The organism is Croceicoccus ponticola, from assembly GCF_004004515.1.
In the GTDB taxonomy this organism is placed as follows: domain Bacteria; phylum Pseudomonadota; class Alphaproteobacteria; order Sphingomonadales; family Sphingomonadaceae; genus Croceicoccus; species Croceicoccus ponticola.
Window position 1 is genome coordinate 282,811 of sequence record NZ_RXOL01000003.1, and the last position, 56,467, is coordinate 339,277.

Here is a 56,467-nt window from a genome sequence, read left to right on the forward strand (position 1 = left end):
ACCAACCCCGCGACCGCGTCCGCAAGGCGCTTCGAGTTGGCGATGATCTTGCCCATGTCCTGCGATGTGTTCTCGTCGGCTCCCGGTGACGCCTGATTGAGCGTATCGACGATCACGACCGCCCCCATGCCGACTGCTGCCGCTATTTCCGCCGCCAGTTTGTCAATGCCTTCACCGGTCAGCAGATGGATGCCACGACTCCAAAAGCGGAGCTGATCGGGACAGAGCTGCTTGGTGTGGAGTTCGAGTGCGGCGGTGCGCTTGCCCATGCCCCCGAGGCCTTCCAGCACGACGTAGACGACCGGCCGCTGGCGAATGCGGAAACCGAACCATTCAGCGGTGCCAGCCGCAATTGCGTGCGCGAGGTCAAGGGCCAGGAACGACTTGCCGGACCCAGGTTCGCCGTAAATCGCAGCCAATCCTTGCGCCGGAAACACGCTGCGAACGACATAGGGAGGGGCGGGAATTTGGCGAAGCTGGCTGGCCGTCATCAGCAACGGCACAGCCGAGTTCCCCGGTGGCGGAGGAGGAGGCAGCACTTGCAGAAGCGGGGTCGGCTTGTCGGTCCAGCCGTTCTTGCGGGCATAAAAAGCAAGCGTGGCGATCGTAATGCCCCGTGCAGGGTCGAAGCTGTCGAACAGCTTGTCGAGAGCCGCCGCGTCGTAACGGTGCAGGGCTCGTTTGCTCCACGTATGCGCGAGATGCCGTGCGCACACCCAGCCGGTTGATGCAACCGAGTAAACAATATCGCGCCAAGTGCCATAATCAGTGTCGGACGAAATTGCGTCCAACATCGATAGGACCGGCGCCACGAATACTGGGTGCTCTGGCTGCGCGGGCTGTCCGAGCATGCCTTTTTTCGGAGGCTTGGGGGCACTCCTGTTGCCGAACCATTGCTGCTCCAGCGTGATAATATCGCTCGTAAAATCGCAGAGTGCGCCACGACCACCTAGCCCGGTGACGGTGACAAAACGCCCAGTTGCGTACAATTCCTTCCCGTCACCTGCATTTCCGCCCCGCACTACGGTGCGAGACAGGCCCAACATCCGTAAGCCTTTTCCGCTCGGTGAAACTTCGCCGTACGGTTGCCCCATCTCGGCCCACAAGAGTTTGTACTCCTCGACTCGAGAGACGCAATTATCTAGATCGATTGCGGTAAGAAAGAACTGCTCTCCAGCAACCGTGATGGGGTGCTGGTCGCTCAAGGCGATCCCGATGCCTTGCGCAAGCCCCTTTCTGCAAGCTTCCAAAGCGTCACTAATAGTTACCCAGTTTGACGGATCCACCGGACTGACATTCCGTCCGGTTACCGGATCAATAGGAACTTTATCGAATTTCCCGTTGGGCTTGTAGGGACCCGCACGCCAAGGCAGCCAGCGCTTAATCCCTTTGATCAATGGAGGGATGGGCGTGGGGTCCACAGGCGGAATTTTGGGATAAACCGGTGCCGACGTTGACGACATCACAGCCGCTCCTCTTCAAAGTCCCACTGCTTGGGGGTGAAGAAAATTTGCCCGGAGCCGGATAGCATGTAGCGAGCCAACTCGCGGCTGCATTCAGCGAGGAGTTTGAAGTCCGCTGAGGGCAGGCCACTCGCGCTAGCCAGCTTACGGATCGATGCCCGATAATCTGACCGCGAGATGCGCCCTGCTAACCTTAGCATCGCCAAACCCGAAAGTTGCACATTGATAATGCAACCGTCACTTTGAGCGACCCACTCAGCATAGCGCTCGGTGATGCGTTGAATTTCCGGACGCGCATTAAATCGAGCGAACCTCTGCGCGGCAGATGCGTCACTTCCAGTCATCTCTATCACCCGCGTGCAGCGTCGTTGTCGTTGCGGAGTGGCCAGCCGACTGGATCGGCGAGCCACTCGCGGACGTCTCCCATGCGCCAACCGGATGCGTGACGCGTCAGTTTGACTGGGGCAGGGAAACGCTGCTCGGCGACCTTGGCATAGACTGAGGCCCGGCTGAGGCCGACAAGTGCGAGAACATCGGGGAGACGCAGGACTGCCTCAGGGGGGAGGCTCGAATAGTCGGAATTGGCACGTGGCATTTGCGGTTCCTTTCGTTGAGGAACCGCAAATAATATGAGGCAATCCAGCGCCGTCTACCACCGGCTGGGCAGAAATGGCGCTCAATCACACAGCAACACAGTGCTGGATGATTTGCATAAATTACAGCGGTTTGGCGCGGCTTATCCTGCAATTTTTCCTGTGGATAATTGCGCGAGCGGCATCGGAATTACCTCTGCGCCGTCGCGCAGCGTATCAAGGTGATCGGACCACCACTGTGCCATCGCCACCCGCTCTTCCCAGTATTCAGCCCGGTTATAGGCCGCTCTGATCTTGTCGCGCTCGCCATGCGCAAGGGCACGTTCAACCACATCGGGTCGCCACTTGCCGGAGTCATTCAGCAAGGTGGACGCCATCGCCCGAAACCCGTGAGCAGTCATATCATCGTGGCCGTAGCCCAGCCGCCGGAGCGCCGCATTCATGGTGTTGTCGCTGATGGGGCGCTTGCCTCGCAAGCCGGGGAACACCAAGGCTCCTCCCCGGGAATATTTCTCCGTTTCGCGCATGATCGCCAAGACCTGTCGACTTAGAGGGACGGCGTGCTCCTTACGCATTTTCGTCCGGCTGGCAGGGACAATCCAAATCGCGCGTTCGAGGTCGAATTCGGCCCACTCGGCTTGTCGTAGCTCACCTGGACGAACGAACACATGCGGGGCGAGGCGCAGGGCGAAATGCGTTGACGGCTGGCCCTCGTAGCCATCGATTGCGCGCAATAGCTCGCCCACCTTTTTAGGATCGGTGATGGCAGCGTGGTTCTTGACGGTGGGTGCGGTCAAAGCCCCAATTAGTAGCGCCGCCGGATCGGCCTTGCAGCGGGTGGTGGCCACGCCATAGCGGAACACCCGGCTGGCGAAGGCCCTGATCTGTCGCGCGGCTTCAAGGGTGCCCTGCGCCTCCAGTTTGCGAAGGACATCAAGAACTTCGAAGGCCTCTATCTCAGCAATCGGACGGCTATGCAGCTTGTCCAGACTTGCCAAATGCCACTTGGCTTTGGCCACGGTAGCTGGCGCGGCCCCTTCACGTTGGCGCTTAGCGATATGTTCCTCTGCAACTGCCTTGAACGAATTGGCTGCGCTGATCGCATCGGCGACCTTGGCACGCTTTCTCTCCACGCTAGGGTTTTTGCCTTCCGCCAACGCGGCTCGTGCCTCGTCCCTTCGCTTGCGAGCCCTGGAAAGGCCTACCTCCGGGTAGATACCGATAGTGAGTTGCTCCTCCTTGCCCGCGAAACGGTACTTGAGACGCCAGAGCTTGCCGCCAGTAGGCCGCACGATGAGAAACAGGCCCATTCCATCGTGTAGCTTATATTGCTTTTCGCGGGGCTTAGCCAACCTGATTGCGGTGTCTGACAGCTTCATTGGGGGTCACTCCGATCATCTAGTTTTAGGTGACCCCCAGCGTGACCCCCAAAATGCGTTAGCTGCGCATGGACGAGACTGGACAGCGCTGGATGGCCCAGCGCCAATAATACACGGAAAACCGCCGTTTTTCTAGATGTCCGCGGATGTTTCTGGATGGAGGGTTGGAGCGGGTAGCGGGAATCGAACCCGCATAGCCAGCTTGGAAGGCTGGAGCTTTACCACTAAGCTATACCCGCTCGGTACGCTCGTTGCGCTTGCCACTGTCGGGCGGGATTCGTCAACGCCTGTTTGCGACTTGCCCCTTTCCTTTGCGTTAGTTTCCCCGATCGCCGGTGCCGCTAGGATAGGGCGATATCCATGGGAGAGCTTTGACATGCAGGTAATCGTAGCAGGCTGGATCAAGATGGCGGGCGATGCCGCGCCCACCTTGCAAAGCGCGACCGGGCACATCGATGCGGCGCTCGCCGAAAAGGGATGCCTCGCCTACGAATGGGCGGTCTATCCCGACAAGCCGGACACAATCCTCGTGTTCGAACGGTGGGACAGTGTCGATACGCTGATCGCGCACCTCAATGCCGAACCTTATTTCGCGATGGGCGGTCACCTTGAGGCCGCCGGAATTGCGGGCGCGGACGTCCTTTGCCACTCCGTCACCGGAAGCCAGAATATCTATGGCAACGATGGCCTGATCGCGGAGGAAATCTTCGGCCAGCGCACGCGCTGAACGGTATCGCCTGACAGAAAAGGGGCCGCCGGATCGATCCGGCGGCCCCTTTTTTTGGTCAGCATCGCCAAGAAGCTCAGTGCTTCTCGTTACGCCATACGTTGCGGTAGGCGAGGTATGCGAGAACCGACAGGATGATGAGGAACAGCACCACCGGCCAGCCCGTCTGGTGACGCTTGGCCAGCGTGGGCTCGGCGGTCCACACGAGGAAGGCGGCAAGGTCCTGCGACATCGCGTCGAGATCGTTCGGCGCACCGTCGTCGAAAGTCACCTGCCCGTCGGCGAGCGGAGGCGCCATCGCGAGGTTGAGGTTCGCGAAGTACGGATTGTAGTGCAGGCCATCGGGCGTCTTGGCGTCGGGGAATTCCTTCAGCAGTTCGGCCGGCTGGTCCTGATATCCGCTCAGCAGCGAATAGACATAGGCGGCGCCGTCGTGGCGGGCCTTGGCCATCAGCGAGAGATCTGGCGGGATCGCGTTGTTGTTGGCGGCGCGAGCGGCGACGTCGTTCGCGAAAGGCTTAGGGAAATAGTCCGTCGGCATGCCCGGGCGGGTATTCGCCTCGCCGGTGACGGCGTCGATGCCCGGCACCTGCCAGGTCGCGGCTTCAGCCTTAACCTGCGCTTCGCTGTAGCCCAGCTGCTCGAGGTCGCGGAAAGCGACGTGGCGCAGCGAGTGACAGGCCGAGCACACTTCCTTGTAGACCTTGTAACCACGCTGCAGCTGCTGCGTGTCGAAGTGACCGAACGGGCCGTCGCTGGCGAGGCTCAGTTCCTTCGGATGCTGGTGGAACTCGTGCTCCGCCGTCTTCACCGCCGGTTCGCTCGCCCAAGCGATGAAACCGACCACGAGGGTTACGAGAAGCCAGCCGCTGAAGAACAGGCCGACGAGGATTCCGATAAGGCGGACCATGATTTTCTTTCCCTAGTCTCGACCGTTCACTCGGCGGCAGCCGGCGCGTCGCCATGCTTGGAAAGCACGGCTTCGGTGATGGAATTCGGCAGCGGCTTCGTCTTTTCGACCATCGACACGATCGGCAGGATGATCAGGAAGTGGGCGAAGTAGTACGCGGCGGCCAGCTGGCTGAACATGACGAACGGTTCTTCGGCAGGCGCACCGCCGAGGTAGAACAGCGCCGCCATGCACGGCACGAAGCCGAACCAGATGAACTTGCGCAGCAGCGGGCGATAGCGAGCCGAACGCACCGGCGAGGTATCCAGCCAGGGCAGGAAGAACCACACCAGGATCGCCGCGAACATCGCCAGCACGCCGAGCAGCTTGGCCGGAATGAAGAAGAAGTCGAAGGTGAATGCGCGCAGGATCGCGTAGAACGGCCAGAAGTACCATTCGGGAACGATGTGCGCCGGCGTGCTCAACGGGTTGGCCGGAATATAGTTGTCCGGGTGGCCCAGCGCGTTCGGCATGAAGAACACGAACGCGGCGTAGATCACGAGGAACACGGCAAGCCCGAAGCCGTCCTTTGCCGTGTAGTACGGGTGGAACGGAACGGTATCGCTTTCCGTCTTCACTTCCACGCCCGTAGGGTTCGACGAACCGGGGATGTGCAGCGCCCAGATGTGCAGGATGACGACACCCGCGATCACGAAGGGCAACAGGAAGTGCAGCGAGAAGAAGCGGTTGAGCGCGGCGTTGTCGGGCGCGAAACCGCCCAGCAGCCAGACCTGCAACGGCTCGCCCACCAGCGGGATCGCGCCGAACAGGCCGGTGATGACCTTTGCGCCCCAGAAGCTCATCTGGCCCCACGGCAGCACGTAGCCCATGAAGGCGGTCGCCATCATCAGCAGGAAGATCACGACGCCCAGCAGCCAGATCATTTCGCGCGGCGCCTTGTACGACGAGAACAGGAAACCGCGGAAGATGTGGGTGTAAACGACCACGAAGAACGCCGAGGCGCCGTTGGCGTGCGCATAGCGCATCATCCAGCCCCAGTTGACGTCACGCATGATGTGTTCCGTCGAATCGAAGGCAACCAGCGCGTTGGGCGCATAGTGCATCGCCAGGATGACGCCGGTGATGATCTGCAGAACGAGGCAGAAACCGGCGAGCACGCCAAAGTTCCACCAGTAGTTCAGGTTGCGCGGCACCGGATAGCCCGAACCGATCGCGTTGTAGACGAAGCGCGGCAAAGGCAGCTTTTCGTCCATCCACCGCATGAACGGGTTGGTCGGCTGGTAATGTTTCGCCCAGGGAAAGCTCATCTTAGGTTCCTCAGCCGACTGTGACGGTGGTTTCGGAGGTGAATTCGTATTCCGGAACCAACAGGTTCGTCGGAGCCGGACCCTTCCGGATGCGGGCCGCGGTATCGTAGTGCGAACCGTGGCAGGGGCAGAAATACCCGCCGAATTCGCCCTTCACCTCGCCCTCGCCCGCGCCCAGCGGCACGCAACCGAGGTGGGTGCAGACACCCATGGTGATGAGCATGTCCTTGTGACCCGGCTTGGTCCGTTCTTCGAGCGATTCAGGATCGCGCAGCGACGAGGCCGGGACCGCATCGGCTTCGGCCACTTCCTTGGGCGTCAGGCGACGCACGAAAAGCGGCTGCTTGCGGAACACGGCCTTCACGGCCTGCCCCGGCTGGATCGCGGAAACGTCGATTTCGGTCGAGCTTTCGGCCAGCACGTCGCGCGACGGCGCCATCTGGCTGATGAGCGGGTACAGCGTGGCGAGCGCGCCAATGCCGCCGAAGCTCACCGCGGCGATTTCGATGAAGTCGCGGCGGCGTACGCCACCTTCGTCACCGTCCGCCACTGCGGGGTTGTCGATCGTCGCCTCTGCCATGCCTGGCCATCCCTGATCTGGCCGCCCGATGGAGCCATCGGGCAGGAAGGTTCGTACTTGTCCGGCAGGTCTGCCCCCCGGATCGATGCGTTTCACACGCACGGGCAACTCGCCCCGTGCAGGACCCGTCTTGGCGCGCCTCATAGACACGCTGGGCCAAATTTCCAACAGGCATTTTACCCTGTTTCCGCAACTGCGAACCCCGCACTTTCGGGCCATGCCGGGGCGCGGGCGCAAATTACGCGAAAAAGCGTGCCCATCTCCTCTGGCGCGACGAGTCGCCGTAGCGCTGCGAGAATGGCTTCGGCTTGCGCCGGATTCGCCCGTGCCAGCGCCGCCGCGCGGTGCCCGATACCCAGTGCCATGAGGAATTCGCCCTGCCCCGCCGGCCCCTGTGTGCGCAGCCCGGCGCGGGCCGCAGCCTGTATCAGAGCGCCGAAATCGACATGCGCCGTCAGGTCTGCCGTGCCGGGCGCGACGAAAGGATCTGCGCGTTCGTGGCGCGCAACTGCCTGAAACGTCGAACCGTGGCGCAGGTCCGCGAATCCGTAATCGATGGCGAGAATCGCCCCGCCTTGCGTTGCGACCCGTTCCGACACGGCGTGCATGATCGCGCTGGCCGCCGGACAGGTTTCGAGAATCGCGCCGTCCGCAACTTGCACAAGATGTGCGGGCACGGCAGCATCCATCGGCCTGTCGCCGACGACCGGGACGAGCCGGTCTGCTTCGATCCCCACCATCCGTTCGCGCCAGCCATTGGCGGTGCGCACCATCTGCCGCAGCGGCAGGGCGTCGAAGAATTCGTTGGCGACCACCAACAGCGGGCGATCCTCGGGCAGGGTCGAGATATCGTCGTGGAACGTGGCATCGGGCAAAAACCGCGCCTGCTCTTTGCGCAGGGCCGGCGATCCCTCGACGAGATGCACGTCGGGCCGGTGCCCGGCGCGTTCCAGCACGCGCAGCGAATCGCGCGCCAGCGTGCCGCGACCGGGGCCGAGTTCCACGTAAATGGCGTCGCGTGCGCCCGCGCCGCCCGCCGATCTGGCCCTGCCGCGCAGGTCGGCCAGCCAGCCGCCGATCATTTCGCCGAACATCTGGCTGATTTCAGGCGCGGTGACGAAATCGCCCGCCGCGCCCAGCGGATCGCGCGCGCTGTAATAATGGGCGTTGGCCTCTGCCATGTATTGCGCGAGCGGGATCGGCCCGCTCGCGCGAATCAGCCGGAGGAAATGATCTGTCAGGTCCCTTAGCGGCACACTCAGACCGTATCCGGAGCGCTTTGATTGCCGCCTGTTGCCTGACCGCCCGCCTTTTGCCCAATGGCAGGGCGAGTCAGCGCCCAGATGGCAAGGCCCAGCCCGATGGCGATCATCGGCAAGGTCAGCCACTGTCCCATCGAAAGCCCGGTCGCCAGCGCGAATTCGGCCAGCTGTTCATCGGGTTCGCGGAAGAATTCGACCGTGAACCGGCCCATCGCGATCCCCGCACCGAACACGCCGACCAGCAGGCCCGGGCGATAGCGCGCGCGGGTCAGCCAGAACAGCGAGAGCATGACGATGGACATGACCAGCCCTTCGAGCACGGCTTCGTAAAGCTGGCTGGGATGGCGCGCCATCGGTCCGCCGCGCGGGAACACCATCGCCCACGGCACGTCCGACGCACGGCCCCAAAGTTCGCCGTTGATGAAATTCGCGATGCGGCCGAGGAACATGCCGAACCCGACATTCACCGAGATATAATCGCACACCCGGATGAAGTTCAGCTTGCCCCGGAAACAGACCCACGCGATCGCCAGCGTTACGCCGATCAGCCCGCCGTGGAAGCTCATGCCGCCGTTCCACAGTTGCACCAGCTGCCCCGGATTGGCCCACAGCGACGGTTCGTAAAACGTCGCGTAGCCCAGCCGCCCGCCGATGATGATGCCCAGCGTGCACCAGAAGAACAGGTCTTCGGCATGGCGCTGCGCCATCGGCGCGCCGGGCTGTTTCAGCATCTTCGTCAGGTGCAGATAAGCAAGGACGATACCTGCCAGATAGGCGAGCGAATAGTATCGCAGGGTGAAGAAGCCGAGGTCGATGCCGGGCCGCAGGCCAAGATCCGCCCAGTGGATCGGTTCGGGGGCCGTCTGGGCCGCGACGGCGAGCAGGTCTAGCAAAGTCAGCGCTTCCTTGATTTCGGGGCACCGGGGCTGTGGCCCCGCGCGTCTGGCGCGCTTTTGGCACAAGGCGTGCGTCGATGGTAGGGGGCTTGCGGGCTGTGGGCTGGCTGACGAGGAGCGGGCTGGCGGGTTGCGGGCTGGCGCCCCGATGTGGGCCGCCATCGTCACACGCGCGAACGATCGCTCTTCCCTTGCTCGCCGCCGCACCGATATAGGGTTGGCAAACGAGCGAAGCGGCGCGACTGCCCCCAACTACTGGTACCCCCTGCTACCGGTGACCAGTTGCCCGCTCAAGGAAGGACCCGATTTGGCCACGCCCCGCATTTCGAACCAGCGCGCGATCATCGACCGGCGGCGCGTCGTCGCCGAACTCGATGCGCGCGTCGCAGCGATGGACAAGTTCGACCGCAAGCCGATCGTCGCCCTGCTGCGCACGGCGCTGGACGAAGGGCGCGCCGAAATCGCCGCCCGTCTGGCCGAAGAACCGTCCGCTGGGCACAAGGCCGCCGCCGCGCAGTCGTTCCTGATCGACCAGCTTGTCCGCATCATCCACGATCATGTCATCACCCACGTCTATCCGCTGGCCAACCGGTCGAGCGGGGAGCGGCTGACCATCCTTGCCGTGGGCGGTTACGGGCGCGAGGAAATGGCCCCGCAGTCGGACGTCGACATCGCCTTTATCACGCCGATGAAGAACACCGCGTGGTGCGAACAGGTGATCGAGGCGATGCTCTATTACCTGTGGGACCTGTCGTTGAAAGTCGGGCACTCCAGCCGCACTCTCGATGACATGGTCCGCATGGCCCGGCAGGACCTGACCATACGCACCGCCCTGCTCGAAGCGCGGTTCCTGTGGGGCGATCAGGTACTGTACGATCAGGTGCGTGACCGGTTCTGGAAGGACGTGGTCAAGGGCACCGAGCGCCAGTTCATCGCCGACAAACTGGAAGAACGCGACGCGCGGCACAAACGCATGGGCGATTCGCGCTATGTCGTCGAACCCAACGTAAAGGAGGGCAAGGGCGGCCTGCGCGACCTGCACACGCTGTACTGGATCGGCAAGTACATCCACCGCGTGCGCAGCGCCGCCGAACTGGTGAACGCCGGGCTGTTGTCGCAGGCCGAATATCGCGCGTTCCGCCGGGCCGAAAACTTCTTCCTCGCCGTGCGCTGCCACATGCACATGATCACCGGGCGAGAGGAAGATCGCCTGACCTTCGACCTGCAACGCGAAGTGTCGGAACGGATGAATTTCGTCGACCGCCCGGGCAAGAGCGCGGTCGAACGCTTCATGCGGTTCTATTTCCTGCAGGCGCGGCGCGTCGGCAGCCTGACCGGCGTGTTCCTTGCCCAGCTTGACGAACAGTTCGCGCAAAAGGCGTCGACCAAGCTGCTGTCCCGGTTTCGCGGGCGCAAGCGGACGGTCAAGGGGTTTGAAATCACCGGCGGCCGGATCAACGTGCCCAGCGACACGTTTTTTCAGAAAGACCCCACGCGGCTGATCGAAATCTTCGCGCTGGCCAACAAGGAAGGGCTCGAGGTCCACCCCGAAGCGATGCGCAAGGCCGACCGCGATGCCGTGCTGATCGACCGCGAGGTGCGCAACGACCCCAAGGCGAACGCGATCTTCCTTGATCTGGTGGCGAGCGAGGACAATCCCGAACTGGCCCTGCGCTGGATGAACGAGGCTGGGGTTTTCGGGCGCATCATGCCCGAATTCGGCCGCGTCGTCGCCCAGATGCAGTTCGACATGTACCACCACTATACCGTCGACGAACATACGATCCGCGCCATCGGCACGCTGGGCCAGATCGAAAGCGGGGAACTGGCCGAAACGCACCCGCTGTGCAGCGAACTGATCCCCAAGCTGAAATATCGCCGCGCGCTCTATGTGGCCACGCTGATGCACGACATCGCCAAGGGGCGCGGCGGCGACCATTCGGTGCTGGGGGCCGACCTGGCCCGCAAGGTCGGCCCGCGCATCGGTCTGAGCGGCGACGAGACCGAGCTGGTCGCGTGGCTGGTGCAGCACCACTTGTTGATGAGCGCCACCGCGTTCAAGCGCGACTTGTCCGACCCCAAGACGATCCTCGATTTCGTGGAAGTCGTGCAATCGGTCGAACGCCTTCGCCAGCTGGTGATCCTTACCGTGGTCGACATCGGCGCGGTCGGCCCCGGCGTGTGGAACAGCTGGAAAGGTCAGCTTCTTTCCGACCTGTATTACGCGGCCGAAGAACGTATGCGGCTGGGCCACAAGGTTCATGGACGCGACACCCGCATCGAAATGAAAAAGGCGCTGGTCGCCGATCTTTTGGGCGAAGATGCGGACCTGGTCGACCGGTTCGCATCGGCGATGCAGCCATCGTACTGGATCGCGGAGCCGGAGGACGTGATCGCCTCCAACCTTCGCCAGATGAAGGCGATGGGTGGAAACCCGCTCGCCATCAACACGCAGTATTACGCGGCGCGCGGCGCAACGCTGGTGACGGCGATGGCCGCCGACCATCCGGGCCTGTTCAGCCGAATCTGCGGCGCCATCCACCTTGCCGGCGGCAACATCATCGATGCGCGCATCCACACGACGCGCAACGGCCTGGCCGTCGATAACTTCCTGGTGCAGGACCCGCTGGGTCGCCCGTTCTACGAAGACGGACAGCTGGGCCGGCTGGTCAAGGGGATCGAGGATGCGCTGGCCAACAAGGTAAAGCTGGTGCCCCAACTGGCCGCCCGCCCCACCGCGCGCAGCCGTGCCCACGCCTTCGACGTACGGCCGCGGGTCAATTTCGATAACGAGGCTTCGAACCGGTACACCGTGGTCGAAGTCAACGCCCGCGACCGCCCGGCCCTGCTCAACAGGTTGTCGCGCGCATTGTTCGAATCCAAGACGCTGGTGAATTCGGCCCACATCACCAATTACGGCGAACGCGCGGCCGACACGTTCTATGTCACCGACCTGCTGGGCGACAAGATCACTAGCGAAAGCCGCCTGCGGTCGCTGGAAAAGAAACTGCTCGAAGCGGTGGAGGCAACCGAAGAGGCGGCCGCCTAGCCGTCATTGCGCCGGACCTGCCAATGCTTTAGCTTGCGGCCGGGGACTAAGCGGGTCGATAACCTTTCGATGGGAGAGGGATGTCATGGCTTGGTCCATCCTTACCGATTTCGTGCAGAAGTCCCTTGCGTCCGGCATCGGCCGCGATCGCATCCGATCGGCGCTGGAAAGCGCAGGCTGGCGGCCGGCGGAGGTCAAGTCGGCGATCGACGCCTTTGCGGTCAGCGACCTGCGCATCGCCGTGCCGCGCCCGTCGATCTCGCCCACGGCGCGAGAGTTGTTCTACTACCTTTCGGTGTTCTCGTGCCTGTACGTCACGATCATGGGGCTGGGCACGATCCTGTTCCAGCTCGTCAACCTGGCCCTGCCCGACCCTGCGGATTATTACGGCGACATCTATTACGCCCTTGCCGGCGGCGTTGAGGCAAAGTTGCGGTCGGGCGTCGCAAGCGTCGTCGTCTTCCTGCCCGCATACCTGTTGCTCGACCACCGCATCGAAGTGCTGAAGCGATCCGATCCCGGGCAAGGCGGCTCGTCCGTCCGGCGCAAGGTCACTTATCTCACGCTCTACTTCACGGCATTCGTGCTGCTGTCGGATGCCAGCTTCCTCGTTTCGTACTGGCTCAATGGCGAACTCGACGCGCGGGTCCTGCTGAAATGCGGGGTCGTGGCGGGACTGGGGATGCTGGTGCTTGGCCGATATCTGCACGAAATGACGAGCGACGAGCATTTCGTCGCGCGCCATGCATCGCGGGTGCGGATCGCCACGCTGGCCATCCTGACCATCGTATCGGCAGCGGCAGTCCTGACCGCGTTCGGCAACTTCGCCTCGCCCGGGACCGAGCGGAAGCGTCAGGCGGATCGCGCGCGGGAAACCGCGCTGGCGCAGATCGACAACGCGATCGTCACCTATTTCCGCGCTTACGAAAGCCTGCCGGAATCGCTCGCCATCGTGGCGCGGTTCCAGCATGTGCGGTTCCCGCGCGATCCGGAAACGGGCGTGCCCTACCGCTACGAAGTCGTGGGCGACAGGCGCTATCGCCTGTGCACGACATTCCGCCGGGCGCGAACAGCGGAAGAACTGATGGCCGAAACAGGTCCCTACACGACCTATTACGCCACTTCGGCTTTTTCCGAACATCCCGCCGGGCCGCATTGTTTCGACATGGAGGTCAAGGAACTGGCGACCTATGGCGGGGCGATCGGCGGCGAAATCGTCGAAGCGGTGCCGGTCGTGGCGCCGTGATCGCGACCGTCGGCTGACCGCCCGCCCGGCTCTCGACGGTCGCCCGGCGGCCTTTGCGACACGGTTCGTCGCCATGTCTCATGGTGAATGCCGGGTTAGCCGCACGCCTTAATTTGACATTAATCCGGCCACGCAAAGGAACGGTAAGCGCAGCGGATAACACCGGCTTTGCATGCATTTGCGCGGGAGGATGGAGACATCATGAAGAAGATTTTACTTGCGGGCGCTTCGGCGCTTCTGGCCGTATCGGCCGTCACTGCCTATGCGCAGGATGAAACGCCCGAAACCGAAACTCCCGACGTTGACGTCGAAGACGGCGACACCCCGATCGAACCGACCGCAGGCGGCAACGGCGCTCAGGTCGTTCGCGCGCAGGGCGACTTGCTAGAACAGGCGACCGACCCCGAAACCGGCGAACCGCTGTTCGACGAAACGACTGGCGATCCGATCATGAACGTCGTCGGCACGCAGTCGACCCATACGGTCACCACGCCCAGCGGCAATATCAACACCGTGACCAAGACGACCGATCTGGACGGCAACACCAAGACGACCGTCGACCACTTCCGCCCCGAAAAGGCCGAGCGGCCCGCCCGTGCGGAGCGGCCCGAAAAGGCCGAACGTCCGGAAAAGGCGGAGCGTCCGGAAAAGCCGGAACGCCCCGAAAAGCCCGAGAATGCCGGCCGCCCCTGAGGCCAACGGCGCGGGTTCATGACCAACGGGGCGCGACAGTCATGGGACTGCCGCGCCCCGCATGTTTGAAAACAAAAAAATTGCATGAGGGATCAATCGACATGAAAGTACGGAACACCGTGCTGACGCGACTGGCGACAGCCGGCTCGCTCGCCATCGTGCTGGCCGCAGCGCCGGCAAGCGCCGACGAATACTGGCAGTTCAGCGTTGGCGCCGACTATTCCACCGGCGACTATGGCGATGTCGCCGATACCACGATGCTGGCCGTGCCGGTCGGCGTGAAATACAAGGGCGACAACGTCTGGTTTCGCGCATCGGCGCCGTGGGTGCGGATCAAGGGCCCCGAAGGCGTCATTCCCGGCGAAGGCGGCGTCACCACCGGCAACGGTGGCGGTGCAGGCGACGTGGTCACCGACACGCGCAGCGGCCTTGGCGACGTGAATCTGGCGGCGGGCTATACCCTGCCCATCGGCGATGCGACCTGGTTCGACGTCATCGGCAAGGTAAAGCTGCCGACCGCTTCGAAATCGAAATTCCTCGGCACCGGCACCACCGATTACACCGCAGAGGGCGAACTGCTGCACAGCTTCGGCGGCGTTTCAGCGGCGTTGCGCGGAGGACGCCGCTTCAACGGCTCGAACAGCCTCTATCCCTTGCAGGACGTGTGGCAGGCAGGCGCGGGCATCTATGCCAAGGCGGGGCCGCAGCTGACGCTGGGCCTCGATTACGATTGGCGCGAAGGCGCTCTCGACACTTCCCCTGAACGCAGCGAAGCGACGGCATCGGCCACCTACAAGGTCAGCCCCGCCCTGTTGCTACAGGGTTATGGCTACACCGGCTTTTCCGACGGCAGTCCCGACGCAGGCGGCCGCGTGCAGATCCTCTACCGCATCGGGGCCCAATGATCGGCGAGCGGTGACCGGGTATCCGGAACCTGGAACCTGGAGCCTGGAGCCTTCAGCGGCGCGGGAGACATGCTCGATCCCGCGCCGCTGATGCGCCGGCGGCAGGTGTGCCGTGCACCGCGCCGATAAAAATGATTTTCCTACAGGGCCGCAGCGCGTCACGATGCGCGCGGCTCTTTCATTTCGTCGATAACCAACTGTTTTGCGCCCGCACGGCGTCACCCGCCTCGATGACGCCGTTATCGGCGGATATGCGCGGGTTTCGGGACATCGGCGCCGGGTGACAGGGTGTCGCCTTTGTTACCCGGCCCGTAAATTCAGGCTGGCGAACTCAGACCGCAGATCGCAACCGCGCGACGGCCCGTTCGCGCCCGATCAATGGCAACAGGACGCTCATGTCCGGTCCGTGATCCATCCCCGTCAACGCCAGCCGCAGCGGCATAAACAACGTCTTGCCCTTGCGCCCCGTCCGATCCTTCAGCGCGCCAGTCAGCGTCTTCCACGCGCCGCCTTCTTCCTTCCCGTCCCAATCCAATTCGTCGGCAACCGTGGCGGCATCGGCCAGAAATGCGCGGTCTTCTTCCGCCATTTCCGGCACGGCAACTTCGCCGGCAATAACGGTCCACCACTCGAGCGCCTCGCTCACCTTCTCAAGGTTGGGCCGCACCGCCAGCCACGCGGCTTCGTCCATCCCCTCGGGCAAGATCCCGCGAACCTCGGCATAGTCCATCGCATGCACGATCTGGGCATTGAGGCGGAGCAGTTCCGCATCGTCGAACCGGGCCGGAGCTCGACCGAACGTGGACAAATCGAAACCTTCTGCCAGCACAGCCAGCGAAGTTTCCGCGACGATGGGCTGCGACGTTCCGATCCGCGCCAGCAGCGAATTGATCGCCATCGGCTCCAGCCCCTGTTCGCGAAAGGCATCGACGCCCAGCGAACCGAGCCGCTTAGACAGTTTCCCCTCGCTCCCGATCAACAGCGCCTCGTGCGCAAAACGCGGCGGGATCGCTCCCATCGCGGTGAACATCTGTAACTGGACCGCGGTGTTCGAAACGTGATCCTCGCCGCGCAGGACATCGGTGATGCCCATCGCGATATCGTCGACCGCGCTGGGCAACATATAAAGCCACGATCCGTCGGCACGGCGGATCACCGGGTCGGACAGGCGGTCGCCCTCGAACTTCTGCGGCCCGCGAACGCCGTCTTCCCATGCGATCGGCTCATCCCGGTCGATCAGGAAACGCCAATGCGGCGCGATGCCCTGAGCCGCTTTTTCGGCATGGTCGGCTTCTGTAAGCGACAGCGCGGCACGGTCGTAAATCGGCGGCAGTCCCCGGCCCAACAAAACCTTGCGCCGAAGCTCAAGCTCCTGCGAGGTTTCGTAACAGCGATAGACGCGGTTCGATTGCTGAAGCTTTTCGAATGCTTCTTCATAAAACGCCAACCGCGCCGACTGCCGTTCTTCCGCATCGGACGTCAGGCTAAGCCATCCGAGATCGCGGCGGATCGCGTCGACATATTCCTCCTGAGAACGTTCGGCATCGGTGTCGTCGATGCGCAGCATGAACCGCCCGCCCGCGGACTTTGCGAGCAGAAAGTTGTGCAACGCCGTGCGAATGTTGCCGACATGCAGCCGACCGGTCGGCGAAGGGGCGAAACGGGTGATGATGGTCATCGCGCCGCTATAGCCACCGCTGGCACGGTGAAAAGGGGCTTGTGGCGTTGCCCTCGTCGGCGCGACGGTTAACGCCAGATGAATATGGCTTGCGGCAGGCGATGCTGCGCAGCATAGTGGCGGCGGCGGGGCGGCCGGAACACCGCCTTGATAAAGGGCGGGAGAGGCATCGATGGTGGGGACGATTCGGGTCCGATGGTGCCCGTGTTGCAGGGCGTGGGGACAGGCGATGCGAACGGTCGTCGATCCTGCACAGGCTTTTGTCGCCAGCCACAAGGCCGCGGCGATCCCGTTCGAATATGTTCGCGAAGAACATCGCTGCACCCAATGCCGCAAGGAATCGATGAGCACCCGGATCACGCGCTGCGATCCTGATCACGTATGGTCCGCGCGCAACGTTCTGACGAAATTGCGAACCAGTGATGCCGGCACAGCTTGCAAGCGGGCCATTCCGCTGTCGTGGGAAGGACATCCCGAACTGGCGGATTTTTCCGCCGTCCTGCACCCTACGGGTCCGGTTCTCAGCTAAATGTTCCTATTGGCGGAACAGCAGGACCGAACCGGCCTCGCCTGAAAGACGCACCCCGTTTTCCGGCGTCATTTCCACCCGTGTCGCGGCATCGATCGCGCGCACCATCGCCGAAAGCTGCGGCGGCAGGGACGCGGCGCAGGGTAGGGGTTTTGGCGCGATGTCGATGGTGACGGCAGGCGTGCGTCGGATCGCGATCGCAGGGGCCGCATAAGTATAGCGCCACGCGATCTGCTGGCAGTTGTCGAATTCGATCCGGTCCCGCCCGATGTGGACCGCTATCCCGCGCGACCCGACGAGAGGTTTACCGTCCACACCTGCCAGCCGCCATTCGCCGATGAGCGACGCGGGCGCAGGCCGAGGTATCGGTGGCGGCGGGGGTGGCGCAATTTCGCTCATCCGTGGTGCGGGAGGGGGCATTGGGATGTCGTCGGGGATGGGCAGCGCCGACGGTTCGACCCACGGCGCATCGGTGCGGATGAGCGTCACCTCGCCACCCATGCCGCGCCAGTGCTGATCGTCGGCATCACCCTCGATCACGACGAACCCTCGAGCAACGGTGTTGCTTAGCTGCTCCTCCGCGGGGGTCAACGGACGCAGGCAGGTCAGGCGGCCCTCCTCCTGCGTCAGCACATTGCCCCCTTCGACCCGATAGTGCCATTCGCGTTCGACACAGCCCGCTTTCATCACGATCGTGTCGTCGACCGTCAAAATTACGGCCTCGCGGTTTCGCACCGCTGCACCGCCTGCCGTGCGCAGCCGCCATGCGCCAGCGATCACGGCTTTGCCGGAAACTGTTGCTCCGTGCACCACTTCGTCGCGGGCCGAAGTGGCGACAGACTGCGATCCCGGCGCGTCCCCATCGTCGCACCCGGCCACTAAGAGCGCCGCCGCGAAGGCAGCCCACCGCATCACGCGGATCGGAACCGATGCGTGATCGGATAGCGCCGGTCGCGCCCGAAATTACGCGCGCCCAGTTTTACGCCGGGGGGTGCCTGACGCCGTTTATATTCGGCAATATGGAGCAAGCGTTCGATCCGCGTCACCGTTTCACGATCGAAGCCTTCGCCAACAAGCTGATCGACGCTCTTTTCATGCTCGACAAGGCCCAACAGGATACCGTCCAGCACCTCGTACGGCGGTAGCGAATCTTCGTCCTTTTGATCGGGGCGCAGTTCGGCGCTCGGCGGCTTGGTGATGACGCGTTGGGGGATCACGCGGCCTGCGGGGCCGAGGCCGATCTTCGGTTTGTGCTCGTTGCGCCATTCTGCGGCGCGGAACACCGTGGTTTTGTACGCGTCTTTCAGCGGATTGTAGCCGCCCGACATGTCGCCATAGATCGTGGCATAGCCGACGCTCATCTCGCTCTTGTTGCCGGTGGTCACCAGCATCGGGCCGAACTTGTTCGACAGCGCCATCAAGGTGACGCCGCGGATGCGCGACTGCAGATTTTCCTCGGTAATGTCGACATTCATATCGGCAAAGTCGTCGGCGAGCATCTCGTCGAAACCGGCAATGGCGGGCTGAATCGGAATGGTGGACAGCCGGCATCCGATCAACTTTGCGCATTCGGCCGCGTCATCCAGACTTTCCTGACTGGTGAACCGGCTGGGCAGCATGACGCACCAGACGCGATCCGGACCCAGCGCATCGGCGGCGATTGCGGCGCAGATCGCGCTGTCGATCCCGCCCGACAGGCCCAGGACAATGCCGGGGAAGCCATTCTTGTCGACATAATCGCGCAAGCCCACGACCATCGCGCAATAGATATCCTCGGGGTGATCGGAAAGGCGGTGCAACGCGCCCGGGATGCACGACCACCCGTTCTTGCCCTTGACCCAACGGGTGGTGACCTCGACTTCTTCCCAGTCGGGCAACTGCGCGGCAAGCGTACCGTCGCCGTTGATGACGAAACTCGCACCATCGAAGGCCAGCTCGTCCTGCCCGCCAACGCGGTTGAGATATGCCATGGGCACGCCGGTATCGATCGCGCGGCGCTTGGCGACGCCCTCTATCCGCAGGACGTCCTTTTCGATTTCATAAGGGCTGCCGTTGACGCAAACGAAAATCTGCGCGCCAGCCTCCGCCAGATGGCGGCAGACGGCGGGGTGCCAGATATCCTCGCAGATCGGCAGGCCGAGCATCACGCCGCGGAACAGCACCGGATCGGGCAATTCGCCAGGCGCGAAAAGGCGTGCTTCGTCGAAAGTGCCGTAATTGGGCAACTCGTGCTTGAACCGGGTGGCGGTGATCCGTCCGGCGTCAAGCAAGGCGACGCCGTTGTGCAGCGCACCATCGCGCACGAAAACGCTGCCCACCAGCATGGCGGGTCCGTCGCTTTCGGTCGCCTTGGCCAGCCGCTCCATCTCTTTTGCCGCGCGTTCGATCAGCGCCGGCCTCAGCACCAGATCTTCTGGTGGATAGCCGATCAGGTTCATTTCGGGAAAGACGACGAGATCGCTTTCCATTTTCGCCGCCCGATCGCGCGCGGCAAGCATCGAATCGGCATTGGCGCGGATATCGCCAACGATCTGGTTGCACTGAACAAGCGTGATGGCGAGTGTTTCGGTCATGGCGTCTTGGCTGGTTCCCCGTGGGGCGCGCGGCCCGAAGGTGATGGTGCTGGCGCAGCACAAACGAAACTCCGCCCGATCAAACGATCCGCATTCAATCGAAAGAGGCGATCAGACGCGCGAATTGGGGCAAGGCTGGCCATGTCTAACCCATCGGCTAGCGCAATTGATCGCCGCAGGACAGGGGTTTGCTAGCGGTTCATCATCTGTGCCATGCGCATTTGCAACGGCTGATCCAACCGCGTGTGCAGATGTTCCATGACTAATGCGGTCAACGGCTGCCGAAAACTGGCGCCGATAAAGGCTCCGTAGGTCCATCGCACGTCGGCGACCATCGGGCCGACATCTTCAAGCACGAGGTGGAACATGTCACCTTCCTCGCACGCCATCGTGTGATCGCGCACCCGGCATCCCGTTTCGGAAAATTCGACCACGGAAACGCAGCGTCCAACATAAGCCCCCGACTGAATCCGAGCAAAGGCCATACCGCGCCAACGGTGCCGCGTGCGTGTATCGAGCTCGGACAACGGCTTGTAAGTCACTTCATCCCGCCCCTGAACCTCGAGTCCGGCGCATTGATAAATGTAAAACCCAGCGATGCGAGCGAAATTCGCAACTGCAGCAAATCTCACGGCAAATGTCATGTTGAGCCGCCATTGACCGACTTCCCGACGAAGGCGGCACTGACCGGCCGCACCTTACAGAAGTTCAGTCCATTACCGAGGTTCTGCGCGCAAAAATGGCGCAATCACAGCGAAGCAGCGCAGGCGACCGCGCTGGCCCAGGCCCACTGGAAATTATACCCGCCAAGCCAGCCGGTCACGTCCACCGCCTCGCCGATGACGTGCAGGCCGGGGACGGTCTTGGCTTCCAAGGTCTTTGACGACAGATCCGCCGTCGCAATACCTCCGACGGTGACTTCGGCCTTGGCGAAACCCTCGGTCCCGTTGGGATGAAATATCCAGCGCTTCAGCCGCTCTCCCGCCATTCGCAGAGCCTTGTCCTTGGTATCGGCGAACGTCTTCGGTTCTCCGATACGGTCGGCCAATGCGACGGCCAGCCTGTCCGGCAATTCGGCGGAAAGCACGGAGCGGATCGTCGCCCTTGGATTCTCGGCCTTGGCCTCGATGAACCTGTCGGGCGTGCATTCGGGCAAAAAGTCGATCATGACCGTGTCGCCCGGCTGCCAATAGGACGATGCCTGCAAAATGGCCGGGCCGGACAGTCCGCGGTGGGTGAACAGCGCAGCTTCACGAAAACGGGCCTTTCCTGCAGAGGCGACAACTTCTGTAGCGACGCCCGACAATTCGCGGAACAGCACGTCATCTCCGCCCAGCGTCAGCGGGACAAGCGCAGGGCGCGGCTGCACGACTTTCAGCCTGAATTGCCGCGCAAGATCATAGGCGAAGCTGGTCGCCCCCATCTTCGGGATCGACGGCCCGCCGGTTGCAAGCACCAGCTTCGGCGCGCTGACTTCTCCGCCAACAGTTTCAACGGTAAATGCACCGTCCGCATGACGCACGGCCCGGATGGCGGCGTCGCAGCGCAATTCGACGTTGCCCTTGGCGCATTCGGCCAACAACATGTCGACGATCTGTCGCGCCGACCCGTCGCAGAACAACTGGCCCAGCGTCTTTTCATGCCACGCGATACCGTGCGCTTCGACAAGCTGGATGAAATCGCGCGGAGTATATCGCGCCAGTGCCGACTTCGCGAAATGGGGATTGGCCGAAAGATAGCGGTCCGGCGCGGTATGGACATTGGTGAAATTGCACCGTCCGCCGCCCGAAATCAGGATTTTCTTGCCGGGTTGATCGCACCCTTCGAGCAGTAGCACCCGAAGGCCGCGCTGTCCGGCGCGGGCCGCGCACATCAGGCCCGCCGCGCCAGCGCCGAGCACGATCACGTCGTGGCCGTCAGCCAACGGCTAATCCTTCGCGAACGGGTTCTTCGGGCTGCGCAGCATCAGGCGCACAGGCACCGCGCCGAAACCGAGATCGCGACGCATCCCGTTGACGAGATAGCGCCGATAGCTTTCGGGCAGATCGTCGAGCCGCGTGCCGAAGATGACAAATCGCGGCGGACGCACACCGGCCTGCGTGATATAACGCAGCTTGATCCGCTTGCCACCGGGCGCTGGCGGCGGATTGGCGGACAGCGCATCGTCGAACCAGCGGTTCAGCGCAGCGGTCGCCACGCGCTTGTTCCAGATATCTCGCGTTTCGAACGCCGCGCTCAACAGGGCGTCGAGCCCCTTGCCCGTGCGCGCGGAAACCGCGACCATGGGCACGCCCTTAACTTGCGCCAAACCTTCATCCAAAGCATGGCGGATGCCATTGAACAGGCCGCTGGGATCTTCGGCCACATCCCATTTGTTGATCGCCACGATAAGCGCGCGGCCTTCTTCGATCACGTGGGCCGCGATCTTCAGGTCCTGGTGCTCAAGACCCTTGGTGGCGTCGAGCAACAGCACTACGACTTCGGCGAAATCGACGGCATGACGCGCATCCGCCACCGCCAGCTTTTCAAGCTTGTCGGTCACCTTGGCCCGCTTGCGCATCCCGGCGGTGTCGATCAGCCTGACCGGGCGGTCTTCGCCCAGCTTGGGGTCGTGCCAGACCCAGTCGACAGCGATCGAATCGCGCGTGATCCCGGCTTCTGGGCCGGTCAGCAGGCGGTTTTCCTGCAATAACTGGTTGATGAGCGTGGACTTGCCCGCGTTGGGGCGCCCGACGATCGCCAGTTGTATCGGGCCAAGCGGTCTGTCCTCGTCCTCGCCGTATTCGACGACTTCCTCTTCGACCTGCAAAGGCTCGATGATCGGCAGCAAGGCGTCGAACAGGTCTGCCATGCCCTCGCCGTGTTCCGCGCTCAACCCGACCGGTTCGCCAAGGCCCAGCGAATAAGCTTCGAATATGCCCGAATCGCCAGCCTTGCCCTCCGCCTTGTTGGCGATGAGGATCACCGGCACGGATGACCGCTGCAACCACCGCCCGATCTCTTCGTCCAACGGGGTCAGCCCGGCGCGGCTGTCGATCACGAACATGGCGGCCGCCGCGCCGACCAGCGCGGCTTCGGTCTGCGCGCGCATCCGTCCCGGCAGCGTTTCGGCGTCCTCGTCTTCCCAGCCGGCGGTGTCGACAATCTTGAACCGCAGGCCCAGCAGGTCGACATCGCCGATGCGGCGGTCGCGCGTCACCCCCGGCTGATCGTCGACCAGCGCGAGCTTCTTGCCGACGAGCCTGTTGAACAGGGTCGACTTGCCCACATTGGGGCGACCGATGATGACGACTTGCGGAAGCATCCGCGCCAAGTGGCGATTGTGCGGCGTTAAGGCAAGGAAAATGCCATTTTGCGGGCTGTAGCGACCCGGCCCGGTCCGATCATCCCCGGCGAAACGCGCGGTGCATGATCGAATCGGACTTGCTTGGCCGCGCGAATCAGAGCGTCGTGAAAATCACGCCGAAGTCCTTGCCGCCAAGACCCGCCTTGTCGGCATTTTCATAAATTTCGGTAGCCTTCTGACCCAGCGGCACTTTCGCACCGCTCGCCTCGGCGGCGGCCATGGCGAGCCTCAGGTCCTTGAGCATCAGGGCAACCGCGAAGCCGCCGTTGTAGTCATTGTCAGCCGGGCTGGCCGCGCCCACGTTAGGCACCGGGGTATAATCGTTGAGCGACCAGCAGTAGCCTGTCGATTTCGAGCTGATCTCGTAGAATTTCTGCGGGTCGAGGCCATTGCGTTCGGCCAGCTTCATCGCCTCGCAGGTGCCGACCATATGGGCGGCAAGCAGCATGTTGTTGCACATCTTGGCGACCTGTCCGGCGCCGGCCTCGCCAGCGCGGATCACCGCCTTCGCCATCGGCTGAAGCACGGGTTCGGCGCGGGTAAAGGCGCTGTCGCTGCCTCCGACCATGAACGTCAGGTTGCCGCTGTTGGCAGCCGCGATGCCACCCGACACGGGTGCGTCGACCATTTCGTAACCTGCGGCAGTCGCCGTCTCGATCATTTCGCGGACGGTGGCGACGTCGATGGTCGAACAGTCGAGCAGCAGCGCGCCCTTCGGCGCATGGCCGATGACGTCATTGGTCAGGACGGCGCGCACGATGTTGCCGTTGGGCAGCATGGTGACGACCGCGTCCGCGCCCTCCACCGCTTCGCGCACGGTGCCAAACGTGGAACATCCGTTTTCCTTCGCGCGGGCGATAGCCTCTTCGGAAAGGTCGAAGGCGGCGACTTCGTGGCCGGCCTTTACGAGGTTTGCGGCCATGCCGCCGCCCATGTTGCCAAGGCCGATGAATGCGATTTTCATGTCAGTAATCCTCTTGCCCCAAATTCGGGAGAAATGCTGCGCCTCAGCGCCCCTTCCAGTTCCCTGCGCGCTTTTCGACGAATGCGGCCATGCCTTCGGCCTTGTCCTCGGTGGCCGTAAGCACCTGGAACATGCGGCGTTCGGCGATCAGACCCTGATCGAGCGTTGTTTCAAAGGCGGTATTGACCATTTCCTTGTTCATCATCGCGGCCAGCGGCGGCATTGCGGCGATCGTCGTTGCGGTCTTCATCGCGTCCTCGACCAGATCGGCCAGCGGCACGATCCGCGCGACGAGGCCGCTGCGTTCCGCTTCTTCGGCGTCCATCATCCGGCCCGTCAGGCACATTTCCATGGCCTTCGACTTGCCCACCGCACGGGTCAGGCGCTGCGAACCGCCCATGCCCGGCGCAACGCCCAGCTTGATTTCCGGCTGGCCGAACTTTGCCGTATCGGCGGCAAGGATGAAGTCGGCCATCATGGCCAGTTCGCACCCGCCGCCAAGTGCGAACCCGTTTACTGCGGCAATCCAAGGCTTGCGGACCTTTTTCACGATGTCGGCAGTCCAGCCGGAGAAGAAATCTTCGATGTAAAAATCGGCAGGGGGCTTGTCCGACATCTCTTTGATGTCCGCGCCTGCGGCAAAGGCCTTGTCCCCGCTGCCGGTCAGGACCGCGCAACGCTGCGACGCATCCGCTTCGAACTGCGCGAAAGCATCCGTCAGTTCGGCCAGAACCTGCGAATTCAGCGCGTTCAGCGACTTGGGCCGATTCAGCGTGATGAGCGTTACCGCGCCGCGCGTTTCGGTGAGGATCGTTTCGTAAGTCATAGCGGCTTCCATTCCTGATCTGCGGGCAGCGGCGCGAAGAGGCTTTCGACCATCTCGTCGGTCACGCCCTCTGGCGTGGCGGGTTGCCACTGTGGATTGTTGTCCTTGTCGACTAGCAGCGCGCGAACGCCCTCTGCGAAATCGTGGCGGTTGATCGCGCGCGATGCACCGCGCAGTTCCATCGCCATGTTGTCGGCAAAAGTGTTGCAAGCCGCGCCAAGCTCAAGCTGTTTGAGCACGTTCTTGCACGCCGACGGGCTTTTACCACGAAGGGTCTTCAACTCCTTCGCCGCCCATTCGCCACCGTCGGCTTCCAGCCCGGCGAGGATATCCTCGAACCGATCGGATGCGAACAGGCGGTCGATGATCGCGTAGTTCGACGCGATCCGCGCCTCTGGCGGGGCGAATGACTGCCCCTCCAGCGTGCCTTCGATATCGTCAGGGTGCGAGATGATCCGCGCCTTGACCTCCGACAGGCGTTCGTGCGGCACATAATGCGTGGCAAGGCCGATGGCGAGGCATTCGGACCCGTCCAGCCGTGCGCCGGTCAGGCCGATGAACTGGCCCAATCGTCCGGCAAGACGCGTCAGGTACCAGCCACCGCCGACATCGCAGATCAGGCCGATGCCGGTTTCGGGCATGGCGAATTTCGTGTTTTCGGTCGCAACGCGATACTTCGCAGGCTGCGAAATCCCTACGCCGCCGCCCATCGTGATGCCGTCCATGAAGGCGACGATCGGCTTGGGATAGGTAAACATCAGGTGGTTCAATTTGTATTCGACGTCGAAGAAGTGACGCCCGCTCGCGCCTTCGTCTTCCAGCGCCGACCGGCGCAGTAACGTCACGTCGCCCCCGGCGCAGAAGCCCCGCCCTTCGGCGTGGTCGAGGATCACGGCCTTCACGTCATCGTCGTCGCGCCATTCGAGCAGGGCGGCGATCATCGCCTCGCACATGGCGAGCGTCAGCGAATGGATCGCCTTGGGCCGGTTGAGCGAAAGGTGCCCGACCGCACCGTGGCGGTGGACATGGACTTCGGGAATGTGGGTGTTGTCGGTCATCAGCGTACGAGGTCCCTGCCCACGATCATGCGCATGATCTGGTTCGTTCCTTCGAGGATGGAGTGCACACGCAGATCGCGCAGCAGCTTCTCGATCGGATATTCCTTGAGATAACCGTAGCCGCCGAAGAGCTGCAGCGCGCGGTCGACGACCTTCGACCCAGTTTCGGTCGCGATCATCTTGGCCATGGCGGCAAAGCGCGTCTTGTCCGCCGCGCCGTTCGTCACCTTTACCGCGGCGAGATAGAGCAACGCGCGCGCCGCCTCCAGCTCTGCCGCCATTTCGGCCAGCGTGAACTGCGTGTTCTGGAAATCGGCGATGGCCTTGCCGAACTGCTTGCGGTCCTTGGTATAGGCGATCGCCTCGTCCAATGCGCGTTGCGCCCCGCCCAAGGAACATGCCCCGATATTAAGCCGCCCGCCGTCGAGCCCCGCCATCGCGATCGCGAAACCCTGCCCATCTGACCCGACAAGGTTGGCCTTGGGCACTTTCACGTTGTCGAGGTTGAGCGCGGCGGTCGGCTGCGAATTCCAGCCCAGTTTCTTTTCCTGCGCGCCGAACGACACGCCGGGCATGTCCTTTTCGATGACGACGCACGAAATGCCTTTGGGCCCGTCATCGCCGGTGCGGACCATAGTGACATAAACCTCGTTTTCGCCGCCGCCCGAAATGAACTGCTTCGAGCCCGAAACCTCCCAGTGGTCGCCCTTGTCGACCGCCTTTGTCCGCAGCGCCGCCGCGTCCGATCCTGACGAAGGTTCTGTCAGGCAATATGATGCGATGCGATCCATCGTGATGAGATCGGGCAGGTAGCGATCCTTCACGTCCTGCGACCCGTATGTATCGATCATCCACGCAGACATGTTGTGGATCGATATGAAGGCGCTGGTCGACGGACAGCCATAGGCCATCGCTTCCATGATCAGCGCTGCGTCCAACCGACCAAGACCGATGCCACCCGATTCCTCCGACACGTAGATCGACCCGAAGCCGAGCTCTGCCGCCTGCTTGATGGTGTCGCGCGGAAAGGTCTTGTGCTCGTCCCATTCCGCCGCGTTGGGCGTGATCGCGTCAGCGGTGAAACGCTGCGCCATTTCCTGAATGGCGAGCTGGTCTTCGCTAAGGCCGAACTGGTTTTCCATCGTGTCTCCCATGTTCTGATTCAGCCGCAGCTGATCTGGACGATCTTCATGTCGTCATCGTATGAAACGGTAAGCCGGTCGGGCCGGAAATCCATCGTCACCGCAGTGCGCGGCGGCACCCAGCGCAAAATGCGAGCACCGGTCGCCGACAGGAGCTGCGCCCCGACATCGGCGCTGGCGATCATGCCCAGCATCGTTTGTGCGGGCGAGGCGTTGCATTCTCCCTGCGCGCCCACGCGCACGGGTTCCTGGGTCGTCGGCGGGGTAGTCACGGTAACGCATCCCGAAAGCAGGAACGGCGCGGCGGCAAGCGCGGCGAGCAGGGGCTGGCGGATCATGATGCGCACCTTTCATAACGGAATGGGCCGGGGGCCGCGCCATCCCCGTATTCGCGGCGGATCAGCACGGTATTGCCATCCTGCGCGTCGAGCACGACATCACGCTGCCAGGTCTGCCCTTCGCCGGTAAAGGCAAAGGTGCCGCGCAGCCGGGTGGCATCGCGTTCGGCCGTTTTAGTCAGCGTGCCGACGCTTTCGTAGAATTTGAGGGTCTGGTCGCCGATCGTCAGCAAGCCCTTGGCATCGCTGCGAGAAGCATCGCAATCGTTGGCGTTCATGCCCCAACGGCCGCGCAGGGCCGACGGGATGGTCGGTTCCATCTCGTCCATGCCCTTATCGTCGCCCACCGGCGTCGTCCCGCCCGGTTCGGGCAATGGGGTCGCCCCGTCGCCGATCCCGCCATCGGGTTCGACCGGGATCGGTGCGCCCGTATCGGCGGTGTCGCCAGAGCGTTGGGCGGGAGTACCGCTGTCGCCACAGGCGCCAAGGCCCAGCGCCAGCACACCCACCATCAGGAACGTCTTCTTCATGGCACCCTTTCGAAACGTGAACGGCCCACCTTTAGGCGGGCCGTTCCATTTGGCGACTGGAGCTGGTTAGATGGCTTCCATGATGTCCTTGCCGAAAAGCTCTTCGTCGCTCGGCAGGGTCTTTGGCGTGGCCAGCGGCTTCGAAACCCATGTTTCGTTGATCAGGTCGCGCCACGTGATGTTGTTGTTCGTGCCGTTGCCGCCCCACGATCCGCATCCCAGCGAGAAAGTCTGGCGCATGCCGTTCCACAGGTTGCCCGAATTGGACGGCGACTGCGGCTGGTTGACCATGACACGGCTGGTGCGGGTGCCCTCTGCCAGCTTCATGATGTTCGCGTCGGAATTGGAATAGATGCCGCAGCTATGGCCCTGACCCTGATAGGCCTGGATCTTGTTGGTCAGCGCGATCGCCTCATCGATGTCCTTGACACGGTACAGCGCCATGGTGACGGTCATCTTTTCGCCCGAAAACTTGTAGTCCGGACCGGCGCCGGTTTCGGGAACGATAAAGAACAACGTGCCTTCGGGCACTTCGAACCCGGCATAGCCCGCGATGAATTCTGCGGGCTGAGCGACGACCTTGGCGTTGATGTGCTCGCCATCTTCCCAGATCGCGTTCTGCAACTTCGCCTTCTGCTCGTCGGTCACGACGTAACCGCCCTGACCCTTCAGCTTTGCCAGCATCTCGTCATAGATGGCGTCGAACAGGATGACCGCGTTGTCCGACGAACACGATGCCGCGTTGTCCAGCGTCTTGGAAATGCGGATCTTTTCCGCCGCGTCGTCGAGATCGGCGGTATCGTCCACGGTGATGACCGCGTTGCCGACACCGACGCCCAGTGCCGGAGTGCCGCTGGAATAGGCGGCGGTGACCATGGCCGAACCGCCGGTGGCAAGCACGCGGTCGCACTGCTTCATCAGTTCGTTGGTCTTGTTGACCGAAGGAATCTCGATAGCCTGAACCAGGTCGGCGGGCGCACCCATCTTGACGATGGCTTCGCGCATCAGGTCGACGATCTTCTTGTTGGTCAGCTTCGCCCGCGGGTGCGGCGCGATGACGATGGCATTGCGACCCTTGACCGCGCTGATCGCCTTGATCACCGGCGTCGCCTCAGGGTTGGTCGACGGCGACAATGCACCGATCACGCCGACCGGCTTGGCGATCTTGACGATGTTGCGCTCGGGTAGTTCTTCGATGATGCCGACCGACTTGTCGTGGATGATGTCCAGCAGCGTCGCGCGAGTCTTGCGCGCGATCTTGAGGTACTTGCCATCGTAATTGCCGAGCTGCGTTTCATCGACGGTGAACTGCGCGATTTCCTCTGCCACGCCGGGCTTGGCCACAGCCCACACCATCGCAGTGATCAGCTTGTCCACCTGCTCTTGCGTGTAATCGGCGATCTGCGCCTGCGCGACGCGACCGCGTTCGATCATGGCGGCGATTTCGGCGACGTCGTCGTTGGGTTCGGTCTGAAGAGCGGTAGCCATGCAAGTATCCTCGAAAAACACGCTTTGATTAAGCATTGCGGGTGGCAGGTTTACGGCCGGTTTCGCCAGAAAGGCGGCAGTCGTACGCCCACGCGTCACCATATCCGGCAACGGTACACGGTTTAGATGGCATTCGTGATGATTGCAGACAACCATAGATTCTGCATCTTCAACCTGCAATTATGCAGTTACCTCTGAAACCCCGGATCAACCGATGCAAACCGTGAACTGGAACGACCTACAGGATTTCCTCGCCATCGCGCGGACCGGCCAGTTGAGCCGTGCCGCAGATGCGATCGGCGTCGATGCCACCACCATGGGTCGCCGTTTGCGACGGCTGGAAACCCGACTGGGCCGCACGTTGTTTGAGCAGACCCGGCAGGGTCAGGTCCTGACCGAAGCGGGCGAAGCGATCCTTGCCGAGGTGGAGGCGATGGAACAGGCCGCCGCCCGCATCAACGAAGGTCGCAGCGAAGGCGAAGGCCCGGTCGGCACGTTGCGCGTGTCGTTGTCCGAAGGTTTCGGGTCGTGGTTCGTTGCCGACAAGCTGACCGAGTTCGTCGAAGGCCATCCCAGGCTTGTCATCGATCTTGCCATGTCGAGCGGCTTTCTCAGCCCATCGAAGCGCGAGGCGGACGTCGCCATAGTCCTGTCGCGTCCTCGCGCCGGGCCGCTGATCGCGGGCAAGCTGTCGGACTATTCGCTACGGCTATATGCCTCGCCCGAATACCTGCAATCCCACGGCAAGCCCGAGACCATTACCGACCTTGCAACGCATCACCGGTTGGTGGGTTACGTCCCCGACATGCTGTTCGCGCCGGAGTTGCGCTATCTCAACCGGCTACATCCCGATCTGGAACCGAGCCTGCGTTCGACGAGCATCAATGCGCAACACCGCCTGATCGCGGCGGGCGCGGGCATGGGCGTCCTGCCCTGCTTCATCGGAGATCGCGATCCTGCGCTGGAACCGGTGCTGCCGGAAAACCGCATCAACGGCAGTTTCTGGCTGGTTACGCACAAGGATACGCACCAACTTGCCCGCGTGCAGGCGTTCCGCAACTGGCTTACGCGGACCGTGCGCCGCCATCGCGACCAGCTTTTGCCGGCCTGATAGTGAATCTGCAAATGAGCCCGGATTGTCAGGCCCGCCGATTCAGGCCTTGGCGACCGGCGGTTCGTCACCCAAGTCTTCGTACCAGGCTTCGACCGGGCCGTTCAGCTTGATCGTCAGCGGGTTGCCCTTGCGATCCATCGACTTGCCGGCCTGAACGCGCACCCAACCTTCGGAAATGCAGTATTCCTCGATGTTGGTGCGGACCGTGTCCTTGAAACGTATGCCGATGCCGCGACCCAGCTTGTCCGCATCGAAATAGGGGCTGCGCGGGTGAATCGCCAACCGGTCCGGCGGGACGTCGGCGCCCGTGGGCGCGACTTCTGCTGCGGTGTCGGCGTTCTCTACGGGCTTGATGTCGTCTTCGCTCATGCAACGCGCTCTAAACGCACTGCCACGCTTGTCAATCGCCCCGCTTGCCAACCCAGTGCCTCTCTGGCAAAGGCGCGCCTCTGTTGGCGGACCGGAGCGATTCTGACGCTCTGCAAAGGTCTGCGGACGGGCGCGTAGCTCAGTGGTAGAGCACACCCTTCACACGGGTGGGGTCGCAGGTTCAATCCCTGCCGCGCCCACCATTCCATTTACGCTCCACGCTTTGGCGGGCTCGTTCGAGATCGTCCTTGCTGTCGATATCGATCGCCAACGCAGGGTCCAGTGCGATGGTCGCCGCATCGTGCAAAAGCGCCCCCGCGCCCCTGTCGCCGGATAACGCGGACAGCGCGCCGAAGTGCTGTGGCCCGAACAGCGCGGGCGGCATCGTGGCCACCCCCCATGTCGCCAACCGATCGCCGTCGAATTGCGCGACCATGTCGCTAAGGTGCGCGGCAGACACGAACGGCATATCGGCCAGCGCGATCATGATCGCCGCCGGATCATCGCGCATCGCAATCGCAACACCTTGCGCGATGGAGCGTGAGAGCGGCGCATCTGCAGGGGAGAGCTTGACGCATTCGAAGCCAAACGATCCAAGGTCGGGCGTGTCGTCGCTATAAACCGCGACCCTTGTCGCAAATGGCAATGCCGCAAAGGTGCGCGCGGCGTGAAATGCCAGCGGCATCCCGCCAAGCTCGGTAAGCAGCTTGCCCCCGCCGAACCGACTTGAACGGCCAGCGGCAAGGAGGACTAGGGCGACATCTTCAAATCGCACGACCTTATGTCGCGCAAGGTTCGTTATTGGCCGCTGCGCCTGTCGCGACGATCTCACGATAAGCAGCGACCACTTCGGACAGGATCGATAACGCCAGCGTCGCAGGATCGCGGGTCGATGCGATCAACCCGATCCGGCCCCGCAGCCTTTTGACCAGCGCTGGGTCCACGGCCATGTTCTCCAGCATCCGCAACCGGGCGTGCTGTGTGCGGCGGCTGCCGATAGCGCCGTGATAGAAAGCCGGCATGGCCAGTGCGGCGGGAAGGGTTGCACCTTCCCAGTCGTGGTCGTGGAACAGGAAAACGATGGCCGTCCATGGATCCGACGAAAGTCGGGGCGCGCGATGATGCGTTTCGACCCTGTGCACGGTGACCGGCAAAGTGCCGAATTCACCCGGCAGCGATTCGTCGGGTGACACCACCTCCACCACCGCGCCAAAGAACGAGGCAAGTCGCGCGAACACGGCAAGATCCTCTCCCTGGCCATAAGCCAGAACCCGAAGCGGCGGCACGAGCGTCAGCGCGTAACCGGTCGGATCGCAGCCTGTCGCGATGCCATTTTCCATGACGGCCACCGAAGCAGTCTCGCGGCGATCAAGTGCGGAGAGCGCAGCGCGGATCACCGCCGCATCGGGAGTGGGCGTGAACGTCAGGTCGATCCCGCCCCCGCATGGCAGCCGCAAATCGATATAGGGCGATCCGACGCCATACCGCACGGTCCGGCCACGCTGTTCGGCAATGGCCTCGATCGCCTGCGCAACGATGGCCGTTTCGATGCAACCGGCAGAAAACGACCCGACATGCCGACCGTCCGCAGCCACCGCCATCAACGTGCCGGGCGATCGAGAGGAATTGCCCTCGATCCCGACAAGCGTCACCAGCGCGGTCGCCGCTCCGCCCTCGATCCAGCCGAGCAAAATGCGCAGGATGTCGTGCGCGCGCGGCGCAAGTGTGCCGACCTGCGAGATCACCGCGCCCGAACCGTCGTCGCCCTGATTTGCTGTAGCATTCAAAATTTCGTGCCGCCTTTGCCGGGAACAAGGTCAGGTAGCGAGCTCCCGTCCGTCATCAGCGCGACACTGCCCGCTGAAAGCCATTTCGGCAACCGGCGCCTGCCAACGGTTGGCGATGCCAGTTGCCCCCATCTTTTGCACAGTGACAGTCGTCTGCCTTAAACGCTATGGTTGCATCTTCCCATGCCGCCCCGAAATGTCGGGGCCCATCACGGCATCGCGATACGAGGGCGAATTCAGATGACATCCGGTCCTGTGGCAACACGGCGCGGCGTGCTGGCAGGTGGCGGCGCGCTCGTCATCGCGCTGGCCATGCCGTTGAAGGCTCGCGCCGCGGCACAGGCGGCAGCGCCCTTTGCGCCCAATGCATTCATTCGGGTCGCACCCGACAACAGCGTGACGGTTGTGATCAAGGCGATCGAGTTCGGCCAAGGCGCGGCCACCGGGCTTGCCACTCTGGCGGCGGAAGAGTTGGACGCGGACTGGAGCAAAGTCCGCCTCGAATTCGCGCCCAACGACGATGCGTTGTACGCCAATCCGATGATGGGCACGATGGCGACCGGCGGATCCGGCACCATCGCCACCGCGCACACTCAGATGCGCGTGGCGGGCGCCGCGGCAAAGGAAATGCTGGTCGCCGCCGCCGCCAAGGCATGGGGCGTTCCCGCCGGCAAGATCGCGGTCGCGAACAGCATGCTGACCGCGCCCGGCCATTCCGCGACGTTCGGTGACATGGCCAGCGCGGCCAGCGCATTTCCCGTGCCCGAAAAGCCGACTTTGAAAACGCCCGATCAGTTCAAGCTGATCGGCAAGACGCTGCCGAAGCTGGACAGCGCAGTGAAATCCGACGGGCGCGCCCAGTTCACCGTCGATGTAAAGCGCGACGGCATGGTCACCGCGCTTGTCGCTCATGCGCCGATGCCCGCAGCCAAGGTCGCCAATTTTGAAGCTGCCGCCGCGCTTGCCGTGCCGGGCGTGCTGAAAGTCGCCAACGTCGACAGCGGCGTCGCCGTTTTCGCCAAGGACATGGCCGCCGCGCTCAAGGGCCGTCGCGCGCTGAAGATCGACTGGGACACGTCGAACGCCGAAACCCGGTCGAGCAAGGAACTCGAAGCCAAAGCGCAAGCCATGGCCGCCAAGCCGCCCCTGCCGGTTATGAACACCGGAGAACTGCCAAAGCCTGCCAAGGGCATCGCCATCGTCGAGGGCACCTATACCCTCCCTTATCTCGCTCACGCGCCGATGGAGACGCTGGACGCGGTCGTGCAGATCACGGGCGACCGGATGGACGTATGGCTCGGTTCGCAGTTCCAGACGATGGAATCGGCCGCCGTCGCCGAAGCCGCCGGCATCGCCAAGGACAAGGTCCTGCTGCATCAGCAGTATGCGGGCGGCAGTTTCGGTCGCCGCGCCACGTTCGATCAGGCTTTCGGCCGCGAGGCTGGCCGGGTGGCCAAGGCATGGGGCGGGCCGGAACCGATCAAGTTCGTCTGGACACGAGAGGATGACATCACGGGGCAGTACTATCGCCCGATGAACGCCCACAAGGTTCGCGCCGCGATGGATGCCAAGGGCAAGGTCGTCGGCTGGGACCATGGTCTTACCGGACAGTCGATCGGCAACTTCATGATGGTCGATACGCTCGACGGCCAGAAAGTCGATGCGCTGATCTTCGAAGGCGTGCGCGAACAGGGCTACGCCTTTGCCAATCACAAGCTCGGCATCGGCGTGCTGGAAAGCCCGATGAAGGTGCTGTGGTGGCGCTCGGTCGGGCACAGCCATACCGGGTACGTCATGGAAACGATGCTCGACCGGCTGTTTGCCGCGCAAGGGATCGACCCGGTAAAGGGCCGCCTCGACCTTCAGGAAAACGAACGCGCCAAGGGCGTCATCGCCGAAGCGGCAAAGATGGCCGACTGGGGCCGCAAGATGCCCGAAGGGCGCGCGCTGGGCATCGCCTTTGTCGAGAGCTTCAACACCTTCGTCGCCGAAGTGGCCGAAGTGTCGAAGGGCAAGGACGGTTTACCGAAAGTGCACAAGGTCTGGGCCGCGGTCGATCTTGGCCTCGCGGTCAATCCCGACGTGATCCGTGCGCAGGTCGAAGGCGGCATCGGCTATGCGCTGGGCCATGCGCTGCATTCGGAAATCACTTTGGGCGATGGCGGTATCATCGAACAGCGCAATTTCGATACATACCCTTCGCTGCGGATGTCGGAAATGCCCGAGATCGAGGTTTCGATCATCCCCAGTGACAAGGATCCCACCGGGATCGGCGAACCGCCGGTACCGCCGCTGGCCCCCGCGGTCGGCAACGCCTGGTTCGCGCTGACCGGGCAGGCGGTTGAACGGCTACCCTTTGCGCGCGGCATTGCGGAGAAAAGCGCATGAGCGTCGAATTCGAACTGAACGGCAAGACCATCGCCTATGACGGCCCCGCCGATACCCCGCTGTTGTGGGTCATCCGCGATTCGGCGGGACTGACCGGCACGAAATACGGTTGTGGCATCGCCCAGTGCGGCGCGTGCACCGTACATCTCGACGGACAGGCGCGCCGGTCGTGCGTCACGCCCGTCAGCATGGTCGCGGGCCGCGAAATCACCACGATCGAGGGTGCGGCATCACCTGCGGCCAAGGCTTTGCAGGACGCTTGGGTCGAACTGGACGTGCCGCAGTGCGGTTTCTGCCAATCGGGTCAGCTGATGTCGGCGACGGCGCTGCTCGAATGGATCGACAATCCCAGCGACGAGGATATCGACGGCGCGATGGCGGGCAACATCTGTCGTTGCGCCACGTATCAGCGCATCCGCAAGGCCATCAAGCTGGCCGCGAGCCGGATGGGAGAGAAGGCATGATTTCGCGTTCGCGCCTTGTGCTGCTGATCGGCGCCGGAACGCTGATCGGCGCGGCCGTCGCGGGGCAGACGATCGCGGCACCGGCAACATCGCTAAAGGGACCGGAGGCGTTTGCCGCCATTGCCGATCCGCAGGCCCGTTCGGTCGCGCTGTTCGGCGAAATGGCCAAGGTGATCGAATCGCCCCGCTGCCTGAACTGCCACCCGCGCACGGATTCACCGACGCAGGGTGACGACATGCACCCGCACAGCCCGCCGGTTTCGCGGGGCATGGGCGGCATGAGCGTGCCGGGCATGACCTGCAATACCTGCCACGGCGAAAGCAACTTCACCTTCGCCAATGGCGAGGGCAGCATTCCGGGCGATCCGGCATGGGCACTGGCCCCGGTCGAAATGGCATGGGTCGGCAAGACTCGCGGCGAAATCTGCCGCCAGTTGAAGGACCCCAAGCGCAATGGCGGCAAGACTCTGGCCCAGCTGGTCGAGCATAATGCCCACGACCATCTGGTCGGCTGGGGCTGGAACCCGGGGAAGGGTCGCTCGCCAGCGCCCGGAACGCAGGAACAGTTCGGCGCGCTGACCGCCGCCTGGGTCGCGAACGGAGCGCACTGCCCCGACTAAGTCGCCCCGAACGGTTTTCCTGACCGAGCCTTGCGCATTGCGCGTGCCCGGTCAGGTCCGCCGTTACATCCGTTCTACCGCAATGGCCGTCGCCTCGCCGCCGCCGATGCAAATCGAAGCGACGCCGCGCTTAAGGTCACGGGTTTCCAGCGCACCCAGCAGCGTCGTCATGATCCGCGCGCCCGAAGCCCCGATGGGGTGGCCCAATGCGCAAGCGCCGCCGTTCACGTTGAGCCGGTCGCGTTCGATGCCGAGATCGCGTTCGGCGATCAGCGCGACAACGGCGAATGCCTCGTTCACTTCGAACAAGTCGACATCGTTCATCGACCAGCCGATCCGTTCCATCAGCTTGCGCGTGGCAAAGACCGGCGCAGTGGTGAAGCGGGCCGGTTCGTGCGCATGAGACGCATGGCCGACGACGCGGGCCACCGGGTTCATGCCCAGCCGTTCGGCGGTGGAGGCGCGGCACATGACAAGCGCGGCGGCCCCGTCCGAAATCGACGAACTGTTCGCAGCCGTCACCGTTCCATCCTTGGCAAAAGCGGGGCGCAGCGACGGGATTTTCTCGACATTGGCTTTGCCCGGCTGCTCATCCGAAGAGACGACGGTTTCGCCCTTGCGCCCATTGACCGTGACCGGCGTGATTTCTCGTTCGAATGCGCCACTTTCCTGTGCCGCACGTGCCTGCGTCAGCGACCTGATCGCATATTCGTCCTGCGCTCCGCGCGTGAACTGATATTCCTGTGCCGCTTCTTCGGCAAAGGCGCCCATCAGCTTGCCTGCGTCATAGGCATCTTCGAGCCCGTCAAGAAACATCGAATCCTTGACTACGTCGTGCCCGATCCGCGCACCGCCGCGATGCTTTTGCAGCAGGTACGGCGCATTGGTCATGCTTTCCATCCCGCCTGCCACGATCACGTCTGCGCTGCCGCCCAACAACGCGTCGTGCGCCATCATCGCGGCCTGCATCCCCGATCCGCACATCTTGTTAATGGTCGTCGCCGTGAGATGTTCGCCAAGCCCGGCATGAATGGCGGCCTGACGCGCCGGAGCCTGTCCGAGACCCGCGGGCAGGACGCAGCCCATGATGATCTGATCGACCGCCGCCCCGCTGATCCCGGCCCGTTCCACTGCCGCACGCACAGCCGCGGCGCCCAGCATTGGCGACGATACGTCGCTGAAAACGCCCTGCATTCCGCCCATCGGAGTGCGTGCATAACTGGCGATAACAACAGGGTCAGTCATGATTGGGTGTTCCTTATGGCGCTTGTCTCGTCAGGTCGCCGTCCAACGGCAGAAACCTTACTCACCGGTATATTGCATTCTTTCAAGTTTTAAAGCAAGGTTCGCCGCGATGCACAGAGTGACCCCTTGAACGAGAATCCTTCACCCTTCCGGACGGCGGAGCAACGCGAAGCCGACCGCGAAAGCAAGCGGCTCGCCGTGCTGACCGCAGCCGCACGCATGTTCAACGAACGCGGATTCCACGCAACCTCACTGGATGATGTCGCAGCCTCGCTCAGCATTTCCAAGCCGACGATTTACCACTATCTGGGCAACAAGGAACAGGTGCTGCTGGGCTGCCTGAAAATCGGGCTGACGGAATTGCTGGAGGCGGCGGAAGCGGCACGGCAGGCACCGGGCAACAGCGCCGACCGGCTCAAGAATTTCCTCGCCCACTATGCTGAATTCAACCTTCGGGACTTCGGCCGTTGCGTGATCCTGACGAGCGAAGGCGACATGAGCGCGCAAAATGCGGCCCTGTTCCGAGCCGACAAACGCCGCATCCACGACATGATCCGCGCTATGATCGAAGACGGACAGCGCGACGGCTCGATCGTGTGCGAAGACGCAAATCTCTTTGCGCTCACGCTCGCCGGGGCGCTCAATTGGCCAGCGCGCTGGTTCGACCCGGCACTGGGTCGCGATGCGTCGGAACTGGTCCGGCGGATGATCGACATCCTCGCTTCGGGTTTCCTGCCGCGCAAAGCATAGTTTCCGGATAGGCTACCCCGCGCAGTATGGTTCCATCGCATGCGATGACGTAAGGCAATGCGATGCAGGCTGCTTCCGCTCTCGATTATCGCGAACTGGCGCGTCGACGCCTTCCCCGTTTCCTGTTCGAATATATCGACGGAGGCTCTTATGCCGAAGTGACGCTGGGCCGGAACGTGGCCGATCTTTCCGCCGTCGCATTGCGCCAGCGGGTGTTGCGCGACGTATCGCACCTCGACCTTTCGACCGAACTGTTCGGCCAGAAACTGGCGCTGCCGATTGCGCTGGCGCCGATCGGTTTGGCGGGCATGAACGCGCGGCGCGGCGAATGCCAGGCGGTGCGCGCGGCGCAAAACATGGGTGTGCCATTTACGCTTTCGACTGTATCCGTTTGCGACATCGAGGAAGTCGCCGCTGCGGCCGATCGCCCGTTCTGGTTTCAGCTTTACATGATCCGAGACCGCGGTTTCATGCGCGACCTGATGGCACGCGCGCGCTTGGCAGGGTGCGGGACGATGGTCTTTACCGTCGACATGCCGGTGCCGGGCAGTCGTTATCGCGATTACCGCACCGGCCTTGCCGGATCGCCCGGCATGGCAGGGGCGATGCGCCGCGCGTTGCAGGGGGCCATGCGGCCCGACTGGGCTTGGGACGTTGGCGTCATGGGCCGCCCGCATGGCCTTGGCAACGTTGCCCCGGTTTTGCGGGGCAGTACGGGGATCGAGGATTTCTTTGCATGGATGCGGCAAAATTTCGACCCCGCGATCACCTGGCGCGATCTCGATTTCATCCGCAGCGAATGGACCGGCCCGCTTATCATAAAGGGCGTCCTCGACCCCGATGACGCGCGCGAGGCGGCGGAACTGGGTGCAGACGGAATCGTCGTATCGAACCACGGCGGACGCCAGTTGGACGGCGTGCTGTCCACGACACGCGCGCTTCCCGCCATCGCCGATGCCGTTGGGGACCGGCTGACCGTGCTGGCCGACGGCGGCGTGCGATCCGGTCTCGATGTCGTGCGGATGCTGGCGCTAGGTGCAAAGGGCGTTCTGATCGGGCGGGCGTGGGCCTATGCGCTGGGCGCGCGTGGGCAAGCCGGGATTGAACATGTGCTGCGGTTGATAGAGGCGGAGATGCGGGTCGCCATGTCGTTAACCGGCGTCACCCGAATCGATCAGATTACCCGCGACATCCTTGCCGACATGCCGCCGGGCTGAAGCCCTGCGTCAAACGAAGTCTTCGGTATCGACCGTGGCGCGCGCCGCGTCGGGATAGCGGTGCCCGCGCACCGTCTGCTGATTGATCAGCGCGCCCGCACGATCAAGCACGTCGTCCGCAACAATCAAGGCGGCGGTGGCGTTGTTCTCGTCGAAATGCGCGGTCGAACGCGTGCCGGGAATCGCGTGCACATGGTCCCCTTGCGCCAATATCCAGGCCATCGACAGTTGCGCAGGGGCAATCCCCGCCTCTGCCGCAAGCGCGTTGAAGCTGGCCACCAGCGCGCGGTTATGTTCCCAGTTGCCGGGCAGGAAGCGGGGATGGGTGCGGCGCAGATCCCGTTCGGTCAGGGCCGCCGTGTCGACCCCACCGGCCAGCGCACCGCGCGCGACCGGCGAAAACGCCACCATCGCGATGCCAAGCTCACGCGTCGTGTCCAGCACGCCAAGTTCGACATTGCGCGTCCATAGCGAATATTCGTGCTGCACCGCGATCATCGGGTGCACCTCATGCGCTTCGCGGATGTGGGCGGCGGACCATTCGGACGCGCCATAGCCGCCGATCTTGCCAGCTTCGATCAACCGGGCCATCGCCCCGACCGAATCCGCGATCGGCACCTTGGGATCGAACCGGTGCATATAGAACAGGTCGACGTGGTCGGTTTTGAGCCGTCGCAGGCTGGCATCGATCGATGCTGCGATGGATGTCGGGCGGCAATCGATGCCCCGGTCAGGCCCTTCGACGACGATGCCGGTCTTTGTGGCGAGGAAAAATTCGTTGCGCCGATCCGCAATCGCTTCGCCCAGGATTTCTTCGCTTACGCCAAGGCCATACATGTTGGCCGTGTCGAAATGGTCGCAACCGTTGTCCAGCGCATGGCGGAAAAGGGCGACCGCGTCCTGCCGCGTTGGCGGATTTCCATAAGCCCATGCCACGTTCATGGTGCCGAGACCGACCGGGTTGACCCTGCTTCCGCCTATTGCACGCGTGTTCATCGACCGAAATCTTCCCGTTTTCACAAAGTCGGCCGCTCGTTCGACGATGGACCATACATAGTCAAGGAAGCAGGTCGGGCGGTCAGCGGCCTACAAACCGGGGTTTGCGCTTTTCGGCAAAGGCCGCGCATGCCTCGCGGAAATCGTCCGTTCCCAGCGCAAGGCACTGGACATGGTTTTCCAGTTCGATGGCCGCGCCAAGGCTGGGCGCGTCGATGTTCGCGCGCATGACCTGTTTGGTATGCTTGATCGCATAGGGACTGTTTTCGGCGATTTGACGCGCCACGGCGATGGCTGCGTCCAGCGCTCCGCCCGCTTCGGTCAGAGTCGTGACAAGGCCGATGGCATGGGCTTCGGCTGCGTCGACGGGACGCCCCGTCAGCATCACTTCGGCGGCGCGCCCCGAACCGATCAGGCGCGGCAAGTGATAGCTGATGCCGCATTCCCCCGCGCTTAGCCCGATCCGCACCGCGCCGTTCAGGAAGCGGGCCCCCGGCCCGGCGACCCGGATGTCGGCCCCAACCGCCAGCCCCATGCCGGCCCCAACCGCAGCCCCTTCAATTGCGGCCACGACCGGAAAGCGCGCTTCGGCCACTTCGCGCATCAGGCCGGAAAAGCGTTCCTGAAGCTCCATGTTCTCGATCGGGCCTTCGGGCGCGTCTTCGCCCATCAACACTTCCTTGAGGTCCAGCCCGGCGCAAAACGCCTTGCCCTGCGCGGCCAGCACGACGACGCGCACGCCCACATCGGCGTTCAGTCGCGCGATGGTCTCGCGAAATTTTGCAACCATCGGCAGGGTCAGGGCATTGGCCGATTGCGGCCGGTTAAGCGTCAGCACGGTAACGCCGTCGGACAGGGTTTCGGCGGCGATCATGGTTTCGTCAGCGATCATGGCTTCGTCGCCCATTCGCCAAGCTTCGTGCGCGGACCGGCAAGTCCGGGGATCTCGACCTCCATGCGAATCACCGCGCCCTTGCCCGGATGTTCGGCATTGCCGCCGGTGCTGACATAAAGCCCCCCCGGATCTGACGCTGCGAAATCGAGGCTGACGACATGCGGAAACGGCAGCGATACCGATTGCAGCATTTCTCCCTGTTCGGAAAACTGAATGACGCGCGCCGTGCTCCAGCATGCCACCCAAAGGTTACCCGCGCTGTCGGCAACCAGTCCGTCGCTGTCCTCGATTTCCATGAACAGCTCGCCCGGTCCTGGCATACCGTCGCCGTCGAGCGGATAGCGCCAGATCCCACGCGAGGTTTCGGAATGATAAAGCCATCGCCCGCAGGCGCTGGTCGCGATGCCGTTGGATGCAAAGACATCGGAGCGCAGTACCGTGATCGTTCCCCCTGCCGAAACGTGGAAGAACTTGCCCGGTGACGGTTCCGTTCCCTTTTCGAAAATGGACACGAAATCGATAGTACCGGCATAGAATCCGCCACGTCCGTCGCCTTCCATGTCGTTTACCGCGATGACCGGAACCCCATCGATGTGGGTTAACACATCGTGCGTATGGCCGGTGACCGGGTCGATCGTCACGATCCCGTCGCGCCCGCTGCACAGGACCAGACCCGATTCGTCGAACAGGATTCCGCCCACCCACTGGCGCCCCGGCAGCATCGCTTCGTCCGGATGTCCGGACCGCTTGCGATAAACGCCCCTGCCGGTGAGATCGCCGAACCACAGATCGCCGCACGGCGAGACGCGCGGCGCTTCGACGAATTCGTAACCTTCGGCGATCGTCTTGAAGTCGCCTAATGTTGTCGTTTGCATATGTCTCTCCCCCCTGCCTTATCCATTTTGTGCAGGGCCATGGCACTTCGTCATTTTGCCAGTTCGCATCCGGGCCGCGTGCTGGTCAACTCCGCACCGCGACGCTAGAGCCGGTGCGTGACCTTGCACCGTGATCCCGCAGCCCCGCTCGGCTCCATCGCTTTCGAGCAGGACCCGATCCGCTGGATGGCAAACAGCGCCACCTTTGCACGGCCGCAGCAACAGCGCAGCAAAGATGCGCTCAGCCGCATCATAACGTCGGCTGTCGCGCTGTTTTCCGAACGCGGTTTCGACACCACCCGCGTGTCCGACGTGGCAGAGCACGCGCAAGTGCCGGTCGGCACCGTTTACAAGCATTTCGCGGATAAGGAGGCGTTGCTCGACGCGATCGTCGCAGGTTATCGCGACTGTCGGATGCGCGAGATCACCGAACTGTGCACGTCGGCGCAGGCGATGGCGGCAAGCCCGCGGGAGCTGATCCAGCTGCACCTCGACATCGTGTTCAGCGCCTTTACCGTCGATGCGGGCCTGCTGCGCCTGATCGAACGGCGACGGCTTGAAGATGCGAGCGTCCATCAGGACCAAAGCACCGCCAACGAGACCGTTGCGAGCCTGATCGCCGACCGTCTCATCCAAAGGATGCCGGATCGCGATCCCGCCGAACTGCGGCGGCAAGTGCTCTACACCCATTCGATCATTCGCGGCGCGGTCGTCTGGTCGGTCCTGCCGACGGGCGGGGAAATGGGCAAGGGCCTGAAGGTCACCGATACGGACTTCGCCAACGAAGCTGTGCGGATGGCGCTCCGCTACCTTGGCATCGACGATTGAGCGCGCGGGCCCGTAAATAAGTGCCCTGTCCTTTATGATGAATTGACCCATCGGCCGCGATGCCTCATTCTCGGCATAAGTGAACATGAATTCATATTCATTTATAGGTCGAGTCCCGGCACTGGGAAAGGCCGAGGAGAGGGCTGATGAACGAGATTCAGAAAGTCATGCGGGATCGTTATCCCGGCAACACGTGGGCCGATGTCGCGCGGCGCGACGGCGATCTGCCCGACGTCCTGGCGATCCAGTCCAATCCGGATCAGGATCTGAGCGATATCGGGTTCGCGCGCTACACCGATCAAGCGTTCTTCGATGCCGAGATGGAGCGGGTGTGGAAACGTGTCTGGCAATTCGCCTGTCGCGAGGAACATGTCGCGGAAACCGGCGATTTCTTCGTCTACGACATCGGTCGCCAGTCCGTGTTGATCATGCGCGGCGAAGACGGGCTTAAGGCGTTCTACAACTCCTGCCTCCATCGCGGGACGAAGCTGAAGCCGTCCGGTGCGTGTGGATGGTCGGCCGACATCACCTGCCCCTTCCACAACTGGCAATGGAAACTCGACGGATCGTTCAAGGGCATGCCCTGCGATTTCGAATTCCCGCAGGTCGACAAGGCCACCGCCAATCTGGTCGAGGTACAAGTCGACACGTGGAACGGCATGGTCTTCGTGAATTTCGATCCTGCTGCCAAGCCACTGGTCGACTATCTTGAGGTTCTGCCCGAGCATTTCCGCAACTGGGACCTCACCGGCTGGTACGTCGCGACCCATGTGCGAAAGCATCTGCCCGGCAACTGGAAGCTGTCGATGGAAGCTTTCATGGAAGCCTATCACACGCCCTATGTTCACCCGGAAATGACCAACGTGGTGGGCGACCACAACATGCAACACGACGTTTTTTCCAAACATGTCAGCCGCGATCTTTGCGCCATGGCGTCATCCAGCCCGACGTCGACGGCGCAATTGAGCGAACAGGACCTGCTCGACATGATGCTCGTCGCTGACGGCAAGATGGTCGGAGAACGCCCACGCGTGCCCGAAGGGAAGACCGCTCGCTGGGTGATGGCAGAACAATTGCGCGAACAGATGCTGCAGCAATACGACCTCGACTATTCGCAGCATTCGGTACCTGAAATGATCGATTCGCTGAAATATCACCTGTTCCCCAACGTGATGATCTATCCCGCGCCCGGTCTGTGCCTGATCCAGCAGTTCCGCCCCGACGGCCATGACCGCGACCGTTCGACTTTCGATCAGTACGTGCTGCATCCCAAGCCAAGGGACGGCAACTTCGAAGTCGCCGAAGTGGAAGTCATCACCGAAGAGCAAAGCTTTACGAGCGTGGCCAGCATGGACCCCTTTCTGGCCAGCGTGCTCGATCAGGACACCGACATCATGCGGCTGCAACGCGAAGGCATGTACGCCAGCGGCAAAGGCGCGCAGACGCTATCAGTCTATCAGGAATCGCGAATCCGCCATTTCCATCATACGCTGGATCAATATATCGGAGAGCAGGCCGGATGAAACAGCACGTTCAGGGCGTCCACCACTTCGCACTGTCGGTGCCGGACATCGCGATCGCGCGAAAATTCTATATCGACCTGCTGGGCGCGGAAGAGATCAGCGGTACGGAATGGGAACCGGGCAATCCGTGGATCGATGCCATCGTCGGGCTGGACGGATCGGCGGCGCGGACCTTCATTGCGCGGCTGAAGAACGTGCAGGTGGAAATATTTGAATATACCTCCCCCCGCGCGCCGGACATGGACCCTGCCCGTCCGGTAAACCATTACGGTTATACCCACGTCGGTTTTCAGGTCGACGACATTCAGGCGACCTACGACAAGATGATCGCCGCCGGGCTGACGTTCCATACGGCGCCCGACATGACCACGATCACCGTGGACGAAAACGGGCACAAGCTCGGCTTTGCCGCCACTTACGGCCGCGACTTTTTCGGCAACGTCTTCGAACTGCTCGAAATCCACGAAAACGACATGATCAAGCCGGTCTGAACCGGCGAAAAACACTATTGGGAGAGTGACATGGACCTTGAGCTGAAGGGCAAGAAGGTCGTCGTCAGCGCGGCGACACGCGGTATTGGGCGCAGGATCGTGGAACAGTTCCTCGACGAAGGGGCGATCGTGTCCTTCTGCGGTCGCCGCGCGCGATCGGTTCAGGACAACCCCAGCGACGACAGCGTGTTCGCCAATCCGCTTCACGGCGACGGAGTCGAAGACGCGTTGGAGGCACTGTCCGATCGGGGCGAAGTTTACGGAACGGTCGTCGACTGCGGCTATTTCGATCAGGTCACCGACTGGGTGGCCAAGGCCGCTTCGGACATGGGCGGTATCGATATTGTCGTGTCCAACGCCAGCGCGCTGGGCGGCATTCCGCGCAGCAAGAAGGGTTGGGACATTAACTACAACGTCGACCTTTTGTCGGCCGTGGCGATGTTCGATACGGCCCTGCCCTACCTGAAGGCATCGGACGCGGCAGCCTTTGTCCAGATGTCGACGATCACCGCGATCGAAAACCATTCGTTTGGCGAGAGCGGCCTCAGTTATGGCGCGATGAAGGCAGCGCTGATCAATTACACGCATCAACTGGCCATAGATTACATGAAAGACGGCATCCGCTGCAATTGCGTCGGCCCCGGCCCGGTCTACATCGAGGACGGCAGCTGGGGTTTCCTCGAAAAGGAAATGCCGGACTATTTCGATGCCAATCGGCTGAAGCACCCGTCAGGCCGCTTCGGCAAGCCGCAGGAGATCGCCGACGCGGTGCTGTTCCTTGCGTCCGCTCGCGCATCGTGGATCACCGGCGTGAACCTGACGGTCGACGGCGGATTTACCCGCAACGTCAAATATTGAGGAACACGCGATGAGCACTTTGGGCGATGTAGCGGGGGGCGAAGCCGAACTGGGCGAAGACCGCAGCGAAGGGATCAGTTGGGCCGCGTTGATGGCCCGCGATTCGCGCACGCCGCCCGCCGTGTTGACCGAGGAAAGCTACACCTATCGCGGCTCCGAACCGATCCCGGCGAACCGTTACACGAGCGAGGATTTCGCGAGGCTAGAGCGGGAGCACATGTGGCCCCGCGTATGGCAATTCGCCGCGCGCGAAGAGGACCTGCCGGAGCCGGGCGATTACATCGTTTATGAAAACGTAGGGCGTTCATACCTGCTGGTGCGGCAGGACGACGGATCGATCCGCGCGATGCACAATGTCTGCCTCCACCGCGGGCGCAAGTTGCGCACCGAAGACGGCAGCGCGGACCGGTTCACCTGCCCGTTCCATGCCTTCACCTGGAAGAAAGACGGGAGTTTCGACCACGCGCCATGCCAGTGGGATTTCCCGCACCTAGCGCAGAAGAACATGGACCTTCCCGAAGCGGAAGTGGGCCGCTGGGCCGGCTACGTTTTCCTTCGCGAGGAAAAGGGAGGTCCCAGTCTCGAGGAATATCTCGCCCCGCTGCCCGAGCACTTCAAACGCTGGCGGCACGAGGAATGCGTCACCGTCATGCGCGTTGCCAAGGAAGTGGCGGCCAACTGGAAGGTGACGATGGAAGCGTTCATGGAAGCATGGCACACGGTCGTCACGCACCCGCAGCTGCTTCCCTTCACCGGCGATTGCAATGCTGCGTACTGGACCTGGGGCGACAACGTGAACGCCAACTTCACCCCCTTTGGCGTGACCAGCCCGCACATCACCGAAGGCAAGGGTGAGCAGTGGATCGTCGACGAGTTCGTGAAATTCAACGGGCGCAGTTCGGACAATTACGATCAGGGCGGCGATCCGATGGCGATCACCGTGCCCGAAGGCAAGACCGCGCGGCAGGCATTGGGCGAACGCATGCGCCAGCATTACACAGAGCAGACCGGTTACGACCATTCGGATGCCACCGATGCCGAACTGCTCGACGGGCTGGTCTATAACGTGTTCCCGAATTTCGGGCCGTGGGCGGGGTTCATGCCGAACATCGTCTACCGCTGGTTTCCCGGCAAGACGCCCGACACCTGCGTGATGGAAGTGCGCATCCTTGCCCGCGTGAAAAAGGGCGAGCCGATGCCACATGGCGCGCCGCTGAAATTCCTGACGCTGGACCAGAAATGGACCGAAGCGCCCGAACTTGGCGTGCTGGGCGACGTTTTCGAACAGGACATGGGAAACCTTCCCTATGTTCAAGAAGGCCTCCACTGTTCGAAGAACGGCGAGGTGCAACTCGGCAACTATCAGGAAATCCGCATTCGCCAGTTCCACGACACGATGATGAGATACATCGGGCCTGCCCAAATCGGCTGAGGCGCCCGACTGACGTAGGGGGCTTGACGCCCGGCGAGGGTAGCGACTATATACCCCCCATGGGTATTTTAGTTGAGGGCGAAGCGTGAGCGAAGAGAGCACCAAACCGGCGATCCTGAACCGGTTCAAACGGATCGAAGGGCAAGTGCGCGGCATCGCCGCAATGGTTGCCGACGACCGTTATTGCATCGACATCCTGACGCAGATGCAGGCGGTCAAAGCCGCTCTTGCCCGCGCCGAGACAGAGATCCTGCGCAACCATGCCGCCTGCTGCATCGCCGAAGCGATCGCCAGCGGCGACGAATCCGAGCAGCGCGCCAAGTTCAGCGAACTGATCGATCTTTTCGAGAGAGCGAAACGATGACCAAGACCGCAACCGTGTATCGCATGGTCATGCCCGGCCATGTCTGTCCCTATGGCCTCAAGACCGTCGACCTGCTGAAACGCAAGGGCTTCGCCATTGACGATCGCCATCTGACCACGCGCGACGAAACGAACGCGTTCAAAGCGGAGTACGACGTAAAGACGACGCCGCAGACGTTCATCGGCCCTAACCGCATCGGCGGATACGACGACTTGCGCGCGCATTTCGGTAAGTCAGTGCGAAAAGCCGGAGACACCACTTACCAGCCGGTCATCGCCCTCTTTGCCATGGCCGCGTTCGTCGCGCTGGCCTTTAGCTGGTTCGCTTATGGCGCACTGCTAACCGTGGCGGCCGGGGAATGGTTCGTCAGCCTGGCGATGTGCTTCCTCGCGGTCCAAAAACTTCAGGATGTGCGCAGCTTTTCTACGATGTTCCTGAATTACGATCTGCTGGCGCGACGGTGGTTGCCATATGGTTATGTCTATCCGTTCGGCGAAGCGTTGGCAGGCGTGCTGATGGTCGCCCACGTTTTGCCGATCATATCGGTCCCAATATCGCTGTTCATCGGCACTCTGGGTGCCGTCAGCGTGTTCAAGGCAGTTTACATCGACAAGCGCGAGATCAAGTGCGCGTGCGTCGGCGGCAACAGCAACGTGCCGCTGGGCTTCGTTTCGCTGACCGAAAACCTGTTCATGATCGGCATGGGACTTTGGATGGGAGCCAAGGCGATGGGCTGGATCGTGGCCTGAAGACCGACGGGACTGGCACCTCACTCGCCAGCGCACTGTCGCGCCGATTTTCGAGGGCGCAGACTGCCTGCACCGGTGATGTGCGCGTCATGTAGTCTGGGTTGCCGCATGTTCCTGAGCCTGGATGAAGCGCGCGGTGGCCAGCGCGCGCGGCAAGGCAAGCTGAAGGCGGCTCGCAATCGCCGGATCGGCCGGTTGTTCGCCGTCCCAACTGTCCAGCGTCGCTTGCAGGCCTCGCAAATCCATGCGTTCGGCCATGGCGTCGTCCTTGGCCAATCGTGCCAATTCGCCCGAAAGGTGCGCACGTTCGGCTTTTAGCCGCATCGCCCAGTCGCTCGCCTGCACCCCGCGGCGGTTTTCGGTGCGGACGGCTTCGGGAACGCGACCCTGCAACATCCGGCGGGCCAGCCGGCGATCCTGTCCGCGCTTCATGTACTGTTCGCTGGGGATGCCATGGCAGAAGTCGACGAGCGGGCGATAGGTCGTCGGGTCGCGAGCCGGGATGCCGTAAAGCTGGACGAATACCTGTTCGATATCACCCGTTTCGCCGCCACCGATATTCCGGCGATAGGCTTCCACCCTCGGTTGACTGCGGAACAGGATATCCTGCCCCATGTCGGCTGCCCGCTCCTTTACATGCATCCGGTTGGCCCAAGCAGGATTGATGGGACACCAGCTTGCAAACGGATCGACGGGCGCGCGTCCCGCGATCCTTTGCAGCAACAGCCATGCCGCATCGGGCAATTCGGGCGCGACGACCCGCGACAGCAAAGCGCGTGCCGTCGATTGCGTCCCTTGCCTCGCTGCCCGCAATTCTGCGAATAGTCGCCGCCACTGCCCGTTTCTGAACCATTCGCCAAAGGCCCAGTTGCCGTCGGCGCTGAAGGTCAGGTTTCCGGTGTTGCCTGTCAGCATGACATCGCGGCCATCGTCCCGCGCCCTGCTCCAGACATCATGAATCCAGTGCAGGTTGGCCGCATTACGGGGCACGATACCGGCAAGTTCGAAAATGTCGCCCAGCTTGTGGCCGAACCATTTGTCGGCGGTGTGAACTGCCTCCACTTCCAGCCCGTCATGCATGGCGGCGAGCGCCTCGACATAGGGCCATTCGTTGGCGAACGTGGGGTGGTGCGGATCGTCGGCAAAGCCTGCTTGCGGAACGCTGGTATACCCCTTTAGCCGCTCGCCCGAAGCAAGATGCGGCATCGCCGCGGCGGCAACCGCTTGCGAATCGAGGCCGCCTGAAAGGCTGATCGCAGGTCTGGCAAACCGGTCGAGCGATGAACGCAGTGCAGCGTCCATCAAGGCATTGGCCGCCTCGACATATTGGTCGTCGGATGCGAACCGCACTTCGGGCAGGTTCATGGCGTCGTAATACCGTCGGGTATGTGCAGTCGTTCGTTCGATCCAGCGGACGGAGCCGATCGGCAGCCGCGCAATATTGTCAAACCAGCTCCGCTCCACCTCTTTGTAATTGAGGATCAGGCTGTCGGCGATCTTCTGCTCGTCGACGGCTCGCGGCACGACGCCGGTTGCGAACAAGAGGCGCGGTGACGACGCGACGACCAACTGGTCGGCGTCGGACCAATAATGCAACGGAGACGCGCGAAGAGGGCTGCGAGCCAAGCGAACGGATTGCCCGTGCGGCGGTACATAAATGGTTGCATATTGGCCCGAGACGTAGGCATCGACTTCATCGCCCCACTTGTCGAACGCAGCGGCGTATAGCCGCGCATCGTCGGTACAAGTGATCGTTAAGGCTGCGCAAAGCGCATCGCGATCGTCGATATGGCCGTCGAAAAGCAGAGTGCCGCCGTCGGCGGTGACCAATGCAGGCGCACAAAGGCCCGCCGACACCAAAGCATTCGGGCCGATGGCAGAAAAGACCGCATTATGTGTGCTGATTGATGCGCCGGCAAAATGCTGGGCCGTTCCCGATGGCTGCAAGAACCTGTCGGGTGGGGGAACAGCTAAAGATCCCCATCGTAAATGCAAAGCAATCACGCAAAATCGCCCGTGAGCAAAACGAACTACTCAGGACGTTGCTCGCCTGCCCATCAGGGCAAGCGAGCAGAACGTTGATCAGTTGCGATCAGGAACCCTGATTGCCCTGGCCGTCAGAACCGGGATTTGCGGGAACAGCACGCACATCGCGGATGGTTCCGACAGTCTTCAGCGCAGGAACTGTCCAAGCCGAGGCCTGCACATTGGCATTCATGTCCGTCGTGAACGAATCGCGGGTCTGGTTGGTCATTGAATCAAAATCCCTAATTTTCATGTCGCAGCGCAACATATAGAGCGATAAGCGGCATGGCGTCAATTCTCATAATCGAATGATCTCAAACACAATAATCCCTGCTTGGTTCCCTCGGCACAAGGTTTAGATGTCTGGTTAATCATCGGCCCGACTTACATCGCCGACGCAACGTTCGAAAATCTACGGAAACGGTCTGGCCAAGCTGAATCGCTCTGTTATTCTCAAGATGCCGGGACCGGCCGCTCTATGGCCGGAAAGGTTTTGCTTTGCGCAGCAGGTCATTTGGGGTAATAGGCCCGCGCTGACGTCGAAATTTGCGACGGACTTCGGCGCTAAGTAAACCCGTGACCTTCCGTTCGGTGGTTGCGGCAGATCCTGACGGCGGCTTCCTTTCATATACGACACGACGCACGACGTCCGTTTGCACCTTGCAGATGGGCGGTTTCAAATGTTCTTGAAAGGAACACGTTATGCCGATCGGCACCGTAAAATTCTTCAATTCCGACAAGGGCTACGGCTTCATTCAGCCGGAAGACGGCGGCAATGACAGCTTCGTGCACATTTCGGCCGTTCAGGCAGCCGGCATGCACACGCTCGAAAAGGACCAGCGTCTTCAGTACGAAGTCGAAACCGGCCGTAACGGCAAGGAATCGGCTACGAACCTGGTTTCGGTCTGATTTGGCCGGGGGACTGCGTGCTTGTCGCGCAGTCCCCCACCCCAATTCCCAAGTCTCTCAGTTCAATCCTCTAAACTAGCGCAATCGTAACGGCCGCGCCGACGAAATCGTCAGCACTTTAAGGCGTTACCACTTAGGCATCGCGATGCCCGGCCAAAGGCGCTCTCGCCTGCCACCACTTGCCCTGCGATAATGTCCCGCGCACCTAACTTTCCCCATCACCGGATTCAAAACCGCCGCCCAGCGCGACGAACAATGTCGTGCGATTCTGCAGTTCGGCCCGCCGCGTCGCGATAAGCGTCTGTCGGGCTTCGAACAGGTTGCGCTCGGCGTCCAGCACCTCGAGATAATCGGCAACGCCTTCGCGATAACGCAATTGAGCTACCCGTGCGATCTGCTGCTGCGACGAGACAGCACGTTCGAGCGTTGCGACTTGTTCGGCCAGGTAGCGTCGACCGGCCAATGCATCGGCAACCTCCCTAAAGGCGGTCTGTACGGCGAGATCGTAGTTCGCGACCTCTTCCACCTCCCGCGCCCTCGCGAAATCGAGGTTTGCATCCCGCGCGCCGAAATCGAAGATCGGCAGGTTGATCGACGGACCGAAACTCCATCCCAAGGCATCCCCCGAAAACAGCCCGTCGAGCGAACCCGAAGCAAAGCCGGCACTGCCGGTCAAAGAGATCGACGGGAAGAACGCGGCCCGCGCGGCACCGATATCGGCGCGTGCGGCACGAAGCTGTTCCTCTGCCGCGACGATATCGGGTCTGGCCAGCAGCAGGTCGGATGGCAATCCGGCATCGAGGCGGCGACCGTCGACCTGTTGCGTCAGCGACAAGCCGTCGGGAAGGTCCACCGGCATCGTCCCGCCGACAAGCACGGCGAGGCGGTTGCGCAAGCGCGCCGCCACCAGCCTCTCGGACGCAAGCTGCTGTTCGGCTTGTGTCAGCAGAGTTTCGGCCTGACGAAACGGCAGGGCCGATGTCACCCCGGCATCCAGCCTCAGTTGCGCGATGCGAAGCCCTTCGCGCCGGCTTTGCGCCGTCGCCTCGGCAAGGGCGATCTGCTCTTCGGATTCGAGAATTGCGAAATAGGTGTTGGCCGTGTCCGCGATCAGCGAAAGATAGAAGGCCCGCTGCGCCGCCACCGTGGAAAGGTATTGCGCGCGGGCCGATTCCGAAAGGTTCGCGACGCGGCCCCAGAATTCGAGTTCGAAGCCGGTCACTCCCACGCCGATGTCGAACCGGTCGTAGGTATATGGCCCGTTCGCTGCGCCGACCGATGTCGATTGCGCCTGCCTCGTACGCGTCGCACCGCTGCTTGCCACGACTGCGGGCAGGCTGTCGCTGCGCTGGATCCGGTATTGCGCCCGCGCCTGTTCAATGCGCGCCGTGGCGGCGACCAGATCGCGATTGTTGGCCAGCGCGCTCGTCAACATGGCTTTGAGCCGCGGATCGGCGAACCAGTCGCGATAGGACATCTGCGAAGCTGTCACCGTGCCGTCGGGCGCGTATTCGGCGTCATAGGCCAGCGCGGTCGCCAGCTCTGGCCGCACGTGTTCGGGCGCAAGGTTGACGCATCCGGTCAGTGCCAGCGACGCCGTGGCGATGAGAAGGAGGCGCTTCATCATGCCGGCTCCTTCCCGTCCGCTTCGATTTCGGCAGACGCGCCCACCGGATGCGGCTGCCCCCTGCCAAGCTTCCGCCGGACCAGCAGGTAAAGGACCGGGATGACGAAGATGCCGATGGCCGTTGCCGCGATCATCCCGCCCATCACGCCCGTGCCCACCGCGATCCGGCTGGCTGCGCCGGCGCCGCTCGCGAACACCAGCGGAATCATGCCCATCGTAAAGGCGAGCGAGGTCATGATGATCGGCCGGAGCCGCAATCGCGCAGCGGATTTGACCGCGTCGATGCGCCGTTTTCCGGTCGCCTCTTCCTCTATCGCGAATTCCACGATCAGGATCGCGTTTTTGGCTGCAAGCCCGATAATCGTGATGAGCCCGACGTTGAAATAGACGTCCGCCGAAAGGCCACGCAGCAAAGAGGCGATCACCGCGCCCAGCACGCCCATCGGAACGATCAGCAAAACCGCCAGCGGCACCGACCAGCTTTCGTAAAGCGCGGCCAGCAGCAGAAACACGACGACCACGGACAGCCCCAGCAACATGCCGATCTGTCCGCCGGCCTGCTTTTCCTCGTACGAAACGCCGGTCCATTCGAACCCGATGCCCGCGGGAAGCTGCGCAGCGAGGTTTTCCATTTCAGCGAGCGCGGCACCGGACGATTCGCCGGGGGCGGCCATTCCCGAAAGTGTCATCGCGGGATAGCCGTTGTAGCGCGAAAGACTGACCGGTGCAGCCGACCATTTGACGGTCGCGAACGCTCCGAACGGAACGGGCGTTCCTTCTGCATTCGGAATACGCAAGGCCAGCACGTCTTCGGGCGTCATGCGTTCGGATGCGTCGGCCTGGACCAGAACGCGCAGGACGCGGCCCTGATAGTTGAAATCGTCGGCATAAGACGAACCGAACTGGATCGACAGGGCGCTGTTCACATCCGTCATGGACAGGCCCAGCGCCTGAGCCTGTACCCGGTTGATGTCGACGTCGAGCGTGGGGCTGTCGCCCTGTTCTTCCGGCCTGAGGTTCGCGACCACAGTGCTTTGCGACGCCATGCCCAGCAACTGGTCGCGCGCGTGGATCAGCGCTTCGCGGCCAAGTCCGGCGCGGTCCTCCAGTTTCATGGTAAAACCGCTCGCCTGGCCCAGCGATTGGATCGGCGGCGGTTGGATGGCAAAGGCGATGCTGTTGTCGATCGAAGCGAACGCCTCGTTCGCACTGGCCAGCATGGCCTCAGCACTGTTTTCGCTGCCGGTTCTTTCGCTCCAGTCCTTGAAGGTCGTGAAGATCATCGCGTTGCTCTGACCTTGGCCAAAGAAGCTGCGACCGCGCACGACCACCATGTTTTCGACTTCGTCCCGCGACTGCCAGAAAGCCTTTATAGGTACGATGGATTCCTCCAGCCGTTCGGTCGTGGCGCCCGGAGGAGCCTGCACGACGCTGATGAGGTAGCCCTGATCCTCGTCAGGCAGAAACGCGGTGGGAAGCCGCAGGAACAGCAAGCCGGTCACCACCGACAAGGCGACGAAGACGGCAAAGGCGCGCATGGGCCGCGCCAGGATGCGATCGTTGGAACGCCCGTACTTGCCGGTCATGTTGCCGAACCAGTGGTTGAAGCGCCCGAAAAATCGCGTGGTGTGCCAGCGCCCCTGCGCCAGCCTGTCGCGCCAGCCGGAGCCCTTGGGCAAGGTTGCATCCGCATCCCTTGCCTCATGGTCATCCGGCTTCAGGAACGTCGCGCACAGAGCCGGGGTGAGCGAGAGGGCAAGCACGGCGGAGAAGAAGATCGAGACCGCCAGAGTGACTGAAAACTGACGATAGATGCCGCCGGTCGACCCCGGAAAGAACGCCATCGGCAAGAACACCGCGATCAGGACCAGCGTGATGCCGACGATGGCACCGGTGATCTGGTCCATCGCCTTGCGCGTTGCTTCAAGCGGGCCGAGCCCTTCTTCGCGCATGATGCGTTCGACGTTTTCGATCACCACGATGGCGTCGTCGACAAGGATGCCGATCGCCAGAACCATGCCGAACAGCGACAGCACGTTGATGGAAAACCCGAACATCCACAGGCCTAGGCATGCGCCTGCCAGCGCGATCGGAACCACCAACGCCGGGATGAGCGTCGCGCGCCAGTTTTGCAGAAAAAGGTACATAACGAGGAAGACGAGTATCATCGCCTCGATCAGGGTCTTGATCACTTCATCAATCGATGCCTGCACGAACGGCGTGGTGTCATAAGGGATCGACCAGACCACGTCTTGCGGCAGGCTTTGGCCAATCTCGGCAAGGCGGGCCTTCACACCAGCCGCCGTGTCGAGCGCATTCGCCCCGGTCGCCAGCTGAATGGCCATGCCGGCCATTGGCTGACCGTTGCGCTCGGTAGAAACCGAATAGTTCTGCGCGCCGAGTTCTACTCGGGCGACATCGGCCAGACGGACAACCGCACCGCCCGAAGTCGCGCGCAGGATGACGTTTTCGAATTCCGCTGCCGTTTGGAAACGGCCCTGACTGGATATCGCGGCGGTGATCTGCTGCCCGTCGATAAGGGGCAGTTCGCCGATCGCCCCGCTTGCGGTCTGCGCGTTTTGTTCGCGGATCGCGGCAACGACGGCGGTGGGCGACAGGCCGTATGATGCCAGCGCCTGGGGATCGAGCCAGATGCGCATGGCATATTGCGAGCCGAACAGCTGCACGTCACCGACTCCGGGAACCCGGCGCAATTCGTCGACGACCTGGACCGACGCGATGTTGCCAAGGTCGGTGGTGGACAGGCTGCCGCTTTCCGAAGTCAGCGCAACGATCATCAGGAAACCGTTTGAGGCCTGCCGAACGGTGATCCCCTGCTGTCGCACCGCGTCGGGCAGTCGCGCCTCGACCGTGCTTAACCGGTTCTGGACTTCGGTCTGGGCGATGTCGATGTCGGTCCCGGATTCGAAGGTCAGGGTGATGCTCGCAGTGCCGTTGGATAGGCTGGATGAGGCCATGTAGAGGAACCCCTCCACCCCGTTCAGTTCCTGCTCGATCACTTGCGTGACGTTGCTTTCCAGCGTTTCGGCATCGGCGCCGGGATAGGCCACGCTGATGGTCAGCGACGGCGGTGCGACCTGCGGATATTGTTCGATGGGCAGTGAGCGCAGGGCAATGATGCCCGCCAGCAGGATACCGAGTGACAGGACCCATGCGAAAATGGGTCGATCGATGAAGAAACGGGCCATGGCCTACTTCGCTCCGGCGGCTTGCTTCGCGCCAACTTTGGCTGCGTTGCGCCCGGTCGGAACCGGGGTCGCCATGACCGGCGCGCCGGGCCGGATTTTTTGAAGATTGTTTACGATCACGCGATCGCCCGGCTTCAGACCGCTTTTCACGATCCACTGTCCTGCGACCATCGTGCCCAGTTCCACCTTGCGCATAGCGGCCTGACCCTTGGCGTCGACGATATAGACCGAACCGCCGGACTGGCCGAGC

Annotated in this window: 55 protein-coding genes and 2 tRNA genes (2 of these 57 running past the window's edge); 22 read left to right on the forward strand and 35 right to left on the reverse strand. The window is 62.6% G+C overall.

Annotation, left to right across the window (positions count from 1 at the left end; translation table 11 throughout):
• From EKN06_RS09340 to EKN06_RS09360, 5 genes are all read right to left on the reverse strand, one after another.
• On the reverse strand, positions 1-1,463 hold the 5' portion of the coding sequence (locus tag EKN06_RS09340; protein ID WP_127612621.1) for an AAA family ATPase. It extends 487 nt beyond the left edge of the window; 1,463 of the gene's 1,950 nt are visible here — the first part of the coding sequence; its start codon is at positions 1,461-1,463; the stop codon falls past the left edge of the window.
• Positions 1,463-1,807, reverse strand: a complete 345-nt coding sequence (locus EKN06_RS09345; RefSeq protein ID WP_164844014.1) for a hypothetical protein — start codon at positions 1,805-1,807, stop codon at positions 1,463-1,465. The genes EKN06_RS09340 and EKN06_RS09345 overlap by 1 nt, the downstream gene beginning before the upstream one ends.
• 5 nt (positions 1,808-1,812) lie before the next feature.
• Positions 1,813-2,058: a helix-turn-helix transcriptional regulator gene (locus EKN06_RS09350; RefSeq protein WP_127612623.1), complete on the reverse strand. Its 246-nt coding sequence runs from the start codon at positions 2,056-2,058 to the stop codon at positions 1,813-1,815.
• A gap of 141 nt (positions 2,059-2,199) precedes the next feature.
• Complete coding sequence (locus EKN06_RS09355; RefSeq protein ID WP_127612624.1) at positions 2,200-3,435, reverse strand: tyrosine-type recombinase/integrase; 1,236 nt, start codon at positions 3,433-3,435, stop codon at positions 2,200-2,202.
• Between the two features lie 165 nt (positions 3,436-3,600).
• Positions 3,601-3,674: transfer RNA gene (locus EKN06_RS09360), tRNA-Gly, on the reverse strand.
• 137 nt (positions 3,675-3,811) lie between these two features.
• Here EKN06_RS09360 and EKN06_RS09365 point away from each other — a divergent pair.
• Positions 3,812-4,162 (forward strand): putative quinol monooxygenase, encoded by a 351-nt coding sequence (locus tag EKN06_RS09365; protein ID WP_127612625.1) that lies wholly within the window; start codon positions 3,812-3,814, stop codon positions 4,160-4,162.
• 76 nt (positions 4,163-4,238) lie between these two features.
• Here the strand turns inward: EKN06_RS09365 and EKN06_RS09370 are convergent, their stop codons facing one another.
• From EKN06_RS09370 to lgt, 5 genes are all read right to left on the reverse strand, one after another.
• Entirely contained in the window at positions 4,239-5,072 is an 834-nt protein-coding gene (locus EKN06_RS09370; RefSeq protein ID WP_127612626.1) for a cytochrome c1, read from the reverse strand.
• 26 nt (positions 5,073-5,098) lie between these two features.
• On the reverse strand, positions 5,099-6,379 hold the full coding sequence (locus EKN06_RS09375) for a cytochrome b (protein ID WP_127612627.1): 1,281 nt from the start codon (positions 6,377-6,379) through the stop codon (positions 5,099-5,101).
• 10 nt (positions 6,380-6,389) lie between these two features.
• Positions 6,390-6,959: a ubiquinol-cytochrome c reductase iron-sulfur subunit gene (gene petA, locus EKN06_RS09380; protein ID WP_127612735.1), complete on the reverse strand. Its 570-nt coding sequence runs from the start codon at positions 6,957-6,959 to the stop codon at positions 6,390-6,392.
• A 176-nt stretch (positions 6,960-7,135) separates the two neighbouring features.
• The gene (locus EKN06_RS09385; RefSeq protein ID WP_127612628.1) at positions 7,136-8,140 is read right to left on the reverse strand and encodes a class I SAM-dependent methyltransferase; all 1,005 of its coding nucleotides are present in this window, start codon (positions 8,138-8,140) and stop codon (positions 7,136-7,138) included.
• Positions 8,141-8,217: 77 nt separating this feature from the next.
• Entirely contained in the window at positions 8,218-9,120 is a 903-nt protein-coding gene (lgt, locus tag EKN06_RS09390; protein WP_127612736.1) for a prolipoprotein diacylglyceryl transferase, read from the reverse strand.
• A 304-nt stretch (positions 9,121-9,424) separates the two neighbouring features.
• Here lgt and EKN06_RS09395 point away from each other — a divergent pair, with 304 nt between their 5' ends.
• The 4 genes from EKN06_RS09395 to EKN06_RS09410 all read left to right on the forward strand — a co-directional run bounded on the left by EKN06_RS09395 (position 9,425) and on the right by EKN06_RS09410 (position 15,010).
• Positions 9,425-12,166: a [protein-PII] uridylyltransferase gene (locus EKN06_RS09395; RefSeq protein ID WP_127612629.1), complete on the forward strand. Its 2,742-nt coding sequence runs from the start codon at positions 9,425-9,427 to the stop codon at positions 12,164-12,166.
• 85 nt (positions 12,167-12,251) lie between these two features.
• Positions 12,252-13,412, forward strand: coding sequence for a DUF5671 domain-containing protein (locus EKN06_RS09400; RefSeq protein WP_127612630.1), 1,161 nt, complete (start codon positions 12,252-12,254; stop codon positions 13,410-13,412).
• Between the two features lie 201 nt (positions 13,413-13,613).
• Complete coding sequence (locus tag EKN06_RS09405; RefSeq protein WP_127612631.1) at positions 13,614-14,105, forward strand: hypothetical protein; 492 nt, start codon at positions 13,614-13,616, stop codon at positions 14,103-14,105.
• A gap of 101 nt (positions 14,106-14,206) precedes the next feature.
• The gene (locus EKN06_RS09410; RefSeq protein ID WP_127612632.1) at positions 14,207-15,010 is read left to right on the forward strand and encodes a hypothetical protein; all 804 of its coding nucleotides are present in this window, start codon (positions 14,207-14,209) and stop codon (positions 15,008-15,010) included.
• A 331-nt stretch (positions 15,011-15,341) separates the two neighbouring features.
• Here EKN06_RS09410 and gltX read toward each other — a convergent pair whose 3' ends face one another.
• On the reverse strand, positions 15,342-16,688 hold the full coding sequence (gene gltX / locus EKN06_RS09415; RefSeq protein WP_127612633.1) for a glutamate--tRNA ligase: 1,347 nt from the start codon (positions 16,686-16,688) through the stop codon (positions 15,342-15,344).
• Positions 16,689-16,917: 229 nt separating this feature from the next.
• Here gltX and EKN06_RS09420 point away from each other — a divergent pair, with 229 nt between their 5' ends.
• Positions 16,918-17,217 carry a hypothetical protein gene (locus tag EKN06_RS09420; protein ID WP_127612634.1) on the forward strand — a complete coding sequence of 100 codons (300 nt, stop codon included), beginning with the start codon at positions 16,918-16,920 and terminating at the stop codon, positions 17,215-17,217.
• Positions 17,218-17,223: 6 nt separating this feature from the next.
• Here the strand turns inward: EKN06_RS09420 and EKN06_RS09425 are convergent, their stop codons facing one another.
• From EKN06_RS09425 to EKN06_RS09480, 12 genes are all read right to left on the reverse strand, one after another.
• Positions 17,224-18,129: a hypothetical protein gene (locus EKN06_RS09425; RefSeq protein ID WP_127612635.1), complete on the reverse strand. Its 906-nt coding sequence runs from the start codon at positions 18,127-18,129 to the stop codon at positions 17,224-17,226.
• On the reverse strand, positions 18,129-19,790 hold the full coding sequence (locus EKN06_RS09430) for an NAD+ synthase (protein ID WP_127612636.1): 1,662 nt from the start codon (positions 19,788-19,790) through the stop codon (positions 18,129-18,131). Before EKN06_RS09430 ends, EKN06_RS09425 begins: the two co-directional genes overlap by 1 nt.
• A gap of 191 nt (positions 19,791-19,981) precedes the next feature.
• On the reverse strand, positions 19,982-20,224 hold the full coding sequence (locus tag EKN06_RS09435) for a hypothetical protein (protein ID WP_127612637.1): 243 nt from the start codon (positions 20,222-20,224) through the stop codon (positions 19,982-19,984).
• A gap of 314 nt (positions 20,225-20,538) precedes the next feature.
• Positions 20,539-21,714, reverse strand: a complete 1,176-nt coding sequence (locus tag EKN06_RS09440; protein ID WP_127612638.1) for a BaiN/RdsA family NAD(P)/FAD-dependent oxidoreductase — start codon at positions 21,712-21,714, stop codon at positions 20,539-20,541.
• A gap of 3 nt (positions 21,715-21,717) precedes the next feature.
• Positions 21,718-23,094 (reverse strand): ribosome biogenesis GTPase Der, encoded by a 1,377-nt coding sequence (gene der / locus EKN06_RS09445; RefSeq protein WP_127612737.1) that lies wholly within the window; start codon positions 23,092-23,094, stop codon positions 21,718-21,720.
• A 136-nt stretch (positions 23,095-23,230) separates the two neighbouring features.
• A complete protein-coding gene (mmsB, locus tag EKN06_RS09450) occupies positions 23,231-24,124 on the reverse strand; it encodes a 3-hydroxyisobutyrate dehydrogenase (RefSeq protein WP_276317281.1) in 894 nt (297 codons plus the stop codon).
• Between the two features lie 19 nt (positions 24,125-24,143).
• Positions 24,144-24,926 (reverse strand): enoyl-CoA hydratase-related protein, encoded by a 783-nt coding sequence (locus tag EKN06_RS09455; RefSeq protein ID WP_127612640.1) that lies wholly within the window; start codon positions 24,924-24,926, stop codon positions 24,144-24,146.
• Positions 24,923-25,984 (reverse strand): enoyl-CoA hydratase/isomerase family protein, encoded by a 1,062-nt coding sequence (locus EKN06_RS09460; protein WP_127612641.1) that lies wholly within the window; start codon positions 25,982-25,984, stop codon positions 24,923-24,925. Before EKN06_RS09460 ends, EKN06_RS09455 begins: the two co-directional genes overlap by 4 nt.
• Positions 25,984-27,126: an acyl-CoA dehydrogenase family protein gene (locus EKN06_RS09465; RefSeq protein WP_127612642.1), complete on the reverse strand. Its 1,143-nt coding sequence runs from the start codon at positions 27,124-27,126 to the stop codon at positions 25,984-25,986. The genes EKN06_RS09460 and EKN06_RS09465 overlap by 1 nt, the downstream gene beginning before the upstream one ends.
• 20 nt (positions 27,127-27,146) lie before the next feature.
• Positions 27,147-27,464 carry an I78 family peptidase inhibitor gene (locus EKN06_RS09470; protein ID WP_127612643.1) on the reverse strand — a complete coding sequence of 106 codons (318 nt, stop codon included), beginning with the start codon at positions 27,462-27,464 and terminating at the stop codon, positions 27,147-27,149.
• Positions 27,461-27,994 (reverse strand): hypothetical protein, encoded by a 534-nt coding sequence (locus EKN06_RS09475; RefSeq protein ID WP_127612644.1) that lies wholly within the window; start codon positions 27,992-27,994, stop codon positions 27,461-27,463. Before EKN06_RS09475 ends, EKN06_RS09470 begins: the two co-directional genes overlap by 4 nt.
• Positions 27,995-28,060: 66 nt before the next feature.
• Positions 28,061-29,482 (reverse strand): aldehyde dehydrogenase family protein, encoded by a 1,422-nt coding sequence (locus EKN06_RS09480; RefSeq protein WP_127612645.1) that lies wholly within the window; start codon positions 29,480-29,482, stop codon positions 28,061-28,063.
• A gap of 214 nt (positions 29,483-29,696) precedes the next feature.
• Here EKN06_RS09480 and EKN06_RS09485 point away from each other — a divergent pair, with 214 nt between their 5' ends.
• Positions 29,697-30,593: a LysR family transcriptional regulator gene (locus tag EKN06_RS09485; protein WP_127612646.1), complete on the forward strand. Its 897-nt coding sequence runs from the start codon at positions 29,697-29,699 to the stop codon at positions 30,591-30,593.
• Positions 30,594-30,635: 42 nt separating this feature from the next.
• Here the strand turns inward: EKN06_RS09485 and EKN06_RS09490 are convergent, their stop codons facing one another.
• Positions 30,636-30,965 carry a DUF3297 family protein gene (locus EKN06_RS09490; protein WP_127612647.1) on the reverse strand — a complete coding sequence of 110 codons (330 nt, stop codon included), beginning with the start codon at positions 30,963-30,965 and terminating at the stop codon, positions 30,636-30,638.
• A gap of 128 nt (positions 30,966-31,093) precedes the next feature.
• Here EKN06_RS09490 and EKN06_RS09495 point away from each other — a divergent pair.
• Positions 31,094-31,168, forward strand: a tRNA-Val gene (locus EKN06_RS09495).
• Here the strand turns inward: EKN06_RS09495 and EKN06_RS09500 are convergent.
• Together EKN06_RS09500 and EKN06_RS09505 are read right to left on the reverse strand one after the other, a co-directional pair.
• Positions 31,147-31,740, reverse strand: coding sequence for a nucleotidyltransferase family protein (locus tag EKN06_RS09500; protein WP_164844015.1), 594 nt, complete (start codon positions 31,738-31,740; stop codon positions 31,147-31,149). The genes EKN06_RS09495 and EKN06_RS09500 overlap by 22 nt on opposite strands.
• Before the next feature lie 4 nt (positions 31,741-31,744).
• A complete protein-coding gene (locus EKN06_RS09505; RefSeq protein WP_240654722.1) occupies positions 31,745-32,752 on the reverse strand; it encodes an XdhC family protein in 1,008 nt (335 codons plus the stop codon).
• Positions 32,753-32,992: 240 nt separating this feature from the next.
• Here EKN06_RS09505 and EKN06_RS09510 point away from each other — a divergent pair, with 240 nt between their 5' ends.
• Genes EKN06_RS09510 through EKN06_RS09520 form a run of 3 tightly spaced genes read left to right on the forward strand, consistent with a single transcriptional unit; the run spans position 32,993 to position 36,224 of the window.
• Positions 32,993-35,140 carry a xanthine dehydrogenase family protein molybdopterin-binding subunit gene (locus EKN06_RS09510; protein WP_127612649.1) on the forward strand — a complete coding sequence of 716 codons (2,148 nt, stop codon included), beginning with the start codon at positions 32,993-32,995 and terminating at the stop codon, positions 35,138-35,140.
• Positions 35,137-35,604: a (2Fe-2S)-binding protein gene (locus EKN06_RS09515; protein WP_127612650.1), complete on the forward strand. Its 468-nt coding sequence runs from the start codon at positions 35,137-35,139 to the stop codon at positions 35,602-35,604. Before EKN06_RS09510 ends, EKN06_RS09515 begins: the two co-directional genes overlap by 4 nt.
• On the forward strand, positions 35,601-36,224 hold the full coding sequence (locus tag EKN06_RS09520) for an Isoquinoline 1-oxidoreductase subunit (protein WP_164844016.1): 624 nt from the start codon (positions 35,601-35,603) through the stop codon (positions 36,222-36,224). The genes EKN06_RS09515 and EKN06_RS09520 overlap by 4 nt, the downstream gene beginning before the upstream one ends.
• A 63-nt stretch (positions 36,225-36,287) precedes the next feature.
• Here the strand turns inward: EKN06_RS09520 and EKN06_RS09525 are convergent, their stop codons facing one another.
• Positions 36,288-37,472: an acetyl-CoA C-acyltransferase gene (locus EKN06_RS09525; protein ID WP_127612651.1), complete on the reverse strand. Its 1,185-nt coding sequence runs from the start codon at positions 37,470-37,472 to the stop codon at positions 36,288-36,290.
• A 123-nt stretch (positions 37,473-37,595) separates the two neighbouring features.
• Here EKN06_RS09525 and EKN06_RS09530 point away from each other — a divergent pair, with 123 nt between their 5' ends.
• Both EKN06_RS09530 and lldD read left to right on the forward strand, forming a co-directional pair.
• A complete protein-coding gene (locus EKN06_RS09530; protein ID WP_240654725.1) occupies positions 37,596-38,219 on the forward strand; it encodes a TetR/AcrR family transcriptional regulator in 624 nt (207 codons plus the stop codon).
• Between the two features lie 62 nt (positions 38,220-38,281).
• Positions 38,282-39,436 carry an FMN-dependent L-lactate dehydrogenase LldD gene (gene lldD / locus EKN06_RS09535; protein WP_127612652.1) on the forward strand — a complete coding sequence of 385 codons (1,155 nt, stop codon included), beginning with the start codon at positions 38,282-38,284 and terminating at the stop codon, positions 39,434-39,436.
• 9 nt (positions 39,437-39,445) lie between these two features.
• Here lldD and EKN06_RS09540 read toward each other — a convergent pair whose 3' ends face one another.
• From EKN06_RS09540 to EKN06_RS09550, 3 genes are all read right to left on the reverse strand, one after another.
• Entirely contained in the window at positions 39,446-40,432 is a 987-nt protein-coding gene (locus EKN06_RS09540; RefSeq protein WP_127612653.1) for an aldo/keto reductase, read from the reverse strand.
• Between the two features lie 82 nt (positions 40,433-40,514).
• Positions 40,515-41,339, reverse strand: coding sequence for an enoyl-CoA hydratase/isomerase family protein (locus tag EKN06_RS09545; RefSeq protein ID WP_240654739.1), 825 nt, complete (start codon positions 41,337-41,339; stop codon positions 40,515-40,517).
• Positions 41,321-42,202 (reverse strand): SMP-30/gluconolactonase/LRE family protein, encoded by an 882-nt coding sequence (locus tag EKN06_RS09550; protein WP_127612654.1) that lies wholly within the window; start codon positions 42,200-42,202, stop codon positions 41,321-41,323. Before EKN06_RS09550 ends, EKN06_RS09545 begins: the two co-directional genes overlap by 19 nt.
• A 117-nt stretch (positions 42,203-42,319) precedes the next feature.
• Here EKN06_RS09550 and EKN06_RS09555 point away from each other — a divergent pair, with 117 nt between their 5' ends.
• The 7 genes from EKN06_RS09555 (at position 42,320) to EKN06_RS09585 (ending at position 48,447) form a co-directional block, all read left to right on the forward strand.
• Complete coding sequence (locus EKN06_RS09555; protein WP_240654742.1) at positions 42,320-43,030, forward strand: TetR/AcrR family transcriptional regulator; 711 nt, start codon at positions 42,320-42,322, stop codon at positions 43,028-43,030.
• 146 nt (positions 43,031-43,176) lie between these two features.
• On the forward strand, positions 43,177-44,553 hold the full coding sequence (locus EKN06_RS09560; RefSeq protein ID WP_240654745.1) for an aromatic ring-hydroxylating oxygenase subunit alpha: 1,377 nt from the start codon (positions 43,177-43,179) through the stop codon (positions 44,551-44,553).
• Complete coding sequence (locus EKN06_RS09565) at positions 44,550-45,044, forward strand: VOC family protein (RefSeq protein ID WP_127612655.1); 495 nt, start codon at positions 44,550-44,552, stop codon at positions 45,042-45,044. Before EKN06_RS09560 ends, EKN06_RS09565 begins: the two co-directional genes overlap by 4 nt.
• Positions 45,045-45,074: 30 nt before the next feature.
• On the forward strand, positions 45,075-45,902 hold the full coding sequence (locus tag EKN06_RS09570; protein ID WP_127612656.1) for an SDR family NAD(P)-dependent oxidoreductase: 828 nt from the start codon (positions 45,075-45,077) through the stop codon (positions 45,900-45,902).
• 10 nt (positions 45,903-45,912) lie between these two features.
• Entirely contained in the window at positions 45,913-47,334 is a 1,422-nt protein-coding gene (locus tag EKN06_RS09575; protein ID WP_127612657.1) for an aromatic ring-hydroxylating oxygenase subunit alpha, read from the forward strand.
• An 85-nt stretch (positions 47,335-47,419) separates the two neighbouring features.
• Positions 47,420-47,698, forward strand: coding sequence for a metal-sensitive transcriptional regulator (locus EKN06_RS09580; protein ID WP_127612658.1), 279 nt, complete (start codon positions 47,420-47,422; stop codon positions 47,696-47,698).
• Positions 47,695-48,447, forward strand: coding sequence for a glutaredoxin (locus tag EKN06_RS09585; protein ID WP_240654747.1), 753 nt, complete (start codon positions 47,695-47,697; stop codon positions 48,445-48,447). The genes EKN06_RS09580 and EKN06_RS09585 overlap by 4 nt, the downstream gene beginning before the upstream one ends.
• Positions 48,448-48,534: 87 nt before the next feature.
• On the opposite strand, the gene EKN06_RS09590 is transcribed toward EKN06_RS09585, so the two are convergent.
• Complete coding sequence (locus tag EKN06_RS09590; protein ID WP_205693861.1) at positions 48,535-50,277, reverse strand: asparagine synthase-related protein; 1,743 nt, start codon at positions 50,275-50,277, stop codon at positions 48,535-48,537.
• On the opposite strand from EKN06_RS09590, the gene EKN06_RS15820 reads away from it, so the two are divergent.
• The gene (locus EKN06_RS15820; RefSeq protein WP_205693862.1) at positions 50,270-50,467 is read left to right on the forward strand and encodes a hypothetical protein; all 198 of its coding nucleotides are present in this window, start codon (positions 50,270-50,272) and stop codon (positions 50,465-50,467) included. The two genes, EKN06_RS09590 and EKN06_RS15820, sit on opposite strands and share 8 nt — an antisense overlap.
• A gap of 72 nt (positions 50,468-50,539) precedes the next feature.
• On the opposite strand, the gene EKN06_RS15680 is transcribed toward EKN06_RS15820, so the two are convergent.
• Positions 50,540-50,701 (reverse strand): hypothetical protein, encoded by a 162-nt coding sequence (locus tag EKN06_RS15680; protein ID WP_164844018.1) that lies wholly within the window; start codon positions 50,699-50,701, stop codon positions 50,540-50,542.
• A gap of 473 nt (positions 50,702-51,174) precedes the next feature.
• Here EKN06_RS15680 and EKN06_RS09595 point away from each other — a divergent pair, with 473 nt between their 5' ends.
• Positions 51,175-51,381 carry a cold-shock protein gene (locus tag EKN06_RS09595; RefSeq protein WP_127612660.1) on the forward strand — a complete coding sequence of 69 codons (207 nt, stop codon included), beginning with the start codon at positions 51,175-51,177 and terminating at the stop codon, positions 51,379-51,381.
• Positions 51,382-51,586: 205 nt separating this feature from the next.
• Here EKN06_RS09595 and EKN06_RS09600 read toward each other — a convergent pair whose 3' ends face one another.
• The 3 genes in view from EKN06_RS09600 to EKN06_RS09610 are tightly spaced (at most 3 nt apart) and all read right to left on the reverse strand, a layout consistent with a single transcriptional unit that may run on beyond the window.
• Positions 51,587-53,008, reverse strand: a complete 1,422-nt coding sequence (locus EKN06_RS09600) for an efflux transporter outer membrane subunit (protein WP_338068085.1) — start codon at positions 53,006-53,008, stop codon at positions 51,587-51,589.
• Positions 53,005-56,217: an efflux RND transporter permease subunit gene (locus EKN06_RS09605; protein ID WP_127612661.1), complete on the reverse strand. Its 3,213-nt coding sequence runs from the start codon at positions 56,215-56,217 to the stop codon at positions 53,005-53,007. The genes EKN06_RS09600 and EKN06_RS09605 overlap by 4 nt, the downstream gene beginning before the upstream one ends.
• 3 nt (positions 56,218-56,220) lie before the next feature.
• On the reverse strand, positions 56,221-56,467 hold the final stretch of the coding sequence (locus EKN06_RS09610) for an efflux RND transporter periplasmic adaptor subunit (protein WP_127612662.1). Its footprint extends 914 nt past the window's final position; 247 of the gene's 1,161 nt are visible here — the last part of the coding sequence; its start codon lies beyond the right edge, outside the window; the stop codon is at positions 56,221-56,223.

What these genes read in the sequence shown, in the direction of transcription:
- EKN06_RS09355 (WP_127612624.1), bottom strand. Translation starts at nt 3,435, where the DNA reads ATGAAGCTGTCAGACACCGCAATCAGGTTGGCTAAGCCCCGCGAAAAG.
- EKN06_RS09420 (WP_127612634.1), top strand. Translation starts at nt 16,918, where the DNA reads ATGCGAACGGTCGTCGATCCTGCACAGGCTTTTGTCGCCAGCCACAAG.
- petA (WP_127612735.1), bottom strand. Translation starts at nt 6,959, where the DNA reads ATGGCAGAGGCGACGATCGACAACCCCGCAGTGGCGGACGGTGACGAA.
- EKN06_RS09565 (WP_127612655.1), top strand. Translation starts at nt 44,550, where the DNA reads ATGAAACAGCACGTTCAGGGCGTCCACCACTTCGCACTGTCGGTGCCG.
- EKN06_RS09510 (WP_127612649.1), top strand. Translation starts at nt 32,993, where the DNA reads ATGACATCCGGTCCTGTGGCAACACGGCGCGGCGTGCTGGCAGGTGGC.
- EKN06_RS09350 (WP_127612623.1), bottom strand. Translation starts at nt 2,058, where the DNA reads ATGCCACGTGCCAATTCCGACTATTCGAGCCTCCCCCCTGAGGCAGTC.
- EKN06_RS09600 (WP_338068085.1), bottom strand. Translation starts at nt 53,008, where the DNA reads ATGATGAAGCGCCTCCTTCTCATCGCCACGGCGTCGCTGGCACTGACC.
- EKN06_RS09455 (WP_127612640.1), bottom strand. Translation starts at nt 24,926, where the DNA reads ATGACTTACGAAACGATCCTCACCGAAACGCGCGGCGCGGTAACGCTC.
- gltX (WP_127612633.1), bottom strand. Translation starts at nt 16,688, where the DNA reads ATGACCATCATCACCCGTTTCGCCCCTTCGCCGACCGGTCGGCTGCAT.
- EKN06_RS09470 (WP_127612643.1), bottom strand. Translation starts at nt 27,464, where the DNA reads ATGATCCGCCAGCCCCTGCTCGCCGCGCTTGCCGCCGCGCCGTTCCTG.
- EKN06_RS09365 (WP_127612625.1), top strand. Translation starts at nt 3,812, where the DNA reads ATGCAGGTAATCGTAGCAGGCTGGATCAAGATGGCGGGCGATGCCGCG.
- EKN06_RS09400 (WP_127612630.1), top strand. Translation starts at nt 12,252, where the DNA reads ATGGCTTGGTCCATCCTTACCGATTTCGTGCAGAAGTCCCTTGCGTCC.
- EKN06_RS09345 (WP_164844014.1), bottom strand. Translation starts at nt 1,807, where the DNA reads ATGACTGGAAGTGACGCATCTGCCGCGCAGAGGTTCGCTCGATTTAAT.
- EKN06_RS09585 (WP_240654747.1), top strand. Translation starts at nt 47,695, where the DNA reads ATGACCAAGACCGCAACCGTGTATCGCATGGTCATGCCCGGCCATGTC.
- EKN06_RS09550 (WP_127612654.1), bottom strand. Translation starts at nt 42,202, where the DNA reads ATGCAAACGACAACATTAGGCGACTTCAAGACGATCGCCGAAGGTTAC.
- EKN06_RS09375 (WP_127612627.1), bottom strand. Translation starts at nt 6,379, where the DNA reads ATGAGCTTTCCCTGGGCGAAACATTACCAGCCGACCAACCCGTTCATG.
- EKN06_RS09430 (WP_127612636.1), bottom strand. Translation starts at nt 19,790, where the DNA reads ATGACCGAAACACTCGCCATCACGCTTGTTCAGTGCAACCAGATCGTT.
- EKN06_RS09370 (WP_127612626.1), bottom strand. Translation starts at nt 5,072, where the DNA reads ATGGTCCGCCTTATCGGAATCCTCGTCGGCCTGTTCTTCAGCGGCTGG.
- EKN06_RS09490 (WP_127612647.1), bottom strand. Translation starts at nt 30,965, where the DNA reads ATGAGCGAAGACGACATCAAGCCCGTAGAGAACGCCGACACCGCAGCA.
- EKN06_RS09405 (WP_127612631.1), top strand. Translation starts at nt 13,614, where the DNA reads ATGAAGAAGATTTTACTTGCGGGCGCTTCGGCGCTTCTGGCCGTATCG.
- EKN06_RS09575 (WP_127612657.1), top strand. Translation starts at nt 45,913, where the DNA reads ATGAGCACTTTGGGCGATGTAGCGGGGGGCGAAGCCGAACTGGGCGAA.
- EKN06_RS09425 (WP_127612635.1), bottom strand. Translation starts at nt 18,129, where the DNA reads ATGCGGTGGGCTGCCTTCGCGGCGGCGCTCTTAGTGGCCGGGTGCGAC.
- EKN06_RS09460 (WP_127612641.1), bottom strand. Translation starts at nt 25,984, where the DNA reads ATGACCGACAACACCCACATTCCCGAAGTCCATGTCCACCGCCACGGT.
- EKN06_RS15680 (WP_164844018.1), bottom strand. Translation starts at nt 50,701, where the DNA reads ATGACCAACCAGACCCGCGATTCGTTCACGACGGACATGAATGCCAAT.
- EKN06_RS09560 (WP_240654745.1), top strand. Translation starts at nt 43,177, where the DNA reads ATGAACGAGATTCAGAAAGTCATGCGGGATCGTTATCCCGGCAACACG.
- EKN06_RS09515 (WP_127612650.1), top strand. Translation starts at nt 35,137, where the DNA reads ATGAGCGTCGAATTCGAACTGAACGGCAAGACCATCGCCTATGACGGC.
- der (WP_127612737.1), bottom strand. Translation starts at nt 23,094, where the DNA reads ATGCTTCCGCAAGTCGTCATCATCGGTCGCCCCAATGTGGGCAAGTCG.
- EKN06_RS09485 (WP_127612646.1), top strand. Translation starts at nt 29,697, where the DNA reads ATGCAAACCGTGAACTGGAACGACCTACAGGATTTCCTCGCCATCGCG.
- EKN06_RS09595 (WP_127612660.1), top strand. Translation starts at nt 51,175, where the DNA reads ATGCCGATCGGCACCGTAAAATTCTTCAATTCCGACAAGGGCTACGGC.
- EKN06_RS09410 (WP_127612632.1), top strand. Translation starts at nt 14,207, where the DNA reads ATGAAAGTACGGAACACCGTGCTGACGCGACTGGCGACAGCCGGCTCG.
- EKN06_RS09385 (WP_127612628.1), bottom strand. Translation starts at nt 8,140, where the DNA reads ATGGCAGAGGCCAACGCCCATTATTACAGCGCGCGCGATCCGCTGGGC.
- EKN06_RS09545 (WP_240654739.1), bottom strand. Translation starts at nt 41,339, where the DNA reads ATGGGCGACGAAGCCATGATCGCTGACGAAACCATGATCGCCGCCGAA.
- lldD (WP_127612652.1), top strand. Translation starts at nt 38,282, where the DNA reads ATGCAGGCTGCTTCCGCTCTCGATTATCGCGAACTGGCGCGTCGACGC.
- EKN06_RS09605 (WP_127612661.1), bottom strand. Translation starts at nt 56,217, where the DNA reads ATGGCCCGTTTCTTCATCGATCGACCCATTTTCGCATGGGTCCTGTCA.
- EKN06_RS09480 (WP_127612645.1), bottom strand. Translation starts at nt 29,482, where the DNA reads ATGGCTACCGCTCTTCAGACCGAACCCAACGACGACGTCGCCGAAATC.
- EKN06_RS09540 (WP_127612653.1), bottom strand. Translation starts at nt 40,432, where the DNA reads ATGAACACGCGTGCAATAGGCGGAAGCAGGGTCAACCCGGTCGGTCTC.
- EKN06_RS09520 (WP_164844016.1), top strand. Translation starts at nt 35,601, where the DNA reads ATGATTTCGCGTTCGCGCCTTGTGCTGCTGATCGGCGCCGGAACGCTG.
- EKN06_RS09570 (WP_127612656.1), top strand. Translation starts at nt 45,075, where the DNA reads ATGGACCTTGAGCTGAAGGGCAAGAAGGTCGTCGTCAGCGCGGCGACA.
- EKN06_RS09465 (WP_127612642.1), bottom strand. Translation starts at nt 27,126, where the DNA reads ATGGAAAACCAGTTCGGCCTTAGCGAAGACCAGCTCGCCATTCAGGAA.
- EKN06_RS09475 (WP_127612644.1), bottom strand. Translation starts at nt 27,994, where the DNA reads ATGAAGAAGACGTTCCTGATGGTGGGTGTGCTGGCGCTGGGCCTTGGC.